Source organism: Mycobacterium hainanense (assembly GCF_041890355.1).
In the GTDB taxonomy this organism is placed as follows: domain Bacteria; phylum Actinomycetota; class Actinomycetes; order Mycobacteriales; family Mycobacteriaceae; genus Mycobacterium; species Mycobacterium hainanense.
Window position 1 is genome coordinate 3,144,193 of the sequence record NZ_CP169059.1, and the last position, 57,671, is coordinate 3,201,863.

At 67.2% G+C, this 57,671-nt stretch carries 48 protein-coding genes and 1 tRNA gene (2 of these 49 only partly in view); 20 read left to right on the forward strand and 29 right to left on the reverse strand.

Annotated elements, in window-relative coordinates:
* Positions 1-14,389: the start of a non-ribosomal peptide synthase/polyketide synthase gene (locus ACEL92_RS14640; RefSeq protein ID WP_374021466.1), read on the reverse strand. Its footprint begins 16,709 nt before the window's first position; the window shows 14,389 of its 31,098 coding nt (coding positions 1-14,389); the start codon lies at positions 14,387-14,389; the stop codon falls past the left edge of the window.
* A gap of 53 nt (positions 14,390-14,442) precedes the next feature.
* Complete coding sequence (locus tag ACEL92_RS14645; protein WP_374021467.1) at positions 14,443-14,664, reverse strand: MbtH family protein; 222 nt, start codon at positions 14,662-14,664, stop codon at positions 14,443-14,445.
* 773 nt (positions 14,665-15,437) lie between these two features.
* Between ACEL92_RS14645 and ACEL92_RS14650 the strand changes: the two genes are divergently transcribed.
* The 4 genes from ACEL92_RS14650 (at position 15,438) to ACEL92_RS14665 (ending at position 19,091) form a co-directional block, all read left to right on the forward strand.
* Entirely contained in the window at positions 15,438-16,226 is a 789-nt protein-coding gene (locus ACEL92_RS14650) for a GAP family protein (RefSeq protein ID WP_374021468.1), read from the forward strand.
* A 117-nt stretch (positions 16,227-16,343) separates the two neighbouring features.
* On the forward strand, positions 16,344-17,900 hold the full coding sequence (locus tag ACEL92_RS14655; RefSeq protein ID WP_374021469.1) for a succinic semialdehyde dehydrogenase: 1,557 nt from the start codon (positions 16,344-16,346) through the stop codon (positions 17,898-17,900).
* A 96-nt stretch (positions 17,901-17,996) separates the two neighbouring features.
* Complete coding sequence (locus ACEL92_RS14660) at positions 17,997-18,575, forward strand: cyclic nucleotide-binding domain-containing protein (protein ID WP_374021470.1); 579 nt, start codon at positions 17,997-17,999, stop codon at positions 18,573-18,575.
* An 81-nt stretch (positions 18,576-18,656) separates the two neighbouring features.
* On the forward strand, positions 18,657-19,091 hold the full coding sequence (locus tag ACEL92_RS14665) for a DUF4383 domain-containing protein (protein WP_374021471.1): 435 nt from the start codon (positions 18,657-18,659) through the stop codon (positions 19,089-19,091).
* Between the two features lie 55 nt (positions 19,092-19,146).
* Here the strand turns inward: ACEL92_RS14665 and ACEL92_RS14670 are convergent, their stop codons facing one another.
* The gene (locus ACEL92_RS14670; protein WP_374021472.1) at positions 19,147-19,446 is read right to left on the reverse strand and encodes a hypothetical protein; all 300 of its coding nucleotides are present in this window, start codon (positions 19,444-19,446) and stop codon (positions 19,147-19,149) included.
* 376 nt (positions 19,447-19,822) lie between these two features.
* Here ACEL92_RS14670 and ACEL92_RS14675 point away from each other — a divergent pair, with 376 nt between their 5' ends.
* Complete coding sequence (locus ACEL92_RS14675; protein ID WP_374021473.1) at positions 19,823-20,503, forward strand: DUF2510 domain-containing protein; 681 nt, start codon at positions 19,823-19,825, stop codon at positions 20,501-20,503.
* Between the two features lie 26 nt (positions 20,504-20,529).
* Complete coding sequence (locus ACEL92_RS14680; protein WP_374021474.1) at positions 20,530-20,688, forward strand: hypothetical protein; 159 nt, start codon at positions 20,530-20,532, stop codon at positions 20,686-20,688.
* 15 nt (positions 20,689-20,703) lie between these two features.
* Here ACEL92_RS14680 and ACEL92_RS14685 read toward each other — a convergent pair whose 3' ends face one another.
* Positions 20,704-21,606, reverse strand: coding sequence for an alpha/beta fold hydrolase (locus ACEL92_RS14685; protein WP_374021475.1), 903 nt, complete (start codon positions 21,604-21,606; stop codon positions 20,704-20,706).
* 258 nt (positions 21,607-21,864) lie between these two features.
* Between ACEL92_RS14685 and ACEL92_RS14690 the strand changes: the two genes are divergently transcribed.
* Entirely contained in the window at positions 21,865-22,287 is a 423-nt protein-coding gene (locus ACEL92_RS14690) for a DUF4189 domain-containing protein (RefSeq protein WP_374021476.1), read from the forward strand.
* Positions 22,288-22,297: 10 nt separating this feature from the next.
* On the opposite strand, the gene ACEL92_RS14695 is transcribed toward ACEL92_RS14690, so the two are convergent.
* Both ACEL92_RS14695 and ACEL92_RS14700 read right to left on the reverse strand, forming a co-directional pair.
* The gene (locus tag ACEL92_RS14695; protein ID WP_374021477.1) at positions 22,298-22,495 is read right to left on the reverse strand and encodes a hypothetical protein; all 198 of its coding nucleotides are present in this window, start codon (positions 22,493-22,495) and stop codon (positions 22,298-22,300) included.
* A gap of 236 nt (positions 22,496-22,731) precedes the next feature.
* Positions 22,732-23,904, reverse strand: coding sequence for an SRPBCC family protein (locus ACEL92_RS14700; RefSeq protein ID WP_374021478.1), 1,173 nt, complete (start codon positions 23,902-23,904; stop codon positions 22,732-22,734).
* Between the two features lie 116 nt (positions 23,905-24,020).
* Here ACEL92_RS14700 and ACEL92_RS14705 point away from each other — a divergent pair, with 116 nt between their 5' ends.
* The 3 genes from ACEL92_RS14705 (at position 24,021) to ACEL92_RS14715 (ending at position 25,794) form a co-directional block, all read left to right on the forward strand.
* Positions 24,021-24,644 (forward strand): TetR/AcrR family transcriptional regulator, encoded by a 624-nt coding sequence (locus ACEL92_RS14705; RefSeq protein ID WP_374021479.1) that lies wholly within the window; start codon positions 24,021-24,023, stop codon positions 24,642-24,644.
* 95 nt (positions 24,645-24,739) lie between these two features.
* Positions 24,740-25,318: a hypothetical protein gene (locus ACEL92_RS14710; protein ID WP_374021480.1), complete on the forward strand. Its 579-nt coding sequence runs from the start codon at positions 24,740-24,742 to the stop codon at positions 25,316-25,318.
* Positions 25,319-25,332: 14 nt separating this feature from the next.
* The gene (locus tag ACEL92_RS14715; RefSeq protein ID WP_374021481.1) at positions 25,333-25,794 is read left to right on the forward strand and encodes a DUF2834 domain-containing protein; all 462 of its coding nucleotides are present in this window, start codon (positions 25,333-25,335) and stop codon (positions 25,792-25,794) included.
* Positions 25,795-26,686: 892 nt separating this feature from the next.
* Here the strand turns inward: ACEL92_RS14715 and ACEL92_RS14720 are convergent.
* Positions 26,687-27,598 carry a LysR family transcriptional regulator gene (locus tag ACEL92_RS14720; protein WP_374021482.1) on the reverse strand — a complete coding sequence of 304 codons (912 nt, stop codon included), beginning with the start codon at positions 27,596-27,598 and terminating at the stop codon, positions 26,687-26,689.
* Positions 27,599-27,672: 74 nt separating this feature from the next.
* Here ACEL92_RS14720 and ACEL92_RS14725 point away from each other — a divergent pair, with 74 nt between their 5' ends.
* From ACEL92_RS14725 to ACEL92_RS14740, 4 genes are all read left to right on the forward strand, one after another.
* Positions 27,673-28,422: an SDR family oxidoreductase gene (locus ACEL92_RS14725; protein WP_374021483.1), complete on the forward strand. Its 750-nt coding sequence runs from the start codon at positions 27,673-27,675 to the stop codon at positions 28,420-28,422.
* Positions 28,423-28,491: 69 nt separating this feature from the next.
* On the forward strand, positions 28,492-29,265 hold the full coding sequence (locus ACEL92_RS14730) for an oxidoreductase (RefSeq protein WP_374021484.1): 774 nt from the start codon (positions 28,492-28,494) through the stop codon (positions 29,263-29,265).
* Between the two features lie 674 nt (positions 29,266-29,939).
* The gene (locus tag ACEL92_RS14735) at positions 29,940-30,371 is read left to right on the forward strand and encodes a cupin domain-containing protein (RefSeq protein WP_374021485.1); all 432 of its coding nucleotides are present in this window, start codon (positions 29,940-29,942) and stop codon (positions 30,369-30,371) included.
* A 16-nt stretch (positions 30,372-30,387) separates the two neighbouring features.
* Complete coding sequence (locus ACEL92_RS14740) at positions 30,388-31,299, forward strand: LysR family transcriptional regulator (protein WP_374021486.1); 912 nt, start codon at positions 30,388-30,390, stop codon at positions 31,297-31,299.
* Between the two features lie 28 nt (positions 31,300-31,327).
* Here the strand turns inward: ACEL92_RS14740 and ACEL92_RS14745 are convergent, their stop codons facing one another.
* Positions 31,328-31,918 carry a PPC domain-containing DNA-binding protein gene (locus ACEL92_RS14745; protein WP_374021487.1) on the reverse strand — a complete coding sequence of 197 codons (591 nt, stop codon included), beginning with the start codon at positions 31,916-31,918 and terminating at the stop codon, positions 31,328-31,330.
* Positions 31,919-32,023: 105 nt separating this feature from the next.
* Complete coding sequence (locus ACEL92_RS14750; RefSeq protein ID WP_374021488.1) at positions 32,024-32,335, reverse strand: putative quinol monooxygenase; 312 nt, start codon at positions 32,333-32,335, stop codon at positions 32,024-32,026.
* Between the two features lie 517 nt (positions 32,336-32,852).
* Here ACEL92_RS14750 and ACEL92_RS14755 point away from each other — a divergent pair.
* Entirely contained in the window at positions 32,853-34,154 is a 1,302-nt protein-coding gene (locus ACEL92_RS14755; protein WP_374026222.1) for a cytochrome P450, read from the forward strand.
* A 57-nt stretch (positions 34,155-34,211) separates the two neighbouring features.
* Here the strand turns inward: ACEL92_RS14755 and ACEL92_RS14760 are convergent, their stop codons facing one another.
* Both ACEL92_RS14760 and ACEL92_RS14765 read right to left on the reverse strand, forming a co-directional pair.
* Positions 34,212-35,102, reverse strand: a complete 891-nt coding sequence (locus tag ACEL92_RS14760; protein WP_374026223.1) for an alpha/beta hydrolase — start codon at positions 35,100-35,102, stop codon at positions 34,212-34,214.
* Entirely contained in the window at positions 35,092-36,021 is a 930-nt protein-coding gene (locus ACEL92_RS14765; protein WP_374026224.1) for an SDR family NAD(P)-dependent oxidoreductase, read from the reverse strand. The genes ACEL92_RS14760 and ACEL92_RS14765 overlap by 11 nt, the downstream gene beginning before the upstream one ends.
* Before the next feature lie 194 nt (positions 36,022-36,215).
* Between ACEL92_RS14765 and ACEL92_RS14770 the strand changes: the two genes are divergently transcribed.
* The gene (locus tag ACEL92_RS14770) at positions 36,216-36,767 is read left to right on the forward strand and encodes a TetR/AcrR family transcriptional regulator (RefSeq protein WP_374021489.1); all 552 of its coding nucleotides are present in this window, start codon (positions 36,216-36,218) and stop codon (positions 36,765-36,767) included.
* 945 nt (positions 36,768-37,712) lie between these two features.
* Complete coding sequence (locus tag ACEL92_RS14775) at positions 37,713-38,009, forward strand: PLDc N-terminal domain-containing protein (protein ID WP_374021490.1); 297 nt, start codon at positions 37,713-37,715, stop codon at positions 38,007-38,009.
* A gap of 220 nt (positions 38,010-38,229) precedes the next feature.
* Here ACEL92_RS14775 and ACEL92_RS14780 read toward each other — a convergent pair.
* The 7 genes from ACEL92_RS14780 to ACEL92_RS14810 all read right to left on the reverse strand — a co-directional run bounded on the left by ACEL92_RS14780 (position 38,230) and on the right by ACEL92_RS14810 (position 43,777).
* Positions 38,230-38,303 (reverse strand) — tRNA-Pro (locus ACEL92_RS14780).
* A gap of 280 nt (positions 38,304-38,583) precedes the next feature.
* The gene (der, locus tag ACEL92_RS14785; protein WP_374021491.1) at positions 38,584-39,984 is read right to left on the reverse strand and encodes a ribosome biogenesis GTPase Der; all 1,401 of its coding nucleotides are present in this window, start codon (positions 39,982-39,984) and stop codon (positions 38,584-38,586) included.
* The gene (gene cmk / locus ACEL92_RS14790) at positions 39,981-40,667 is read right to left on the reverse strand and encodes a (d)CMP kinase (RefSeq protein ID WP_374021492.1); all 687 of its coding nucleotides are present in this window, start codon (positions 40,665-40,667) and stop codon (positions 39,981-39,983) included. The genes der and cmk overlap by 4 nt, the downstream gene beginning before the upstream one ends.
* On the reverse strand, positions 40,664-41,407 hold the full coding sequence (locus tag ACEL92_RS14795; RefSeq protein WP_374021493.1) for a pseudouridine synthase: 744 nt from the start codon (positions 41,405-41,407) through the stop codon (positions 40,664-40,666). The genes cmk and ACEL92_RS14795 overlap by 4 nt, the downstream gene beginning before the upstream one ends.
* Positions 41,407-42,102, reverse strand: coding sequence for an SMC-Scp complex subunit ScpB (scpB, locus tag ACEL92_RS14800; RefSeq protein WP_374021494.1), 696 nt, complete (start codon positions 42,100-42,102; stop codon positions 41,407-41,409). The genes ACEL92_RS14795 and scpB overlap by 1 nt, the downstream gene beginning before the upstream one ends.
* Positions 42,102-42,917 (reverse strand): segregation/condensation protein A, encoded by an 816-nt coding sequence (locus tag ACEL92_RS14805; RefSeq protein ID WP_374021495.1) that lies wholly within the window; start codon positions 42,915-42,917, stop codon positions 42,102-42,104. Before ACEL92_RS14805 ends, scpB begins: the two co-directional genes overlap by 1 nt.
* Complete coding sequence (locus tag ACEL92_RS14810; protein WP_374021496.1) at positions 42,914-43,777, reverse strand: ParA family protein; 864 nt, start codon at positions 43,775-43,777, stop codon at positions 42,914-42,916. The genes ACEL92_RS14805 and ACEL92_RS14810 overlap by 4 nt, the downstream gene beginning before the upstream one ends.
* A 319-nt stretch (positions 43,778-44,096) precedes the next feature.
* Between ACEL92_RS14810 and ACEL92_RS14815 the strand changes: the two genes are divergently transcribed.
* Positions 44,097-44,849: an O-methyltransferase gene (locus tag ACEL92_RS14815; protein ID WP_374026225.1), complete on the forward strand. Its 753-nt coding sequence runs from the start codon at positions 44,097-44,099 to the stop codon at positions 44,847-44,849.
* 13 nt (positions 44,850-44,862) lie between these two features.
* On the opposite strand, the gene xerD is transcribed toward ACEL92_RS14815, so the two are convergent.
* The 6 genes from xerD to ACEL92_RS14845 form a co-directional block, all read right to left on the reverse strand.
* The gene (xerD, locus tag ACEL92_RS14820; RefSeq protein ID WP_374021497.1) at positions 44,863-45,804 is read right to left on the reverse strand and encodes a site-specific tyrosine recombinase XerD; all 942 of its coding nucleotides are present in this window, start codon (positions 45,802-45,804) and stop codon (positions 44,863-44,865) included.
* The gene (locus ACEL92_RS14825; protein WP_374021498.1) at positions 45,801-46,424 is read right to left on the reverse strand and encodes an NUDIX domain-containing protein; all 624 of its coding nucleotides are present in this window, start codon (positions 46,422-46,424) and stop codon (positions 45,801-45,803) included. The genes xerD and ACEL92_RS14825 overlap by 4 nt, the downstream gene beginning before the upstream one ends.
* Positions 46,417-48,168 (reverse strand): CTP synthase, encoded by a 1,752-nt coding sequence (locus ACEL92_RS14830; protein ID WP_374021499.1) that lies wholly within the window; start codon positions 48,166-48,168, stop codon positions 46,417-46,419. Before ACEL92_RS14830 ends, ACEL92_RS14825 begins: the two co-directional genes overlap by 8 nt.
* 122 nt (positions 48,169-48,290) lie before the next feature.
* Positions 48,291-49,235, reverse strand: a complete 945-nt coding sequence (locus tag ACEL92_RS14835) for a copper transporter (RefSeq protein WP_374021500.1) — start codon at positions 49,233-49,235, stop codon at positions 48,291-48,293.
* Between the two features lie 9 nt (positions 49,236-49,244).
* Positions 49,245-50,426: a putative cytokinetic ring protein SteA gene (gene steA / locus ACEL92_RS14840; protein ID WP_374021501.1), complete on the reverse strand. Its 1,182-nt coding sequence runs from the start codon at positions 50,424-50,426 to the stop codon at positions 49,245-49,247.
* A gap of 129 nt (positions 50,427-50,555) precedes the next feature.
* A complete protein-coding gene (locus tag ACEL92_RS14845) occupies positions 50,556-51,065 on the reverse strand; it encodes a MarR family winged helix-turn-helix transcriptional regulator (RefSeq protein WP_374021502.1) in 510 nt (169 codons plus the stop codon).
* A 168-nt stretch (positions 51,066-51,233) separates the two neighbouring features.
* Between ACEL92_RS14845 and ACEL92_RS14850 the strand changes: the two genes are divergently transcribed.
* Complete coding sequence (locus tag ACEL92_RS14850; protein WP_374021503.1) at positions 51,234-51,992, forward strand: SDR family oxidoreductase; 759 nt, start codon at positions 51,234-51,236, stop codon at positions 51,990-51,992.
* Entirely contained in the window at positions 51,989-52,879 is an 891-nt protein-coding gene (locus tag ACEL92_RS14855) for an alpha/beta fold hydrolase (RefSeq protein ID WP_374021504.1), read from the forward strand. Before ACEL92_RS14850 ends, ACEL92_RS14855 begins: the two co-directional genes overlap by 4 nt.
* A 185-nt stretch (positions 52,880-53,064) precedes the next feature.
* Here ACEL92_RS14855 and recN read toward each other — a convergent pair whose 3' ends face one another.
* The 5 genes in view from recN to ACEL92_RS14880 are tightly spaced (at most 23 nt apart) and all read right to left on the reverse strand, a layout consistent with a single transcriptional unit that may run on beyond the window.
* Positions 53,065-54,822 (reverse strand): DNA repair protein RecN, encoded by a 1,758-nt coding sequence (gene recN / locus ACEL92_RS14860; RefSeq protein WP_374021505.1) that lies wholly within the window; start codon positions 54,820-54,822, stop codon positions 53,065-53,067.
* A complete protein-coding gene (locus ACEL92_RS14865) occupies positions 54,823-55,755 on the reverse strand; it encodes an NAD kinase (RefSeq protein WP_374021506.1) in 933 nt (310 codons plus the stop codon).
* Positions 55,752-56,555: a TlyA family RNA methyltransferase gene (locus ACEL92_RS14870; protein ID WP_374021507.1), complete on the reverse strand. Its 804-nt coding sequence runs from the start codon at positions 56,553-56,555 to the stop codon at positions 55,752-55,754. The genes ACEL92_RS14865 and ACEL92_RS14870 overlap by 4 nt, the downstream gene beginning before the upstream one ends.
* Before the next feature lie 8 nt (positions 56,556-56,563).
* Positions 56,564-56,749, reverse strand: coding sequence for a hypothetical protein (locus ACEL92_RS14875; protein ID WP_374021508.1), 186 nt, complete (start codon positions 56,747-56,749; stop codon positions 56,564-56,566).
* A 23-nt stretch (positions 56,750-56,772) separates the two neighbouring features.
* On the reverse strand, positions 56,773-57,671 hold the 3' portion of the coding sequence (locus tag ACEL92_RS14880) for an HAD-IIA family hydrolase (RefSeq protein WP_374021509.1). Its footprint extends 112 nt past the window's final position; the window shows 899 of its 1,011 coding nt (coding positions 113-1,011); the start codon falls outside the window, past its right edge; it ends in the stop codon at positions 56,773-56,775.

Genomic DNA, 57,671 nt, shown 5'->3' on the forward strand with positions numbered 1-57,671 from the left:
GACCGAGATAGCCCACCGACACCCCGGATCCGGCCACGTACAACTCCCCGACCACCCCGACGGGCACCGGCCGCAACCAGGCATCGAGCACGAACAGCGCCGCCCCCGACACCGGCGACCCGATCGGCGGCATCCCCGAACCGGCCCGCAAAGGCGCGCTGATCGCCACACACATCGTGGTCTCGGTCGGCCCATAGGCGTTGACCAACACCCGCCCCGGCGCCCACCGATCCACCACCTCCGGCGGGCAGGCCTCCCCGGCCAACACCACCGCCACATCATCCAAACCGGCCGGATCCAGCATCGCCACCGCCGACGGCGTCTGCGTCAACACACTGACGCCCTCCCCGGCCAGCAGCGCGTGGAAGTCCAGCGGTGAACCCGCCACCGACTCGGGCACCACAACCAGCCGCCCACCACGCAAGAGCGGAGCGAAGATCTCCCACACCGACACGTCGAAGGCCAGCGAGTGCGCGTGCGACCACACCCCGGGCGCCGGCAACCCGGCATCCAGCGACCCGATCAACGCCGTCACGTTACGGTGCGTCACCCCAACACCTTTGGGCACGCCCGTGGTGCCCGAGGTGTAGATCACATACGCCAAACTCTCGGCATCCGGCACCGCTAAGGCGGTGTCAGGCAAGGTGTCGAGACTGCGATCGTCGACGTCGACGACGGGCACACCGTGGCGCCGGAATCGCCCGGCCAGATCGGCGGTGCTGACCGCGACCACCGGAGCGGCGTCGCCGAGCACGAACTCGAGCCGGGCATCCGGGGACGACGGGTCGATCGGCAGGTAGGCCGCCCCGGTCTTGAGCACCGCCAGAATCGCCGCGATTGCCTCGGCCGACCGCGAAAACAGCAGTGCCACAATCTGTCCCGGACCCGCACCGTGGTCCACCAGCAGGCGCGCCAACCGGTTCGACGCCGCATCCAGTTCGCGGTAGGTGATCGACACGCCCCCGCACACCAGGGCCACCGCATCCGGCGCGCCGGCCACCCGCGCGGCGAACGACTCCGGCACCGACACCGGCGCACTCGGCCGAGTCAAAACCGCTTTGTTTCCAAGCTCTTCCAGGCGCGCGCGCTCAGCGGCGTCCAGCACATCCACCGATGACAACGCCTGGCCGGGGTCGGCGGTCATGGCCGCCAGGACCCGCTGCAGCCGCGCGATCAGCGCCTCGATGGTCTCGGCGTCGAAGACGTCGGTGCGGAATTCCACCCGTCCGCCGATGCCGGCGGCCTCTCCCGTCTCACTCCAACGTTCGGCCAGGGAGAACACCAAATCCATGCGGGCGGACTCGGTGTCGACCGGCACGGAGGTGACCTCGAGGTCGCCCAGCGCCAGACCGGCGGCCGGGTCGTCGTGGCCGGCGAAGTTCTGCCACGCCAGCATCACCTGCACCAGCGGGTGGTGGGTCAGGCTGCGGGTCGGGTTGAGCCGCTCGACGAGTAACTCGAACGGGACGTCTTGATGCTCGAAGGCTTCCAGGCTGCGCGCCTGGACCCGTGCCAGTAGTTCGGTGAAGCTGGGGTCGCCGGCCAGGTCGACCCGCAGCACCAACGTGTTGACGAAGAAACCCACCAGCAGGTCGAGGGCGCGGTCGCGGCGCCCGGCGATCGGGAAGCCGATCGGAATGTCTGAGCTGGCACCGATTTTCGACAACAGCACCGCCAGCGCGGCCTGCACCACCATGAACGTGGTCGCGTTGTGCTCACGGGCCACCCGGCGGGCCTGTTGCTGCAGCTCCGCCGGCCAGTCCACGACCACGCTGGCGCCGCGCTGGTCGGCGACGGGCGGGTAGGGCCGGTCGGTGGGCAGCTGCAACCGTTCGGGCATTCCGGCCAGCGCGTCCTGCCAGTAGGACAGCTGGGCCGCGATGGGGCTCTCGCTGTCGTCCAGTTCACCGAATTGCGCCCGCTGCCACAGCGTGTAGTCGACGTATTGCACCGGCAGGTCGGCCCAGCCGGGCGCCCGCCCGGCGCTTCGGCTGGCATAGGCGACACTGAGGTCCGCGGCCAGCGGCGTGAGGGACAGGCCGTCCGCGGCGATGTGGTGCACGACGATCACCAGCAGGTGCTCGCGCTCACCGAGGGCGAAAAGCTTTGCGCGCAGCGGTGTCTCGGTGGCCAGGTCGAAGGTGTAGCACGTCGTCGCCGCGATGGCCTCGTCCACCTTGCCCGCCGCAGACCCGGTGGCGTCGATGACCTCCCAGCCGAAGTCGACCTCCTCGGCCGGGACCACCACCTGCTGGGGCGTTCCGTGGCGCGCGGGGAACAGCGTCCGCAGGCTCTCGTGGCGGCTCACCACATCGGCCAGCGCCGCGCGCAGGGCGTCGGCGTCGAGCCGCCCGCCCAGCCGCAGGGCGGCCGCCATGTTGTAGATGGGCGACGGGCCCTGCAGTTGCTGGATGAACCACAACCGGTTCTGGGCGAACGACAACGGGATCACCGCCGGGCGCTGGCCGGCGACCAGGGGCTGCAGGCGGCCCGCGCCCTCACCGACGCGGGGGGCGAGCTGCGCGACGGTCGGCGCCTCGAACACGGCACGGACTGATAGCTCGGTCTCGAGGGAGCTGTTGATCGCCGCGATCAGGCGCATCGTGGACAGCGAATCGCCGCCGAGATCGAAGAACGAGTCGTCGACCCCGACGCGTTCGACGCCGAGCACCTCGGCGTAGATGCCGGCCAGGATCTCCTCGAGCGCCGTGCTCGGGGCGCGGTAGTTGCTGATGTCCCGGTAGTCCGGGGCGGGCAGGGCGCGGGCGTCGAGCTTGCCGTTGACGGTCATCGGCAGCGCCGGGAGGACGACGACGGCGGCCGGGACCATGTACGCGGGCAGCCGCTCGGCCAGCGCGGCGCGGGCGTTGGCCGCGTCCACCGTCCCGGTGACGTATCCCACCAGGCGCTTGTCCCCGGGGCGGTCCTCGCGGGGGACGACCACGGCTTGCTCGACACCGTCCAAAGCGCCGAGCGCGGACTGGATCTCGCCCAGCTCGATGCGATAGCCGCGGATCTTGACCTGCTCGTCGGCGCGGCCGAGGTAGCGCAGCTGCCCGTCGGGGCCCCAGCACACCAGGTCGCCGGTGCGGTACATGCGGGTTCCCGGCGCGCCGAACGGGCAGGCCATGAAGCGGGACGCCGTCAACCCGGATCGGCGCCAATATCCGACACCGACGCCGTCGCCGGCCAGGTACAGCTCGCCGACCACGCCGGCGGGGACCGGTTGCAGCCATTCGTCCAGCACGAAGAAGGCCGCCCGCGTCACCGGTGAGCCGATCGGGGGGAAGCCCGACCCCGCCGCCAACGGCGCGCTCTTGCAGGCCCACATCGTGGTTTCCGTAGGACCGTAGACGTTGACCATCACCCGTCCGGGCGCCCAGCGATCCACCAGCTCGGGCGGGCAGGGCTCCGCTCCGATCACCAGGGCGGTCGCGTCCAGCCCGTCCGTCGGCAGCATGCCCACGGCCGACGGGGTTTGGGTGAGCACCGTGACGCGCTCGTCGACCAGCAGGGCGTGGAATTCCTCGGGTGAGCGGGCCACCGACTCGGGCACCACCACGAGCCGCCCACCGTGCAGCAGCGCACCCCAGATCTCCCACACTGAGAAGTCGAAGGCGTAGGAGTGGAACTGGGTCCAGACCTGCCCCGGTGACATCTCGATGCCGATCCGCAGCGAGTCGAAGAGCTGGGCGACGTTGTATTGCGTTACCGCAACGCCTTTCGGCACGCCGGTGGTGCCGGAGGTGTAGATGATGTGCGCGAGGTCGTCGGGCGCGGGCGCCGGCGGCGCCGTGCTGGGCTGGGTGTCCAGGGCGGGGTCGCCGACGTCGACGACAGCCAGGTCGAACCCGTTCAGCCGGTCGGCCAGCGAACTGGTGGTGATGGCGGCGACCGGCGCGGCGTCGGTGAGCATGAACTCCATCCGGGCCGCCGGCAGCGCCGGGTCGATGGGCAAATAGGCCGCCCCGGATTTCAGCGTGGCCAGGATCGCCACGATCGCCTCCGCGGAACGCGAAAACAGCAGGGCCACACGCTCACCGGGGCGCGCTCCGTGCCGGATCAGCAGGTGCGCCAACCGATTGGCCGCCTCGTCGAGTTCCCGGTACGTCATGGACCGGCCGTCGCAGACCACGGCCACCGCGTCGGGCGTGCGGGCCGCCTGCGCGGCGAACAATGCCGGAACCGACACCGGCGTCGGCGGCTCGGTCAGCACTCCCCTGTTGCCCCACCTTTCCAGGCGGGCGTGCTCGCCCGGGTCCAGCAGGTCGACCGACGACAGGCGCCGCGCCGGGTCGGCGGTGACCGCCGCCAGCAGGCGGTGCAGCCGCTCGATCAAGGTCACGACGGTGTCCGCGTCGAAGACGTCGGTGCGGTATTCCGCCGTCACGCCGATCCCCGCGTGCTGGCCGGCCTCGGTCCAGCGGTCGGACAGCGAGAACGTCAAATCCATTCGCGCCGTGTGCGTTTCGACCGGCATCGGCGTCGCACGCACGTCGCCGAGGGCCAGCGTGGCGGTGGGGTTGCTGTCGTAGCCCGGGAAATTCTCCCAGCCCAACAGCACCTGGATCAGCGGATGATGGGCCAGGCTGCGGGTGGGATTGAGCCGATCCACCAAGAATTCGAACGGCACGTCCTGGTGCTCGAACGCGGCCAGGCTGCGCCGCCGCACCTGCGCCAGCAGTTCGGCGAAGGTGGGATCACCGGCCAGGTCGACCCGCAACACCAGCGTGTTGACGAAGAAGCCCACCAGCTCGTCGAGCGCGGGGTCGCGGCGCCCGGCGATCGGGAACCCCACCGCCACATCGTCGCTGGCGCTGATCTTCGACAGCAGCGCGGCGAAGGCGGCTTGGATCACCATGAAGCTGGTCGCGTTGTGCTCGCGTGCCACCCGGCGAATCTGTTGCTGGATGTCCGTCGGCCAGTCCAACGCCAACCGGGCGCCGCGGTGGTCGGCGACCGGCGGGTAGGGCCGATCCGTGGGCAGCTGTAGGCGTTCGGGCATCCCGGCCAGCGCCTCTTGCCAGAAGTCCAACTGCGCGGCGATCCGGCTGTGGCTGTCGTCCAGGTCGCCGAATTGGGCACGCTGCCACAGGGTGTAATCGACGTATTGCACCGACAGCGGCGCCCATTCCGGGGCCTGCCCCGCGCACCGGGCCGCGTAGGCGACGCCCAGATCGCGCGCCATCGGGGCGATCGACCAACCGTCGGCGGCGATGTGGTGCACGACGACCACCAGCACGTGGTCGTCGTCGGCGGTGGTGAAAAGCTCGGCGTGTAGCGGGATTTCGGTGGCCAGGTCGAACGCGTAGCCGGCGACGGCGTCCGTCTCCTCGCGTAGCCGGCCCTCCGGCCACCCCCGGGCGTCGACGACGTTCCAGCCCAATTGGGCCTGCTCGACGGGGAGCACCACCTGGTGGGGCGTCCCGTCGTGGACGGCGAACAGTGTCCGCAGGCTTTCGTGGCGGCCGACGACGTCGGTTAGCGCCGCGCCCAGCGCGTCCGCGTCGACGCGCCCGCGCAGCCGCAACGCGACGGCGACGTTGTAGATGGGCGAGGGGCCCTGGAACTGGTCGATGAACCACAACCGGCTCTGCGCGAACGACAGGGGGATCAGCTCGGGCCGCTCGGCGGCCACCAGCGGCTCCAGCCGGGCGGAATCCCCACCGGTCAGGCGCGCCAGCTGGGCGACGGTGGGCGCGTCGAACACGGCGCGCACCCCGAGGTCGGAATTCACGCTGGCGTTGACGGCGGCGATCAGGCGCATCGCCGACAGCGAGTCCCCACCGAGGTCGAAGAAGGAGTCGTCCACCCCCACCCGCTCCAGACCCAAGACTTGGGCGAAAATGCCGACCAGGATTTCCTCGACCGCGTTGGACGGGGGGCGATAACGATCGGCGTCCTGGTAGTCGGGTGCCGGAAGCGCCTTGCGGTCGAGCTTGCCCGAGGAGGTCAGCGGGAACTCCTCGAGCGCCACGATGTGCGACGGCACCATGTAGTCGGGCAGCCACGCGCTGATGCGCTCACGCACGGCGCCGATCTTGGTGTTGGCGTGCGGGTCGTTGGCGTGGCTGGTGCGTTGGCGGACCCTGTCGGGCGGGAGGTAGACGTCGGTCAGCCGACCGTCGGACTCCGTGAAAACCGCACTGAGCGTGCCGAGGTGGGTGCCCCAGGTTACGGCGACGTGATATCCGGCGGCCTCACCGAGGCGATGCAATTCCTCGGCGGCGGCGCCGGTGATCGCGCCGGCTTGGGCCAGCGCGTCGGGGACGGGTACGCCCGCGGCGAGCGCGGATTCGGTACGGACGTCGGCGATCACCCCCGCGTGCGGGATGTCGGTGACGCGGACCTCGGCGGGACGCCGCGACGTCAACTTGTCGCGCAGCCCGTCCAGGCCCGCGCATTCCCCCCAGGCCCAGACGGGTGCGGCGGCCACCGAACGCAGGGGCGCGGGAGCTTTGTGGATGGTGACGTCGTAGCGGTACCGGTTCAGTTCGTTGTCGGCCAGCCCGCGCTTGACTTGGATGTCCAGCCCGCCCGCCGAGTCGTGACTGCCGACCCAGGTGGTGAAAAACTCGGGCGCCAAGAGCAATTCGGTCTCACCGAGCATCGCGTGGCGGACGCGCTGCCGGATTTCGGCGGCATCGGCGGCGCCGGCGTCGGTCCGGGAAAGCGCGATACCGGTCTGGAATGCGCTCTGCAGGGCGTGGTTACGGATGTCACCGATGAACACCGCGCCGCCTGGCGCCAGCAATTCCATCGCGGTGTCGATGACGGCGGCCAGGTATCCCGCGTTGGGGAAATACTGGACGACGGAGTTGAGGATGACGGTGTCGAAGCCCCGCGGCAGTCCGTCCGTGACGTGGGCCGGCTGGGTCAACAGCTGAACCCGGTCGCGCCACGGGAGTTGCAGTTGCTCCAGCGAGCGGGCCAGGTTGTCGATCGCCGCGGCCGAAAAGTCCGTGGCGACATACTGATCGCAGTGCGGTGCGATCTGGGACAACAGCAATCCCGAGCCCGCGCCGATCTCGAGCACTCTGCGCGGCCGCAGCGCCATGATCCGGTCCACCGTCGCGGCACGCCATTCGACCATCTCGTCGAGCGGGATCGGGTCGCCGGTGTAGCTGCTGTTCCAGCCGCGGAAGTCCATGCCGAAACGCGATTCACCGTCGGCGCCGTACAAATCGTCGTAAAGGTGTTGCCACTCTTCGACGTTTTCCGCGTCGTCGTCGGCCGTCGTGGTGTGATCGAGCGTGACGTAGGCGACCAGCTGCGAGCCGGTGGCGCTGTCCTGCACGGTGACGGCGGCCTGGGTCACCTGCGGGCAGGCCAGCAGGGTGTTCTCGATTTCGCCCAATTCGATGCGCTGGCCGCGCAGCTTGATCTGCGTGTCGGCGCGGCCGAGGTAGTCCAGGGTTCCCTCGGGCGTCCAGCGGGCCAGGTCACCGGTGCGGTACATCCGTGACCCGGGTGCGCCAAAGGGATTGGCGACGAACCGTTCCGCGGTCAGCTCCACCCGGCCCACATAGCCGTGCGCCAGGGCGGGTCCGATCAGGTACAGCTCGCCCATCACCCCGACCGGGGCCGGGTTCAGCCAGGCGTCGAGCACAAGGGCGGATGCGCCCGGTATCGGAGTGCCGATGCGAACCGGCTCGCCCGCCGACAGCGGCGCGCTGGAGGTCACCCAGATCGTGCTCTCGGTGGGGCCGTAGACGTTGAACATGCGCCGGCCGGGCGCCCAGGCGGCCACCAATTCCGGCGGACAGGCCTCGCCGCCGACCAGCAGCGTGTCGAACCCGCCCAGCTGGGCCGGGTCCAGGGATGCCAGCACCGTCGGGGTCAGGAACGCCGCGCTGACCCTCTGACTTTCCAGCAGCGCGGTGAGCGGCTCGCCGGCGTAGACCTGCGGCGGCGCCACCACCAGCGCCGCCCCCGATCCCGCGGCCATCACCATTTCGCCGACGGACGCATCGAACGTCGGCGAGGCCACCATCAGCACCCGGGTATCCGCGTCCAGCCCATGCACGTCCCGTTCTGCCGCGGCCCAACCCAGCAGTCCGGCGTGGCTGACCGCCACTCCCTTGGGCGTGCCGGTGGAACCCGACGTGAAGATCACGTACGCGGTGTTGGCCGCCGTCAGCGGCGCGAGTCGCTCGATGTCGGCGATCGCTTCGGCGGATCGCGCGGACAGCTCGAGATCGTCGATCCGGATCACCGGGCGCGCACCCGCGCCGGCCACGTCGTCGGCGCCGCAGGCCAACACACACACCGCCCCCGCCGCATCCAGCACCGTGGCGACCCGCTCGACGGGATGGTCCAGATCCACGGGGGCGTGGACGCCGCCGGCCTTGACCACGGCCCACCACGCGACCACCAACTCGGCACAGCGATCCATCGCCACGCCCACGGCGCGCTCCGGGCCCACGCTCGCCTCAATCAGTTTGCGGGCCAGGCGATTTGACCATTCGTCGAGCTCGCGATAGGACAGCGTCCTGGCACCGTCGACCACCGCGGGCGCGTCGGGGTGGGCGGCCACCGCCGCCGCCAGGAGCTGCGGCGCCACACCGACCGGCGCGGCCACGCCGGCGCCGGACAACCGCGACAGCACCAGGTCGCGCTCGGCGCGATCCAGCAGGTCCACCGACGACAGGCGCCGGGTCGGATCGGAGGTCATCGCGGCCAGCACCCGGCGGAACCGCTCGACGAGCGCCTCGACGCTCGCGGTGTCGAACACGTCCGCGTCGAACTCGACGTGGAGGCCGAGCTCGCGGCCCGGGAGGGCCTCCATGGTCAGCGGGTAGTGGTTGTACTCGCGGTTGGTGAACTCGGCGATGGCCAACCCGTCGGGGCCCAACTGCATGCCGTCGCCGATCGGGTAGTTCTCGTAGACGAACAGGGTGTCGAACAGTCGCTCGTGGCCGGTGGCGCGGTGAATGTCGCTGAGCGCCAGATGTTGATGCTCGAGTGTGTCGTTGTGGTCGTCCTGCAGCTGGCGCAGCAGGTCGGCGGTGGTGGTGGTCGCGGCGATGTTGGCCCGCACCGGCACCGTGTTGATCAGCAGCCCGACCATCGATTCCGCGCCGGCCACCTCGAGCTGGCCCACCCGGGACCGCGGGGTGCCGAAGACGACGTCGTGCTGGCCGGTCAGCGACGTCAGCAGCAGCGCGTAGGCGCCCTGCAGGACGGTGCTGACGGTGGTGTGGCAGGAGCGCGCCAGTTCGGTGAGGGCCCGCGTGGTTTCCTCGGGCACGGTGAACGATTCGGTGCCGCGCCGCCCTTGCCCCAGGCCGTCCTTGGGACCGACGAGCGTCGGCGTCTCGAAGTCGGCGAGCATCTCGGCCCAGGCGTCGCGGGCGGCATCGAGGTCCCGGTCGGCCAGCCAGGTGACGAAGCTGCGATAGGGTGCGGCCGCCGTCAGGGGCTCCCCGTAGTAGCTGGTGAAGATCTCGCGCAGCAGGATCGGCAGCGACCACCCGTCGAGCACGATGTGGTGGTTGGTCAGCACCAGCCGGTGCCGGTTCGCCCCGGTGCGGATCAAGGCCACCCGGAAGGGCGGCTGCTCGGCCAGGTCACCGACGGCGGCGCGTTCGTCGGCGCACAGGCGCTCGATCTGCTCGTCGGCGTCGAGCTCGATAAATCGCCACGCCACAACCGGATTGGCCGGGATGATCTGCACCGGCTCGTCGAAGCGTTCGTAGAACCGGGCGGCCAGGTGCGGATGACGATTGATCACCGTGCGCACCGCGGCGTGCAGGCGGTCGGGGTCCAGAGGGCCGGTGAGCGTGAAATCCAGCTGGACGGCGTACATGTCGTCGCTGCCGTGCGCCGTGCTGGAGTGGAAGAGCAGGCCCCGCTGCAGGGGGGTCAGCGGCAGGATATCGGCGAGGTCGTACCGCCGGTCGAGCTCGTCGATCTGCGGTTGGCTCAGCCGGGCGGGCGCGATGTCCGATGGTGTCAGCCCGCCGCCGCCGGCCCGCACGTGCGCGCAGATGCCGGACAACGCGTCGAACCACAATTGACTCAGCCGGCCGATCTGCCCTTCGTCGAGGGCGGACGGCGCCCAGGCCCAATCGGCGTGCAGCCGCGGCCCGGCGTCGGTGTCGATGGCGCCGGCGTTGAGTTCGACGGTGTGCGCCAACGGCATTGGGATCGCCGCGGCCGCACCGGTCGCCGAAAGGCTCTCGGGGTGCAGCCGCCAGAGGTCATCGGAGAGCTGGGTTCCCGCGACGAGGCGACCGAGGTAATTAAACCCGATCGCCGGGTCGGCGCCGTCCAGCTGGACGTCACTGTTGAGGTAGCGCAGGACGCCGTACGTCAGCGGGTGCGGCACGGCGCGGAGCTGTTCCTTGGCGTCTTTGATCGCGGTTCCCAGCGCCGGGTCGCCGGCGCGCACCTGAGCCCAGGCCAGCCCGCCGACCATCAGCGACACCGGGTATTTGGTGGTGAACCAGCCGACCGTGCGCGAGAGGTCCACGTCGGGGGCGAGCTCCTCGTGGCGGCCGTGGCCTTCGACGTCGATGGCGACCGGCCCGCGGGCGCCGCCGAAGAACTCCGCGCAGGCCAACCCGAAGGCGATCAACAGAATGTCTTGCACGCCAGCGTGAAACGCCGTCGGCGCCTCCCCGAGCAGCGTGCGGGTGTCCTCGACGTTCAGCGACGCCGACAGGCGTCCGGCGGTGGCGTAGGTGTCGACCCCGGGGCGCACCGCGGGCAGGGCGGACGGTGTCGCCGCGATCCGCTTCCAAATGCCGGCCTGTTCGACAACCTCCGGGCGGCGGGCGTGCTCGCGGAGCAGCGCCGCCCAGCGGGCGTATGACGTCCCGCCCGCCGGCAAGGCGGCAGGCTGGCCGCCGCGATGCTGGGCAAAGGCGATGTTCAAGTCCTCCAACAGGATTCGCCACGACACCCCGTCGACGGCCAGGTGGTGAACGACCAACGCCAGCTGGCCCGTGGGGGCGACCCACACCGCGCTCAGCATCGCCCCGGTGGCGGGGTTTAGCCTCGACCGCGCCTCCACCAACACCTGATCGGACAGCGCGTCCACCGACCGCAGGCATGCGGCCGCGTCGACGGACCCCGCGTCGGGCACCCATAGGGACCACCCGTCGGCACCGTCGCCCTCGACGCGCAGCCGCAGCATCGCGTGCCGGTCGAGGACGGCCTGCAGCGCCGCCGCCACGTCGGCCTCGGTCGCCCCGGCGGGTGCCTGCAGCACCATCGTCTGGTTGAACTCACCGATCGGTCCGTCGATCTCGTGCAGCCACCGCATGATCGGGGTGGCCAGCACCGGTCCGAGGCCCTCGTCGGCCGGCGCGGTTTCGCCGGTGGCCGCCCCGGCCACGGTGGCCAGGCGGGCGACGGTCTGCTCGACGAAGACGTCCCGCGGCCGGCACGTCAGGCCCGCGGCCCGCGCTCGCGAGACCACCTGCAGCGCCGAGATGCTGTCGCCGCCGAGTTCGAAGAAGGAGTCGTCGGTGCCGACGCGTTCGAGACCGAGGACCTCGGCGAAGATGGTGGCCAGGATCTCTTCGACGGGATTCTGCGGGGCGCGGTAGCTCCCGGCGCTGTATTCGGGGGCCGGCAGCGCCCGGGTGTCCAGCTTGCCGTTGGCGGTCAGCGGCAGCGCCTCGAGCGCCACGATCGCCGCCGGCACCATGAACCCGGGCAACCGCTCGGAAAGCTGAGCCCGCAACGCGCCCGGATCGGCCGTCCCGGTGACATACCCGACCAGCCGCTTATCGCCCGGGCGGTCCTCCCGAGCGATCACCACCGCCTGCCCGACACCCTCCAAACCGCTTAACGCCGTTTGGATTTCACCCAACTCGATCCGATACCCGCGAATCTTGACCTGCTCATCGGCGCGACCGAAGTATTGCAGTTGCCCGTCGTTGTTCCAACGCACCAAATCGCCGGTGCGATACATCCGGGTTCCGACCCCGCCGAACGGACACGCCACAAACCGAGACCCAGTCAGCCCCGCCCGACCCCAGTACCCGGCAGCCACCCCAGATCCGGCCACGTACAACTCCCCGACCACCCCGACGGGCACCGGCCGCAACCAGGCATCGAGCACGAACAACGCCGCCCCCGACACCGGCGACCCGATCGGCGGTGTCCCCGAACCGGCCCGCAAAGGCGCGCTGATCGCCACACACATCGTGGTCTCGGTCGGCCCATAGGCGTTGACCAACACCCGCCCCGGCGCCCACCGATCCACCACCTCCGGCGGGCAGGCCTCCCCGGCCAACACCACCGCCACATCATCCAAACCGGCCGGATCCAGCATCGCCACCGCCGACGGCGTCTGCGTCAACACACTCACACCCTCGCCGACAACCACCGCGTGTAAATCCTCAGGCGAGCGCGCGGTGTCCTCGCCCACCACGACCACCCGACCCCCGCGCAACAGCGGGCCGAAAATCTCCCACACCGACACGTCAAAAGCCAGCGAATGCGCGTGCGACCACACCCCCGGCACCGGCAACCCGCCATCCAGCGAGCCGATCAACGCCGTCACGCTACGATGCGTCACCCCAACACCTTTGGGCACACCCGTGGTGCCCGACGTGTAGATCACATACGCCAACCCCTCAGCACCAGGATCGGCCAACGCCACACCCGACTGCTCGGCGATGCGCGCATCATCGACATCGACAACCGCCACCCCATACCCGGCCAACCGCCCCGCCAGACCCGCCGTCGTCAGCACCGCCACCGGCGCGGCGTCGGCCAACATGAACCCGATCCGCGAATCCGGGGAAGAAGCATCGATCGGCACATACGCCGCCCCGGTCTTGAGCACCGCCAACATCGCCGCGATCGCCTCGGCCGACCGCGACAAAAACAGCCCGACGGTCCGTCCCGGACCCACACCACGCGACACCAAATAACGCGCCAACCGGTTCGACGCCGCATCCAGCTCGCCATACGTCACCGACAAACCCCGACCCGACACCGCCACCGCTCCCGGCGCACGGGCCACCTGCACAGCAAACAACCCAGGTACCGACACCGACCCCGGCACCGGCCCACTCAAAACCGCCCGATTACCAACCACATCCAACCGAGCCCGCTCAGCAGCATCGAGCACATCCACCGACGACAACAACCGCGCCGGATCCGCCGCCATCGCCGCCAGCAACCGCTGCAGCCGGCCCGCCAGGTCTGAGACGTCAAAGTTCGAGAAGGGCTGTCCGACACCCACCGTGCTCAGGAATTGCTGATCCCCGAACCCGAGGAAGAACAGCCCGAAGTGGCCCACCGGGCCGAAAGTCGTGTATGTCGCGGTCGCCGGGGCCCCGGCGAGGCTGAGGGTCATGCGGGCCGGGACGAAGTTGACGACGACCCGGTTGGACGCCTGCGGAGCGCCTCGGAAGCCGCCGTCTCCGCCAAGCATGTGCACCGGGAAACGCTGATGGCGCAACGCCTCCCGCGAACGCAAGTCGACCTGCTGGAGAAAATCGGCGACGGGGAGGTGGGGCGACGCGTTCAAGACCAGCGGCACGACTCCGGCGAGCATGCCGGGGTGCGTTTTCGACTTCGGATCCAGCCGGCGGCTGACCGGGAAGTCGAGCACCACTTCGTCGGAACCCTCGGCGCGGAACCCACGGACCAGGAGCGCGCAGGCGGCGGTGAGCACCGACGATCGACGGACGCCCAACGACTTGGACAGTCGTTTGATAGCGCCGACCACCGACGAGTCCAACTGGACCGGCGGCGAGGGGGCGTACGGGTCCCGGTCGCTGGCGGCCTGGGTCAAGCGATAGTCGGGCTCACCGGCCGTGGGCAGGTGTTCGGTCCAATACGCTTCGTCGGCAAGGTAATCCGCGGACGCCGCGTACTCCGCCTCGCTGCTGACGAGGTCGTGCACCGAGCCGAAGAAGGCCGGCGAGATGGCCGTGCCGGCGGCGAGCGCCGAGTAGACCGCCGCGATGCGGCGACCGATCAGCGCGATCCCGAGCCCGTCGATGGCGATGTGATGGCAGCAGCTGAACCAGTAATACTCAGCGGGTGCCGTCTGGAACAAGTAAAAGTTGATCATCGGACCGCTGAGCGGCATCGGCGTCCGCTGAATGGCCGACGCCCGCTCGCGGACCTCGCGCTCGGGATCGGGCGCCCCGCTCACGTCGTAGAAGGCCAGCTCGACCTCCGGGTCTTCGGTCACCCGCTGAAAGACCTGTCCGTCCGCCTCGAAGAAGCGGGCTCTGAGGCTCTCGGCCTCGCCCACCACGTGACGCATCGCCTGCTCGAACAGACCGCGGTCGACCGTGCCCTCGATCCGCACGAGCACGCCGAGTTGCCACGCCACGTCGAAGTGACCTGTTTGCTGCGCGAGCCAAATATCCAGCTGCGCACGCGTCAGCGGTAGTACCCGGTCACTGCGTTCCACCAAATCCCCCCCAAAGACCTTCCCGACTCATTCATACCTAGACGGTCTATACATCACAAACTGGGAGCGGACAGCCTCTCGCGCAGCGGTTTAGGGCGAATATCGGGCCAGTGTTGTTCGATGTAGTCCAGGCACGCGGCCCGTTCGGCGTCGCCGTAGGCCACCCGCCAGCCCGCAGGGACATCGGTGAAGACCGGCCATAAGCCGTGCTGGTGCTCGTTATTGACTAACACGAAAAATTTGCCGCTTTCGTCGTCGAACGGGTTGAGCTGCAAGGGACAACCTCCTCGAACCGAGCTGAGATTTGCAGAAGCGCCGGGCGCAACACCGAAAACGATGCTGCGCTTCAGGATTGGCCGTCAGTTTCGACCGATATGGCGACCCGCCCGCCGCCGCCGTGCCAGCGTCAGCGCGCTTCGCGAAGATCCCCGTCGAGATGTGACCGTCATGGCTGCATCTCGGGCCCCAGTCGTTTCCCCTGCCCGAGTCGCGATGCCGTCCGCAACGCCAACGGTAGCCCACGAAACGGAGTTGGCCGTTTCCTGGGCAGTGCCGTTCGCGCACCAGCGAACCAACAACAAGCTGGCACTACGACAATGGATGTCGTATTCCACTGGCGCCGTGTACCCGACGGTATACAGGTCAAACCTGTGAATTTTCTTCTTGCATAAGTGATTCGCGAACCCGGGCTGTTGTACGCGTGTCGCGGGAATCAGCTAACAATCGCGTGCCCGGCGGGGGCTTCGTCCCAAGGCGCGGGGCTCTGCGCAGTCCGCGCAACCGCTGGGCCGTCCCAGGCCGGCTACAACGCGCGATCGCTGCGCGGCGCTGTGATGAACTTCACCGGCGGAGCGCGGCCGCGTTCGCTTCCGGTTGGCCTCGTGTTCACGAATCGTCGCGCCGCAGGCATCGCTTGAACGCGTTGCACCAGGCCAAGATTCGGAACGCGGCCCGAACTTGACCGCGTGAGCGCGCGAGCGCGTGCGGGAGGAGACGATCGGGCTGGTTCGGTGTTTGGCATCGGGCGGCCGCGGGTACGGTTGCGCCAATGTGGGGGTCAGTGCTGGGATTGGGGATTCTGGCGGCTTTGAATCCCGTTCGCCTCGGCCTGGCCCTCTTGATGATCTCCCGACCGCGGCCCGCGCCGAACCTGCTCGCCTACTGGGTCGGCGGCCTCACCGTCTGTGTGCCCGAACTTCTCGCGCCCCTGCTGCTGCTCAATTTCACGTCCGCGTTCGGGTCGTTCGGGCACGGCGGAACCACGAAAACCAGCAGCTCCACACTTCCGCACATCCAGATCGGCCTCGGCGTGCTCGGGCTGTCGATCGCCGCAGTGATGGCCGTGCGGTTCTTGACGCGCCAACGTGCGGGGGCCGGCCTATCGAGCGACGGTCCGTCAGCGCCCACGCCGTCAGCGCCCACGATCGCGGTGCCACGATTCCTGAGCCGCGCGCGGGACGTGGCCGCGCAGGAGCGTTCCGGCACCCGGCGTTTGCTCCACCGCGCACACCGCGCGTGGGAGCAGGGGTCGCTGTGGATCGCGTGGGTGATCGGCCTGGCGTCGGTGCCGGTCGACGGGGTGCTGTTCATTCTGGCGATCATCGTCGCCTCGAGGGCCGCGGTCGCCACGCAGGTCAGCGCCTCGATCGCGTTCGTCCTGCTGATGTATTCCGTCGTCGAGATGATCTTGGTGGGATACGTGGCCGCGCCGGCCAGGACCCAGACCGTGCTGCAGCAGCTGCACGATTGGGTGCGCGCCTATCACCGGCAGATTCTGGTGACCGTCTTCACGGTGGTCGGCGTCTCGCAGCTGGCCCAGGGCCTGCACATCCTCTGAGCTGTCCGCTCCCCTCCCCGGCCGGTCGGCGATGCACCCGATGACGACCGGCCGTGCTCGCGCCCGAGGCCGCTAGGCTGGTGGCCTCGCCGCCGCGCTCATTGGGGAGGTTCCGACATGCCCGCACCGTCAGCCGAGGTTTTCGACCGCCTGCGTCAGCTGGCCGCGATCAAGGATCTCGCCGCGCGCCCGACGAAGACGATCGACGAGGTCTTCACCGGCAAACCCCTGACCACCATCCCGATCGGCACGGCCGAGGACGTCGAAGCGGCGTTCGCGGAAGCGCGCGCGGCCCAGGTCGAGTGGGCGGCCCGTCCCGTCGCCGAGCGCGTCGACGTCATCAGCCGCTATCGCGACCTCGTGGTCGAGAACCGCGCGTTCCTGATGGACCTGTTGCAGGCCGAGGCCGGCAAGGCGCGCTGGGCGGCGCAGGAGGAAATCGTCGACCTGATGGCGAACGCGAACTACTACGTGCGCGTCTCCGCCGACCTGCTGAAGCCCCGTACGGTGCAGTCGCTGCTCCCGGGCGTCGGCAAGACCACGGTCTGTTACCAGCCCAAGGGCGTGGTCGGGGTGATCTCCCCATGGAACTACCCCATGACGCTGACGGCGTCCGATTCGGTGCCCGCCCTGCTGGCGGGTAACGCGGTGGTGCTCAAGCCGGACAGCCAGACGCCGTACTGCGCCCTGGCCTGTGCCGAGCTGCTCTATCAGGCCGGCCTGCCGCGGGCGCTCTACGCGATCGTCCCCGGTCCGGGCTCGGTGGTCGGCACGGCGATCATCGACAACTGCGACTACCTGATGTTCACCGGCTCGACCGCCACGGGCCGGCAGCTCGCCGAGCACGCGGGCCGTCGGTTGATCGGCTTCTCCGCCGAGCTCGGGGGCAAGAACGCGATGATCGTCACGCGCGGGGCCAACCTCGACAAAGCCGCCAAGGCGGCCACCCGCGCCTGCTTCTCCAACGCGGGCCAGCTGTGCATCTCCATCGAGCGGATCTATGTCGAGAAGGACATCGCCGACGAATTCGTCGGCAAGTTCGGTGCCGCGGTGCGGAGCATGAAGCTGGGAACCGCCTATGACTTCTCGGTCGACATGGGGAGCCTGATCTCCGGGGGTCAGCTGGACACCGTGACGGACCACGTGAACGACGCGAAGGCCAAGGGCGCCAAGGTGATTGCCGGCGGAAAAGCTCGGCCCGACATCGGGCCGCTGTTCTATGAGCCGACGGTGCTGACCGACGTCACACCCGAGATGGAGTGCGCGGCCAACGAGACGTTCGGGCCGGTGGTGTCGATCTACCCGGTCGCCGACGTCGACGAGGCGGTCGAGAAGGCCAACGACACCGAGTACGGGCTCAACGCCAGCGTTTTCGCCGGCTCTTCCGCGGAGGGCCAGCAGATTGCCGCCCGGTTGCGCTCGGGGACAGTGAACGTCAACGAGGGTTACGCGTTCGCCTGGGGCAGCCTCAGCGCGCCGATGGGCGGGATGGGTCAGTCCGGGGTGGGCCGCCGGCACGGCCCCGAGGGCCTGCTGAAGTACACCGAATCGCAGACGATCGCGACCGCACGCGTATTCAATCTTGATCCGCCCCTTGGCATTCCGAGCACCCTGTGGCAGAAGTCGTTGGTGCCTGTGGTGCGCGCGGTAATGAGGCTTCCCGGGCGGAACTGACTGCGTAATTTTCCGGCGGGCCTGGATCTAGAGTTGCGCCGCATGTCCGCGTTACGCTCCTCGATGTAGCGTCACATCGCACGTCAGGAGCCCGCTATGAAGGCCGACGAGAAGCAATATCTGGAAGACGCTCGCCGGCTACGCCAGTACGCCACCTTCGAGAAGTTCACGGACGCCGAACTGCGGCGTCTGGCCCGAGTGGCCCACCGCACTTCGACGTCGGCCCCGTTGCCGCTGATCCACGAGCAGACCCCTTCGGACTCCTGCTACATCCTGCTCAGTGGCGAGGTGGGCGTGTACGCCGGCCGGGACCGCATCGCCGTGCTGGGGCCGGGCGAGGTGATCGGCGAATCGGCGCTGCATCGTGGGAGGCTGCGTTCGGCGACGGTCACGACGATGGGACCGGCCGAGGTGCTGCGGATCGAACGCGACGAACTGTCCCGAGCGCTCGACGAGATACCGGCGCTTCGCGAAATCATCGACGCGTCCGTCGCGCGACACGTGCCCGTAGACCTGCCGCCGAAGCCAAAACCGGCGCGCACCAAGTTGGGCGCCTCCGTCCACACCGAGCTGGTCGAGCGGTTCGAGCAGGCCGCCGACGGCGCCGGTGTGGACGTTGCCGACGCGCTCGAAGACGCCATGGCCCAATGGATCGAACGGAGCAGCACCTCCTAGCCTTCGCGGCCGCACCCGTTGTCACGGTCTACTACCGCGCGTAGTATTCGTGTGATCCCACCGTGCACAAGGAGGTGCAATGTGAGGTGGAGTTTCGCCCAGATCGGGCTCCTGATCATCTGCGCGTTCCATGTCATCCAGGCGGTGGTCGGCCTCATCATCAATCCCAGCTTCGCAACGGGCCCCACCGCGCCGACCGTCCAACTGCTCGGCATGGATTACAACGGATGGCACGCCGTCGCCGGTCTCGCGCTGTTCGCCCCGGGCCTGGTGTTCGCGATGCGCAAGTCGTGGGCAGTGCTGTATCTGCTGGTCGCCGCGATAGCCGGTGCGCTGCCGGGCATTTGGGCCTTCTTTTCACACCAGGTCGCCTTCGTTTTCACCTTTCCCAACAATGTCACCGATGCGGTGGTGCACTTGGTGACCGCCGCGGTGATGGTCGCGGTGGCGGCGGTGCAGATCCGGTTGGACGGAGGACTGCGAAACTCTCTCGCCGATCTTCGGAGAACGCGGTAGTCCGACCCGCGCTACGGCGTCGCCCTCGAGTTGCACTGCACCGGGTAGCTGGTCGCTACTCGGTGCCACCGATCGCACCGAGGCGCTCGCTCACCCGGGCCAGCGCCGCGTCGAAGATCTCCACCTTTTCGCCGCGCTTCTCGTTGGCCGGCTGGGCGGCGCCGCGGGCGCCTTCGGTGTCCACCCGAGCCGCGCCACGCCGCCGCAACAAGCTGAAGTTTTTCTCCCGCGCTTGCCTGAGCCGGCTCTGCAAGTCCTTCAGCGACTTCTCGTCCATGCGCGTCAGGGCCTCGGGATGACTCTCGCCGATCAACGAGCTTTCCTGCTGGGTCAGGTTCACGTGGTGGGTGCTCACTCATAGATTCTTAGCCCGATCCGGGCACACCGACGCGTCGAACGTCGGATGTCACGCCGAACCGTCACGCCGGCGCCATTTCGAGTTCACGTCGCGTCGACGTTGCGCGGCGCGGGTAGTCCTTCGGTCGACGAAGGGAGTTGGGATGGGCAGGCATTCGAAGAAGGACGACGAACAACCCGAGGTCGACCCCCAGATCCGGCGGACCATGGCCGCGAGGGCGGGATGGCGACCCGTGAGAATGCACCGGAACTGACCGAGCCCGACCGGGAGGACTGAACGCGTGCGAGCTATGACCGCTTAGGAAACGGGCCCGTTTCCAAAGGTCAGGGCTGAGGGGTAGCCGAGATGCCTTCGTCACGGCGAAAATGGGTTGATGCCATCTGAACAGGCACCGCCGCCGCCTAAATCGGCGCCGGGCTGGTACCCCGATCCCGCGGGAGTAGGCCACGGGCTGCAGCGGTACTTCGACGGCACAAACTGGACCACCGAGTGGGCGTTCTCCACCGAACCGCCGAAGAAGGACCGACCCGGAAAGGCGGCGCTGGCCCTGGCGGCGCTGGGAGCCCTGGTTCTGCTCGTCATCGTCGGCAAGAGCTGGGTATTCGACTCGAAGAAGGACGGCCAATCGCCCCCTCCGAGCAGCTCGGCCGCGGCCGCACCGCCGGAGTCGACCGCGGCCGCGCCGTCGACACCGGCCGGTCCGAAGAAGCCTGACGGGGTCACCTTCACCACCAGCCCGGGCCCGGACGGCGACGTGGTCGACGCGCGATTCGCCATCCGCGACAACTACACCGAGCAGATGATCAAGGACGGCGCCCGGACGGACACCATCGACATCCTCAGGTACGCGAGAGCGACCTATCCCGACGCGTCGGCGGTGAACGTGCAGGGCACCTTCCCGATGACCGACCCGTACGGCAATACCGCGACGCACGTCGCCATCGACCTCACGTATTCGCGCGCGACGCTGAACAAGATCAACTTCGACGGCATCACCAAAGCCAGCATCTGGGAGATTCGCGACTCCGGCACAATCCTTCCCGCTTTTCAGTAGTGGGCCGGGGCACGGATAATCGCCTGGTGCCCACCGAACCCCCAAGCCGACCACCGGCCGCGCCGAAACCCCCGCGGGCGCGCATCACGCCCGAGGATGCGGAGAGGTTCGGTGACGAGGAGCAGATGCGCGAGGCGTCGGACGAGGGCCGGCTCCGCGACGAGCGACCGCCACATCACGGCTAGCCCCCGGCTTCGGGCTCAGTGGGTGGCGACGCGGTCGATGTATTCGAGGAAATGCGTCAACACCGCATCGGGCGCCTCGATCTGTGGCCAGTGTCCGATGTCGTCGGCGAGCATCACCACATCGGGTTCCGGAATGACCTCGGCGTAGCGACGCGCCATGTGGGCCCCGGAGTTGGGGTCGATCGGCCCGTCGATCAGCCGCATCGGAACCACGGTCTGCCGCATGGCACGCACCCAGCGGTTTCGGTGCGTGTAGCGATCGTTGATGAACCGGCCGACCTTGTGCAGCACGCGGCGGCCATCGTTGTAGTCCAGGATCTGGTTGAACACCTCCATCATGTGGCGGGTCGGCTTGGTGTTCGGGCCGAACATCTCGCGCAGGGTCGGTTCCAGCAGCCGGCGAGACACCGGACTGTTTTGGACGTGACTAAAGACGTCGCCCAACGGGGTGCCGGACATCAGCTTCTGCGCCGTTCTGGGCTTATAGGCCTCGATGAACATCCCGCCGTTGAGCCAGGTGATCGAGTCGATGCCCAGCGGGCCGCAGCTTTGCTGACCGAATTCGTGCCGGGCCAACATCTCCTGGCCCACCGAATCACCGATGTCGTGAGCCAGGATGTGAGCGTCGCGCACGTTGAGGTGGGCCAGCAAAGCCTCGTGCATGTCGGCGTGGTCCGTCACCGCGTACTGGTAGGCCACCGGTTTGTCCGAGAACCCCATGCCGATCATGTCCGGAGCGATGACGGTGAATCGTTGGGTGAGTGTGGACCAGATCGCTGCCCAGTCAAAGGAATTGAAGGGGTAGCCGTGGATGAGTAGCAGCGGAGGTCCGCTGCCCTCCACGCGGTAGAAGATGTCGAAGCCGAGGTAGTCGAAGTGCTCGCCGCTGGCCAGCCAGCGTCCTAGTTCAGCGTCCATGAGGGTCATCATCCTTGGCGATGGGGGCGTTCGCCCGCCGTTCTCTTCGTGCACGGCCGGGAAGGCCCCATAGCAAAGCATCAGCGGAACCATCGGCGATCGGCGCCGCTCCGCACCGCGCAGGCCGCCGACCGGAACTATGAAGATTTGCTACGCGCGTGTCAAGGCCTTGTTAATCGCAGCGCACATGCGCCGTCGAACCAGCACTCTTAGGAGTACGGCGCACCTTCTGCCGGAACACGTTGTGAAAGGAAGCATGTGTTCAAGCCTCTTGCGTCCGCGGTGATCCTTGCTGTTTGTGCTGTCGGACTGGCGGCACCGGCTCAAGCCCAGGGCGGCTTCATCGTGATCGTGGGTTCGGACTCCACCCACGCCGTCGACGTCACCGTCGGCGGCAACCATGCCAGTCTGGCCGACGTCGAGGCCTACGCGATCAGTCATTGCGCCGAGAAGCACGGCGCAACCGACTGCCACGTTCTTGCCGAGGGTCGGGGCGGCTGTGTAGCCCTCTCGGACAACGGTCACGGCCTGGTTGGGGGCTGGGGTCCCACCCGCAGCGCCGCCGGTGCCGCGGCGGCGGCCAAGGTGGTGTCGGGGCAGGCAAACGTCGACGGCACCCGCTGCGTCGTCGACCCGGACCTGATTTCCACCGGGAATTTCTCGTTCGTGGCCACGCAGTAGCCACCGCGTCCTACCAACCCCAGTCGTCGTCGTCGAGAACGTCCACGGTGACCGAGTTGTCGGCCGGCCTCTTCGTCCCGTAGAGGAAGGTGAGCAGGGTCTGGTCGTCGTCGAGGGGTTCGGTGGCGACGACGGTGGCGTGCCCGATCTTCATCCGAATCCGGTCTCCGGGCTTCAGTTCGTCGACGCGCTTAAGCGGCACACTCACCCATCAATGCCGCCAGGTTTCGTGCGTACGGTTTCGTCCCACAAATGCCATCATCCACGCGGCATGCGAATTTTCCTCATCGCCTGAGGCGCGCGTGTTCGATTGCGCGGATGCCGGCACCCAATTACTTGTGAGCCTGCGGCCTTGAAGATCGGCAGTGTCCCGATAGGTGCGGGGCGTTGTACGGACGGTTCATACCAGTCGGTCAGGGGTACTGTCGTGACTTCCGGACGCGACTACTGCAGCGCCACGCCAAGTTCTTCGGCGAACACCCTGATCATGTGTTGCACGCCAATCTCGTTGCGGCCGATCAGCATATGGTCGTGCTGGCCGTGCCGCACGCCCTCACCACACTGCGGCAGCATGGCGAAGTCCTCGTCGACAACGGCGGCATGCACGCCGTCGTACACCTGGTCGTAGACGGCACGCATCTCGTCATTGGTCGCCGGCACCCGCCCCATCCAGCTGTGCCGGACCGAGCAGCGGGTCGGCTCGCCCGCGGGCAGGATGTCGATGATCTCCACGCCGATCGGGCTGTTGGCCAGGATCAGGTTGGGATATATCCAGTAGATGACGCCCATGTTCTGGTGCGGGTCCCATGAGCCCGAGGGATCGTCGGCGAGGTTGGTGACCCAGTTGAACGGAAAGCCGATGCGGTGGTGCTTGCCGAATTCGTCGTAGACGCCGGTGTCGGGCAGCGTGTTCTGCCCAATTACGCTCTCGCCGTGGACGAATGGGAAGTGGTAACCCTCGGCGAAGGCTTCTAGCGCGCCCTTCCACGAAACCCGCGACTCGAATTCCTTTTGGGTGTGGTAGCCATAGTTGGCGTAATTCATCAACTCCAGCTCTGGGCCGATCGGGCCGAGGTGAGCGTCGACGTCGATGGTGGCATCGGCGGTCAGCACCGCCCAGATGAACCCGTGCCTTTCCTGATTCGGCAGCTCGACCAACCCGTAGTCAGCTTTGTCCATCGAATCGAAGCCCGCCTTGCCGGGCACGACGAACAGTTCGCCCGTGTTGCGGTAGCTCCATGCGTGATACGGGCAGACAAATCTGGAGGCGTTACCTGACCCACAGGCCGGCATGGCGCCGCGGTGGCGGCAGTAGTTGAGGAAGACGTGGCTGATGCCGTCGCGGTCGCGGGTCACCAACAGCGAGTCGCCCAGCACCGATCGCACCACGTAGTCGTTGGTGTTGGGTAGCTGGGCGGACGGGACTATGGCCAGCGGGACGCGGCGCAGGATCTGCGATTCCTCAATCTCGGTGATCTTCGGATCTCGGTAGTAGTGCAGCGGAACTCTGAGCTCCCGCGCCGCCATGTCGGTGGTCTTGTCGATCGCGTGCCGCAGCGCCCGCCTGGTCAGTTCCGCGTCTTGGTTGTTGACCGGACCTTCAACGACAACCGTCATGGTGGACCTTTTCTCGGAGTGGACAACCGCACACTGACCATACAATGAGTCCACATTGTTTGGTCAAGACCGCGCTGTTCCGGACATGCCGGGCCGTGGGATGACACGATGCGGCTATGCGCAGGCACGGCTGGGCGGGCAACATGCCCGTCGACGACGACGAGGCAGTACGCCGCATCGTCGGGGTTGCCCGCGCATCGATCGACGCGACAGGCGCGGTCAGCGTGTCCGAGGTGGCCACCAAGCTGGGCATTACGCGGCAGACGGTCTACCGCTACTTCCCGACTCTCGATGCCCTGCTGGCAGGCGCCGCCATGTCGGCTGTCGGCGAGTTCCTCGACCGGCTGGCCAGGGATCTGCAATCGATCACCGATCCCACCATCGCAGTCGTCGAAGGCATCGCCTACACGTTGGAGCAGCTGCCCCAGGACCGTTATCTCGGTCTGGTCATGGAGCCCGGGCGAGCCAGCGCCTTCGCCGCGGGGATCACGTCGGAGACGGCCATCGCCTTCGGCCGCTCAATCTTGGAGCGGTTCAACGTCAATTGGGACGCGGCCGGCTTCAGCGGGCAGCGACTCGACGAGCTCGTCGAATTTATGCTTCGGACGTTGCAGTCGTTCATTCTCGATCCGGGCGGGTCGGGACGGCACGGGGAAGAGTTGCGGGCTTATCTGCATCGCTGGGTCGCACCGGCCGTCGAACAGCGCAGTGCCAAAAGGTCAGGAACGCAACGCCCCTGACTCGGGAGCCGATCCGGCTAGCTGGCATGCCTCGCCGTTGCGATCTCACCCGACACCCTCTATTCAGCCAGTCGGCGGTAGTGACCTTCTGCGACATGGATGACCGCAAGGCCGCGTGGCCACGGGCCGAGCGATGCAGCTCGGTTACTCCGTCGACAAATCCGTTCGATGATTCCGCGCACCCGCTCACCGACGACCAGACCATGGCCCAGGTCAGCGAACCAGCCAAGCAAATTGTGGCCGTCGCGAACTTACAAAGCGTGGACGGCGGATTCTCCTTCGCCTCGTGCAACGATCAAGGCGATCCCCCCTATCAGGGCAGGGTCACCATCGGGTTTTTGTTGCAAGGCGACCCGGACGCCTATTTCCAGCACATCCGTGACTCAATGCGTGCCAACGGCTGGAGTGACGGTGCTCCGCCGGGACAGCACCTCCACGGCACGACCCTCAACAAGAGCGGTGTCACCGCCAACCTGGGCTACATACCGTCCGACCACAGTCGAGGACAAATTCTCCTGTATGGAGAATGTCGCGACCCCAATGACCACCACCACGACCCGGGCGCGGGCGTTGACATCACGAACCAACCGAATGCGCGGGGAAGGGTAGGGCTCGTGCAAGACAGTGGTCGAGGCAGATGCCCGCCTCCCCCTTGCCGACCGGCAGCGGCTTGACATAGAAGGAATTCATGACGGCAGCAAACCGAACCGGCCAACCAACATCCATTCCCACATCCCGCAAAGTCGTCTGCTTCATTTACGGCGTCATCGCGGTCGCCGCGCTTATTGCCACATGGAGCAACGGTGGCCCGTACGTCCACAGTGCCACCGACTTCCTGGTCACTTTCTGGCGCGATGCGAAGGTCACGTCGGCCTCGCGTTTCCTCGCAGCCGACGCCCTGATGTTGGCGATAAGCGTCGTCATCCTGATGGTGATCGAAGCCAGGAAGCACCGCGTGCGATTTGTCTGGCTTTACGTTGCGGGATCGTTTTTCATTGCCATAAGCGTAATGTTTCCGCTTTTTCTCATTGCCCGTGAATTAGGCATGAGCGCATCCGACGCGCCGCGCCTCCGCATACCAGACACGATTGTGCTCGCGGTACTCGCTGTGTTGACCGTGGCCCTGACTGTCTGGATAGACATGAAGTAAAGTGTCACAGCCATTCTCATATCTAGAGAATCGATCTTGTCTTAAACCGGGTGTGGTGCACGGCTTTTGCGCCTTACTCGGGGCTGCGTCCTGATTCGTGTCGGTCGACGACGAAGAGCAGCAGTTGGCCTCTGGTCACGATCCGCGCCGATGATGCGCACTAATTTGAGCCAAGTCGGGACGTGGCCCGACCGTCAATCTTGCACGCTACGAAGCGATGTGAGCCATGCGGTAAGTGGCTGTTAAAGCCTCGACTGCCGATCCGGCCGGGCGTACGCTTTTCACCTATGACCAGGAGCAAGAAGGTCTTGGTGGCGGTGGTGCTCGCGTTCACCGTCTCGACAACGTCGGTGAGCTGCATACCTCCGTACTGCCCCCTCACCGGAGGCCCCGCCGTCATCTGCTGACCCACCAGCGCTGATCGGGCCGTGACGCGAGGGTTACGGGCCAATAGGAGCCGCCACTAGTGGCCGGCGGCCTTGCCGAGAAGCGCGGTTTCGGCCACGGCGTTGCGTAGCACGGCTGGCGGAATGGACGTGAAATCGCAACCACCGGCATCAAACTCACAGAGCCGCTTGTTGGCTCGATCCACGACTCCGGCTGACCTGTTCAGCGTCTGCCTGGATCGGCGGATCCTTCGCCAATCCTGCTATGCGCGGTAAACGCTCATGCGACAGCCCGCTCACCGTCCCAATGGGTCCGAGGGCACCCAGTTCTCCTGGGGGTCGTGCGACCACACGATGACCCTGTTCACCAAACAACTCATGCCATACCTGTTCGAACACGTGGTCAAGACGATGGTGCACACGCGTCATAATGCCCGCCGCGCCGACGACGAAACCAGCGAAACCCAACGCCTAAGCTCGTCTCATATCCAGAAATCTGCGATCAGTCATTTCTTGTCTCGAATGAGTGGTGTCCCCACTGTGGTGTACGTGCTTGCCGATGTGAGAAGTGTGTCGCGCACGGCTGACATGGTGTGTTTTTGCCATAGGGCTTGTACGGGCACCATCAGCGCTGGCTCGAAGTCGATGATGTGGACGCGACCCCCCATGGCGGTGCCAGGGTCGGCGGTGACCAAGGCGATGGCGCCGGTGGTTAGCGGTGCAGCCACCATCGCGGCACCCTGGACTCTGCTGACGACATAGTCGGGTTCAAACCCTGCGCGGCGGCAGGCGCTCATGAGGAAGTCGCTGAAGTAGGAGGAGCCCGGTGGTGCCCATAGGGCCAGCTGTTCGCCGGCCAGGTCGGTGATGTCGATGCTGTCAGCGCTGGCCAGGTGGTGGGTGCGGGGAACGGCGGCGCGCACGCGGTGGTAGCCAATGACCGCGCCGGATAGTTCGCCGGCTGGTGCGATCCCTCGCCGCAGGCCGAGGTGGACCGAACCGTCGAGCACACCGGCCAGCAGTGCTTCCGGGTAGAGCTGGCGAAACGTGAAAGACAGGTCAGGGTGGGCGTTAATGGCCGGTTCGATCAGCTGGTAGACCTCAGCTCCACTCAGTGCGGGACTGTGGCCGACCACCCAGGGATGTTGGTGAGCAGCGGCACCGCGCACATGCGCCTCGACAGTTCGAGCGGCTGCCAGTAGCGGGCGCGACTCAACGAGCAGGGCCTGACCTGGAGCCGTGAGACTGATGCGGCGTCCAGCTCGGACGAACAGCGCCACGCCCAAATCCTTTTCGAGTTGGCTGATCGCACTACTCAGGGCTTGTTGGCTCAGGTGCAGCTGCGCTGCGGCATTGGTGAAGCTGCCGGCCTCGGCGACGCCAACGAACTGCTCGACACGGCGGAGATCACGGAGCATCCACAAATCCTACTTGTGGCATAACCGGTATTTGCTGTTTCTCATTTGTGCGTACCGCTTCTACGGTCGGTTGCATGACGACACTCAAAAGTAAGTCAGCAGTAGTCGCCGCCGGTGCTAAGAACCTCGGTGGCCTCATCAGCAGGACACTGGCGCACAACGGCGTCAACGTTGCGGTGCATTACAACAGCGCGGCCACCGAAGCCGATGCAGACCGTACGGTTGCGGAAGTGGTCGCCGCCGGCGCGCAGGCCATCAAAGTGCAAGGCGACCTCACCGTTCCTGCAAACATCAAGGCTCTGTTCGACGCTGCCGTCGACGCGTTCGGCGGGGTGGACATTGCGATCAATACCGTCGGCAAGGTACTGCGCAAACCGATCCTGGACACCACCGAGGCCGAATACGACTCGATGTTCGACATCAACGCGAAGGCCGCGTACTTCTTCATCCAAGAGGCCGGCCGACGTCTCAACGAGGGGGGCAGCTTGACCACCATCGTGACCTCGCTGCTGGCCGCCTACACCGACGGCTACTCGACCTACGCCGGCGCGAAGTCGCCGGTCGAACATTTCGTGCGGGCCGCTTCCAAGGAGTTCGCGCCGCGTCTGATCAATGTCAACAACATTGCACCCGGACCGATGGATACGCCGTTCTTCTACCCGGAAGAGACCCCCGAGCGGGCTGAGTTCCACGCCAGCCAGGCCATGGGCAACCGGCTGACCAAGATCGAAGATATCGCCCCGCTGGCGGTGTTCCTCGCTAGTGACGGACACTGGATCACCGGGCAAACCATCTTCGCCAACGGCGGATACACCACACGTTAAGTCCCTGCCGACGATAGGGCCGATGTCCGGTGGCACTGGCGAAACAGATGTCGGACTACGGTCGAACGGGTGATTTCGATTCAGTCGTTGGACCTTTCGCGGCGTCGAGTGCTCATCACAGGTGGGACGCAGGGCATCGGAGCTGCTGTGGCACGTCGCCTCGACGCCGTGGGAGCCCGAGTCGTCGTGGCAGCTCGCACGGAACCGTCGGTCATCCCGGCCGGTGAGTTCGTACCGGCCGACATATCCACCGCTGACGGGGTGCGCAGTCTCGCCAAACGCACGCTCGAACTGCTGGGCGGGGTTGACGTGATCGTCTCGAATGCGGGGAGCCAAACGCAGGCGCCGGCAGGTACGGCCGCCTTGTCGGACGCGGACTGGAAGCGCGACCTCGACACCAACTTGATGTCTTCCGTCCGACTGGACAGAGCGCTGCTGCCCCAGATGCAATCAGGCGGTGCGATAGTGCACGTCACTTCCGGTGCAGCACGAATGCCTCGGCCTGCGTCATTGGCCTACTCTTCGGCGAAAGCCGCGCTGACGGCCTATAGCAAGGGTTTAGCCAACGAGGTGGGTCCTCGCGGCATCCGGGTGAACACCGTGGTGCCGGGTCTCATTCGTACCGCCGCCCTCGACCGCCGCCTCGTCGGTGTCGCCGAACAAAGGGACACCGATGTCGACACAGTGCTGGACGAGATGGTCGATGGCCTTGCAATCCCCTTGGGTCGCGCCGGGACCGCCGAAGAGGCGGCCGAGCTGATCGCCTTCCTGGTCTCGCCGGCGGCCAGTTACTTGACGGGGGGCCAGTTCGTCGTGGACGGCGGAGCCCTTCCGACTATTTGACATTTTCTGCCGACCTCCGCCTTCGCCACGGGTGTCGTCTGTTCTCAGTGTCTCGTTTCTAGACATGGCCGCCGGCCACGCTCCCCCGCCACCGCCCAGTTTCAACGCCGGCATCGGTGAGCACGGTTACCTAACCACCAGTGTTTCTGATCTCCGACCGTTCGAACTTCAGATTGTGTGCGGGCGTACCTTTCTCGCCGCAACGTTTCGCTTCTTGGATCGGTAGTGGAGACGGCACCGTTGCGCAACGAGGCATCACGGGTCTACGAAATCCACTGGCCGACTGTGCATTTGGCTCATCATCGGTTACCGCTACTTATCGTCGGGGTTGAGAGCGCGGACGAGACCTCGGAAGGGGCTTGCCGCCAACGCGCGGCTGGTGCATCCGCGTGCCGATCACTGAGGTTCATCGACTTGGACGTCAGTTGGCCGGCTGCTGATGAGCCCGCGCCGCAAACGGACAATCACCGCGAGTGGAATTTCGCCCACGCCCCGGGGATCCGCCCGGTACCTTCGCCGAGCGGCTCCTGCGGCCACTCACGATGCCCACCGACGCGATCTAGCGATAAACCCTGCGCCCCAGATCATCTCGCGTCTCGCGACGCTTGCCGTTCGACTAGCTCCATCGAAAACGGCTGAGCGGCAGCTTTGGCCTCCTTGGTAGCCTCCCGACTATGAGTGCTGAGTATGTTCCGCAGACAGACAACAAGCGACAAATTTTCGACGTTTTCCACGAGCTCCGCCAACTTCCTGAGACATCAGACTCAATGTTGACCGACGTCTACTTCAGCGACTTTCCCGAAGCCAGTAGCCGGATCTTCAGGATCTATCGCACCCTGCCGCTGCACTACCACAACGACTGCGACGAGTTCTTATATGTCATAAGCGGAGAGGGCGTCTTCCACCTTGCCGGCGAGGAAAGCAACGCGGGACCTGGCACGTTCTTGCGATTCGCACGTCGCCAGGTCCACGGCTTTCCGAGGATCACCAACCATCTCTTCGTAGTGCTATCGGTTGACGTCCCCCGGCGCCATCCTGCTGACATCGTGTTCGTCGATCCCGCGGACGGCGACGCGAAGGCATTCATGGCCCGCAACAACCAGTAAGCTCGGGCTCACTCGCATGACTTCATCTGCCGACGACGTCCTGTTCTTCGACGTACTGGCGAAATCGGCGAGCTTAACTCAGGCCGCCCGAGAGTTGGGTTTGTCCGTTTCGTCGGTCAGCAAGCGGCTGGCGGGTATCGAGCGTCGCCTCAACGTGCGCCTGATCGAACGGACCACGCGCCGTCTGACGCTCACCCCAGAGGGGGAACGCTATGCCGCCGGTGCGGCAACGATCACCAACGGGCTCATCGAGTTGGAGGACTCCATCGCCCAACGCGGCGAGCTTGCTGGTCGGATTCGCGTGCACGCCAGTCTGGGCCTGGGCCGCCACCACATCGGACCGCTGGTCGCCGAGTTCCTCGAACAGCATCCGCGCGTCCAGCTCGAGCTTGAACTTTCTCCGCTGCCCCTTAATATCCCCGAGACGACCTTCGATCTTGGTGTTCACGTGGGAAGGGTGCACGACTCGCTCTTGGCCATCAGACGACTGGGTTTGAATCGCCGCGTGGTCTGCGCGAGCCCCAATTACCTTGCCCGACACGGAACTCCGCACCACTTGAAAGACCTCCAGCAGCACAACTGCATCGTGCTGCGTCAGGACGAAGGCGACTTCGCGTTGTGGCGTTTCGGAACCGACAATGACCAGACCGCGGTCAAGGTGAGCGGAAACCTCGCCTGCAATGACGGCGAGGTGACGACGCAGTGGTGCATCGAAGGCCGCGGCCTGATCATGCGCTCAAGCTGGCACGTCGGTCCGCTGCTGCAGGAGGGCGTATTGGTTCAGGTGCTGCCGCACATCCCGACACCAAGCGCCGACGTCTACGCCGTGTACTCCGCCGACGCCCGTTTGCCGCGCCGTGTACGCGAACTCATCGCCCACTTGGCCGGCGGGCTGGGACCTCGGATCGGGTCGGTGCCTGATAGCTAATGCGCCGACGGCATGCTCGAGGGGAAGGTCAGTCGAACAGAGTGAGCCCGGTAGCGTCGTCAGTTTTCTTGCCCAGCGTCTCTGGATAAGTATGGATGAACACTTCGATGGTGGGCGAAGTTACGGCATGCAGCAGGTGTCCGGCTGACGTGCTCGCATCCTGCCTGGCCACCACCAGGTGGGTGTGCACCACGGACTTGCCGCCGAAGGTGCCGATATCGCCGATGATGGACGCCGCCTCCACCTGACCGTCGACGGTGATCACTTTGTACTTCTTCCGGTGTAGGTCATACCAACCGACTCGGACATCTCGAAGCGCCCCGATGGCGCTGAAGTTAGCCGCGGTGATGTGATAGGCGTTAGCGAAATCGTTGAGCGCGGTGAACAGTTCGTCTCCGTCACGGAGCACCAGCATGTAGGCGCCCCCCGACAGACGGTGAGTCCGGGCATATGGCGCCGTTCCTTGCGGCCCAGCCTCCGCGGCGCTGAGATATTGCGCGTTGGCGTCGGCACGACTGTCGCCGTAGCCGCCGGCGCAACTGGAAATGAGTGCTGATCCCCCGGCGATGGCTCCCGAAGCGATGAGAAACGACCGGCGCGACGCGATTTCGGTTGACATGCGAATGTGGTTTCCTTTGGGGTGTAGAGCCGCCGCGCTGCGGCGGCGACTCAGAGGGTGAACGACGTTACGGCGCCTGACTTTTCGGCCCACCGTCGACACCACTCATCTGGTTATCGTGCTGGGCGCCAGGGAAAAACCTTGCACCAGGAAAGTAGGGCCGTCAGCGTAGGACCGCACCGCCTCGATGAAGTTATTAAACGCCGCCTGTTTGGTGTGGTATTCGAATGCCGCTTTGTCCTCATACACCTCATCGAGGAAAAAGCGCTCCGGGTCGTGCTCGTCGCGGAGAACCGAGAACGCAAGCGTGTCCGGTTCATTCCGGAGTGACTGTTCGGCATCACGTTGAGCCTGCTCGATGAAGTGGTCATGCCTGTCTGCGGGCACGACGAACTGAACAATCACGTGGTATGTCATCTGAAGTCTTTCCTCCGCGGGCCGAAGGTTTGCGTGGGACGGTGGCCAACCCAATACCCAAGCCCTCGCGAAATTTCGCGCCGGGGCGGGGCCGTTGTCGCTTTCACGCTAACCGATAACGCAGGGCAGAAAGTCGCGCGAAAGGCAAAGCAGTCTTGCTTGAGAAGCAACAATCGGGTGCGGTCGCCGCCCGCGACCCCATCACCTGTCCCGCTACTCGCGATGACTGCCACGGGTATGCGGCCGAAAGCGCTCGCACGGCATTGTCGCGATGAGAAAAGGTGCACTGTCAATCGCATCGATAAGCACTGGTCAGCGGGCCTCACTGCGAAAATCGTGGCCGCTCGGCGCAAGGCTACGTTCGCATCTTTTCCGCCGCGTATTGATTTCGCCGCGACACCCCGAGAACCTGAGACGGTGGAGACCCGTTCTCGGCTTGGTGGCCGATGACTCGACAACGAGCGGCGCACCGTCAGTCGCCCTACGGTGCAAGCACATTGGTTGCTTGTCAGTGAGTATCGCTGCTAGGGCGCGAAATGTGGCGGCGCTGCTCGATCCGCTGGCCGGCGCCGTGCGGCTGAATGTCGCCGGGGCCGTTCGCACCCGCAGGCGGGGCGTTCGAGGTTGGACCGGCGCCGTCAATACCGATTACGACCCGCTCGACCCGGCTACTGCCGCGCAGCCTCATGATGCCTATCGCGCGCTGCACAACGGTGGACGGGTGCATTACAACCCCCGCCGCGCTACCTGGATCCTGCATCGTCTCGAGGACGTGCGGGCCGCACTGCGCGACACCGACCAGGTCACCAGCAGCCAGGGTGTGACCCGAATCCGGATAGCCGCTGATCTGGTCGTCGTCACCGACGGTGAGCAGCACAGCAGGTTACGCAAACAGGTCCAGCCGGCGTTCACCAAGCGCGCCCTGGACAGCTGGCACGGCATCGTCGACAAGCTTGCCGTCGAACTCGTCGACACGATGATCGCCAATCCCGGCGGCGACGCGGTGCAGCTGCTGACGATTCCCATGCCGCTGCGGGTCATCGCCGCCATACTCGGCGTCCCCGACGGGGACGTCGCTGATTTTCGTCGTTGGTCGGAACGCAGTGTTCAGATGATCGACTTCACTCCCACACCGAAGGGAGTGCTGAAGGCTGCGAAATCATTGAGCGGCGCTGTCGCGCTGCGGCGCTATTTCTTGCAGCAGCTCGCCGCGGGACACCTCAAGGACTCCGACACCGTGCTGGGCCGCTTGATCGACCACAGCACCGAGGGGTCGTTGACCGACGATCAGTTGTTTCTCATCGCGATCCTGTTGCTCATTGCCGGAAACGAGACCACCACAAATCTTCTCGGCGGCATGCTCGATACCTTGGCCAACGATCCGGCGCTGTTCGACAGACTCCGGGCCGAACCCGAGTTGATTCCGATGGCCATCGAAGAACAGCTTCGCTACACCACCCCCATCCAAAACCTCTACCGCTACACCCGGGCGGACTACCGGGTCGGGTCGGTGACGATTCCGGAGGGTTCACGCGTCCTGTTGTCCTTTGGCGCCGCCAATCGCGATCCCCTCGTTTTCGACGACCCGGACACCTACCGAGTCGACCGCAATCCGCGAATGCACGTCGCGTTCGGCTACGGCGCCCACATGTGTCTCGGCGCGCCGTTGGCCCGGCTCGAGGCACACGCCGTGCTGCGGGAACTCATCGACCGGGTCGCGCAGATCACTCCGACCGCTCCCCCGACGTGGTCGACCAACAGCTCACTACGCGGACCCACAGTCTTGCCGTTAACGTTAAAAGCGGCAACTAGCAAGTGAATCGGGGCGACAGCTGTCCCGCGGCGCAACGATGTGCTCGCCGGGTCTGTCGAATAGTCAAGCAGCAAACGCCTTTTCGAGTGCGGCGCATTGCCGATCGAAGAAGCTCTGCGCCACTGCGGTTTTGGAAGCGATGATGTCGAATCCGTGGAAAGCTCCTTCGACGACGTCGAGTTCACAACTCACACCGGCGTCGCACAGCCTCTGCGCGTACTCCACGTCCTGGCCGTAGAGCGGATCGACCGTTCCCACGCCCATCCACGCAGGAGCAAGGTTGGACAGATCGTCGCGCCGCGACGGCACAGCAGACTGGCGATCGGCACCCTTGAGGTACGCCTGCCACCCCAGCCGATCGCTCTTTTCGCTCCACATCCGGTAGTGCGGACTCTCGAGGCCCGGGCGACTCGACGGGCGATCGTCGACCATGGGATAGACCAGGAGCTGGAACAGCGGTGTCACTTCGCCGCGATCGCGCGCCAGCAGTGCCAGCGCAGCTGCCAGACCGCCACCCGCACTGGCGCCGCCGATCGCGACCCGGTCCGGATCCACGCCGGGCAGCCGCGTCAACCACGTCAGCGTGGAGTAGCAGTCTTCCAGCGCGGCTGGGTAAGGATCTTTTGGAGCAAGCCGGTAGTCGACTGACGCGACCGGAACGCCCAGACGGCCAACGAATCGTCGGCACAGCTTGTCGTCCTGCGCGGCCGTTCCGATGACGTATCCGCCGCCGTGGATCCACAGCAGTGCGTTCCCGTGCGGGCACTCACCCTCGGGCCGGTAGAGCCTGACCCCTGCGCTTGGTGTGATGGCGAGGACCTCGACACCCTCGCGCGCGGACGGGGCGAATCGGGTCAGGCTGCGCATCACCGGCAGCGTCACTTTGTTGAACGGAGACCGGGGAAGCACCCGCGCGATACTCCTCAAGTCGGAGTGGTAGCGGTCAGACCGGATACGTGACACCAGTCAACTCCTCGGAGACAGTCCACAAACGTTCCTGCACCCGTTGGTCGTAGGACTTCTTGCTGGAACGGACGAGCGTCGGGTAGCCCGCCATCTCCAGGAATCCGTCCGGTCCCCAGTACTGGCCACCCTGCACATCGGGCATCGTCGCGGCGTACAGCTGTGGCAGTGCGCCCTTCGCCGGATCTTGCCCTATGAAACGGTCCGAGAACTTCATCATCGCCTGGACCGGTTTTCCCATGTTGCGGAAGAGGTCGGACTTCGTATAGCCGGGGTGGGCAGTCACCGTCATCAGCGGCGCGCCCGACTTGAGCAGCCGACGATGAAATGCGTAGCAGAACATCAGGTTCGCCAGCTTCGACTGAGCGTAGGCCAGCGCACTGCTGTACCGGCGCTCCCACTGGAGATCGTCGAAATGGATGGCACCGCCGAGCTTGTGGTCCAAACTCGCGACGACCACCACTCGAGCGCCGTCGACGCCGAGCATATTCTCGAGCAGCAGTCCCGTGAGCGCAAAGTGGCCGAGGTGGTTTGTGGCGAACTGCAATTCGAACCCGTCAGGTGTCGTCGTCTTGGGCGGAAACGCCACCGCGGCATTGTTGATGAGCAGGTCAATGCGGGGGTGCTCGTTCTTTAGGGCCTGGGCAGCGGAGCGCACCGACTGCAACGAGCTCAGATCTAGCGCTTGGACGCTCACGTCGGCATCCGGCGCCGCTTCGAGAATGCGCTTGCGGGCGACCTCTCCCTTGTCGACATCGCGTACTGCGAGAACTACCGAGGCGCCATGTTCGGCGAGCGCGCGTGCCGTGTCGTAGCCGAGCCCGGTATTCGCGCCGGTGACAATGGCCAGTCGCCCAGTCTGGTCGGGTATGTCCGACTCGGTCCACTTCCGTTTCTGCGCGGCAACCATGCGATCAGGCTGATGAAGATCGCCAGTGAGGTCAATGACGTGCGGCGAAGTTGATAATCGAGTCGCGAGCCGGAGCGAGCCGCTCTCCTCAGCATCGATCTTCGAACAGGCACTTTCGGTGATAATTGCCTCCGGCGCCATCTCACTGTGAGAGAAGCGTTCCATCTGGTCGCATTTGCAGGCAGCATTGACCCATGCCGAAGATTGACTGGCTGGTCGGGGCAGACAGGAATAGCGCCGCCGCGGATAAGATCTACGCCGCTGCCGCCGACCTCATCGCCGAGGTCGGTTATGACGCTTTCAGTATCGAAGCGCTGGCCGCGAGGATCCATTGCTCGCCCGCGACTATTTATCGGCGCGCTGGCGGCAAGGCAGCCATTCGCGATGCCGTCGTAAAGATTCAGGCCACCCGGATCCTGCATTCTGTACGTGATGCCATCGACGGACTTAGGGGTTCGGATCGCGTTGTCAAAGCAACGCTTTCGGCGCTACAACGCATCCAGTCAGATCCCGTGGTCGAGTCGATGTCATCCTTCCAGATAGCGCCTGACATTGATTGGGTGACCACCTCGCCCGTGACCGCCGGCTTTGCCGCCGAGATGCTCGGAGAGGACAACCAAGACCCTCTCGCGGCGCAATGGCTCATCCGGGTCTTCCTAGCTCTATTGTGCTGGCCCGTCAAAGACAGCGCTGCCCAGCACGCACTGGTAGAGCGCTTTCTCGGCGCATCCTTCAATGGCGATTGAAGATGGCGAGCTTCACCTCACCTCCCAAGCGACACAGAGGTTCCGTGGGCGGCGAAGTCGACTGTCAATCGCGAGGTAGCTCTGTCTCGGATCTAGACATCCGCGAGCGGTCAGATCCTGTGACGCACGAGACATAGTAAGCTCGTTTAACCATTCTGCCTCCAGTGGTAGACGAGCTGGTATGAACGCGAATCTTTCGAAGCTCACACCAGTTCTGTTCGCCGGTGTCGCTGCCGCAGGAATCGCAGTTGCACCCTCCGTTTTCGCCGATCCGGCACCACCGCCGCCAGCTCCGCCGGCTCCTGGTTGCTACAACCCCGACGGCACACCCTGTACGCCGTCGGCCGGCCCGCAGGGAGCCGGCGCCGAGATTCCCGGCGGCCCGGGGGCCCAGGCGGGCTCCAATGGCCAGGTTGCGGCCGGTATCCCCGGTGGCCCGTGGGCTAAAGCGGGCCCGGGCGGAGGAATTGCGTGCGTGCCTGGCGGGCCGTGCCGAACCATCAGCCTGCCCGGATAACGCTGCGTCCCTTTAGATTCGGGGCGAGGGACGACTTCGAGTCACTCTTGCGCCGAACTCGTCTGACGGTGCGCTCGGATCGCTGACGCTGAAACTGTGCAATACCCGCACTGCGCTCGACGGTCTCGCTGCTGAGAATTGAGGCAACATTTCTTGTCTCGATGGAATCAGTGTGGAGTTGCTCGCTTATCTGGTGGGATCGGGGATGGCCGGCCAGTGCAGGCCCAATGTCGTTGCGGCGCGTGGGGTCCGGCGCGGCGGGTGGTATCAGCGGTCCGGCGCAGAAGTCGTCGTGGCCGGCGCCGCCGTCGATGACCCTGACGATGGCTTTGTCAGTGCAAAGATTCCGACGATGAGTGCGGCGACCGCGGGGGTCGTGATTGGCTTCTCTGCCCGCGGTGTCGGCGTCGAGTGCGACGATGGTGTGCATGGTCGTGTCAGCGCCGTTTCCCCTGGAGTCTGGGCTCAGCGAGTGCGCTCGATACTCCTCGGCACTGGGGTGTGACGGCCTCGACTCGGGGTTGGCGGTGTTCGTGCTCGGCATTCCGGGCGTGATGGTGTGGCTGCTCCTGGCCGGATCCGCCACCGCGACGATCGCCAAACGGCATCCGATGCGGTCAGCGGTGTGGTTGGCGGTCGTATGGTGCCTACCGGTCCTTGGTGCATTGTGCTGGTTTGCCTACCTGCTGGGAATCCGTGCCTCCCGGCGCACCACTGTGGGCTAACCCGCCCTCACCGCTTAGTTGTGACTTTTCACAAAACGGTTGGGCCGTCTCGCTTGTAGAGAATGAAGACAGCTCAGATCCCGTTTCATGCGAGCTCGCTGCCTGTAGCTTCGCTGCTCGGTCGTTGACCGCCGAGGCCTGATTTCGTCGCACACGCGTGCGGTCCGTGTGTTCGATGGGGCCAAGAAAGAAAAGACCAGCTCAAGACTGGTTTTTCTTGTCGGGCTGACAGGATTTGAACCTGCGACCACTTGACCCCCAGTCAAGTGCGCTACCAAACTGCGCCACAGCCCGGTGCCGCCGAGATCACCGGCAGCAGGTCGAAAGCCTACCGTAGCCCACCCGCCATGATCCTAATCGACCTTCCCAAACGCCGCGTCCGCCCTCTTGACCCAGGCCAACAGGGCCGCGGCCAGTGTGCCCACGCCGGCGCGACCGCCTCCCCCAGCCAATACCAGCCGCGACCCCCGCGCGAGCCAACGCAGCGCGCTGAGGATCCGGCTGAAGAGTGATATCGCGGGCGCTATCAATTTCGAGAATCGCCGAATGATTCCGGAGAGGACCCCGAAGGCACTCAGCGCCGCTTGGTTCCCCGCTTCTCGCGCACCCGCACGTTGATCCGGATCGGCGAACCCTCGAACCCGAACGTCTCGCGCAGCCGCCGCTCCAGGAAGCGCCGGTACCCGGCCTCCAGGAAACCGGTGGTGAACAACACGAACGTCGGTGGACGGGCGGTGGCCTGGGTGGCGAACAGGATGCGCGGCTGCTTGCCCCCGCGCACCGGCGGCGGCGTCGCCGCCACCACCTCCTTGAGCCACGCATTCAGCGGACCCGTCGGGATGCGCGCGTCCCACGACGCCAAGGCCGTCTCCATCGCCGGCACCAGCTTCTGCACCGCGCGGCCCGTCCTGGCGGAGATGTTGACCCGCTGCGCCCACCGCAACTGCACCAGCTCGCGGTCGATCTCACGCTCCAGCAGCTCGCGCCGGTCCTCGTCCACCAGGTCCCACTTGTTGAAGGCCAGCACCAACGCCCGACCGGCCTCGATCACCATGGACAGCACCCGCTGATCCTGTTCGGTCAGCGGCTCCGAGGCGTCGATGAGCACGACCACCACCTCGGCCGAGTCGATGGCCGAGTGGGTGCGCACCGAGGCATAGAACTCGTGCCCGCTGGCCTGGCCGACCTTGCGCCGCAGCCCCGCGGTATCGACGAATCGCCAGACCTTGCCGCCCAATTCGATCAGCGAGTCCACCGGGTCGACCGTGGTCCCGGCGACGTCGTGCACCACCGAGCGCTGATCGCCGGCCAGCTTGTTCAGCAGCGAGCTCTTGCCCACATTCGGCTTCCCGACCAGCGCCACCCGGCGCGGGCCGCCCGCCCGCGGCGCCGCCTCGGACACCTCCGGCAGCGCGGCCAGCACGTCGTCGAGCAGGTCGGCGACGCCGCGGCCGTGCATCGCGCTGATCGGGTGCGGCTCGCCGAGGCCCAGCGACCACAGCGCCGCCGCGTCCGCTTCACCCTTTTCGCTGTCAACCTTGTTGGCCGCCAGGAAGACTGGCTTGCCGGAGCGCAATAGGATCCGGGCGGCCGCCTCGTCGGCCGCGGTGGCGCCGACGGTGGCGTCGACCACCAGGATCACCGCGTCCGCCGTGCGCATCGCCACCGACGCCTGTTCGGCCACCAACTGCTGCAGGCCCTTGGCGTCGGGCTCCCAACCCCCGGTGTCCTGCACGACGAACCGGCGGCCGATCCACAGCGCGTCGTAGGAAACCCGGTCGCGCGTGACCCCCGGGACATCCTGCACCACCGCCTCGCGCCGGCCCAGGATCCGGTTCACCAGGGTCGACTTGCCGACGTTGGGCCGTCCGACCACCGCCACGACGGGTGCGGGACCGGCTTCGGCCTGCTCCTCGAGCTCGGATTCGACCGACTCCCAATCGCTTTCGTCGGTCCAGGTGCCGTCCTGCGTCATCGCACCGCCCCGCTCCCTTGGTTGACCAGCTCCAGCAGGTGGTCGATCACCTGCGCCTCGGTCATCTCGCTGGTGTCGACGACCACGGCGTCCGGGGCGGCCCGCAACGGCGACACCGCGCGGGTGGAATCCAGATGGTCGCGGCGGCGCACGTCGGCGAGCACCGCGTCATAGTCGTCGGCCAATCCGGCCGCGACGTTCTGGTCGTTGCGCCGCCGCGCGCGGGTTTCGGCCGATGCGGTCAGGAAAATCTTCACCGGCGCGTCGGGCAGGACGACGGTCCCGATGTCGCGGCCTTCGACCACGACGCTGCCCGGGCCGTCGGCCATTTCCCGCTGCAGGGCCACCAGCCGCGTCCGAACGGCGGGAACCGACGACACCGCCGACACCGCACCGGTGACCCGGTCACCGCGGATCTCGGCCGAAACGTCCTCTCCCGCAAGGAAAAACCGATCGCCGTCGGGCTGGTAATCCACCGACATCTGCACGGTCTCCGCGATGCGCCCGACCGCCTCGGCGTCGGCGGGATCGATATCGGCGCGCAGCACCGCGAGGGTCACCATCCGGTACATCCCACCGGTGTCCAGGTAACGCGCCCGCATGGCCTGCGCCAATTGCTTTGACACCGAGGACTTTCCGGTGCCGGCGGGCCCGTCGATGGCCACCACCACATCTGAGCTCACAGCCCGACCGCCCGGTAGAGCTGCCCGATCTCCCCATGACTCAAGGCCCGGATGCTGCCGGGCCGTTGCTTGCCCAACGACAACGGACCGATGTCGGTGCGCACCAGCGCCTCCACCGGGAAGCCGGCGGCACCCAGCAGCCGGCGCACGATGCGATTGCGCCCCTCGTGCAGCACCACCCGCACCAGCGTCTTGCCCGGAATGGCGTCCACCACCGCGAAATCGTCGACGCGCGCGGGGCCGTCCTCCAGTTCGATTCCCGCCTTGAGCCTCTTGCCCAGCCCGCGCGGCACGGTCCCCGTCACGGTCGCCAGGTATGTCTTGGGCACCTCGTGCGAGGGATGCATCAACCGGTGGGCCAGCTCGCCGTCGTTGGTCAGCAGGATCAAACCCTCGGTGTCGGCGTCCAGCCGGCCGACGTGAAAGAGGTTCTTGTTGCCGCGCACCCGGCGTTCCACCAGGTCGCCGATGCACGGCCGGCCGCGGTCGTCGGACATGGTGGAGTGCATGCCGCGCGGCTTGTTCAGCGCCAGATAGACCAGCGACTCGTCAAGGACCACCCGGGCGCCGTCGACCTTGATCACCGAGGCGTCGGGGTCGACCCGGGTGCCAAGCTCGGTGACCACCTGCCCGTCGACCTCGACACGGCCGTCGATGATCATCTTCTCGGCGGCCCGCCGCGACGCAATTCCGGCCTGGGACAACACCTTCTGCAGGCGGATCCCTTCGGTCTCGACCATCAATCCTGGTCCACGTCGAACGTCAGCGCCTGGTCGGGCGCCTGACCGCCGGCGAGTTTGATGAAACGCGGCTCGCTGTCCAGGGATTCGCTCAGGTCCTCGATCGTGTCGACGTCGGGCAGCAGCGGTGCGATGTCGGGCAGGTCGGCGAGCGACGTCAGGCCCAACCGCTCCAGGAACAGGTCGGTGGTGGCGAACGTGACCGCGCCGGTGTCGTCGTCGACCCCGGCCTCGGTGATCAGGCCGCGCGCCAGCAGCGTCCGCATGACCGCGTCCACGTTGACACCGCGGACCGCGCTGACCCGCGCCCGGGTCACCGGCTGGCGGTAGGCCACCACCGCCAGGGTCTCCAGCGCGGCCCGGGTCAGCTTGGAGCGGGCGCCGTCCAGCAGCAGCTTCTCCACGTACGGCGCGTACCGGGCGCGGGTGTACATCCGCCAGCCCTCGCTGGTCTGGCGCAGGTCGATGCCGCTGTCGCGTTCGGTGAGCTCGTCGGCCATCTGCTGCAGCCGGGCGGCGACCCGGTAGACGGGTTGCTGGGTGGCCGCGCCGAGCGCCTCGGCGGTGACCGGGGTGTCGACCACAAGCAGTAGCGCCTCCAGCACCGACCCGAGCTCCTCGGGCTCCATCGGCGCGGCCTCGGCGATGTCCGGGATGCCGACGTCCAAGTCGACGTCGGGCTCAGATTCGCTCATCATTCGTCCCGCACTTCTACCAAGGCTTCGCTGGCCGGACGTTCCCCGGTCCATGAAATCTGGAGCACGCCCAGCGGCTCCGACTGGTCGAATGCTACCGCCCGGCTCCGGTACAACTCGAGCAGCGCCAGGAAGCGCCCGACGACCTCGATCGGCGCCTCGCAGTCGGCGACCAGCTCGGAGAACGTCGCCCACTGGCCGGTGCCGCGCGCCTGCAGGAAAGCCAGCAGCCTCTTGGCCTGCTCGGGCACCGACACCTGGACCTCGTGCAGGTGCCCGATCGACACCGTCGGCACGGGCCGCGGGCTGAACGCGATCGCGGCGATCTGGGCGAAGCGTTCGGCGTCGACGCCGAGCATCACCTCGGGCAGCAGTTCGGTGAACCGGTCCTCCAGCGACACGGCGCGCGGGTAGCTGCGCAGCGCGGTGGCCTCCAGCTCGGCGAACATCTCGGCGACGTGCTTGAACGCGCGGTACTGCAGCAGCCGGGCGAACAGCAGGTCGCGCACCTCCAGCAGCGCCAGATCCTCCTCGTCGTCGACCTGCCCGGCCGGCAGCAGGCGGGCGGCCTTGAGGTCGAGCAGGGTCGCGGCGACCACCAGGAACGCCGTGGTCTCCTCGAGGTCCAGCTGGGAGCCGATCTCGCGGGTGTAGGCGATGAAGTCGTCGGTCACCTGGTGCAGCGCCACCTCGGTGACGTCGAGGCGGTGGGCGAAGATGAGCTGCAGCAGCAGATCGAACGGCCCCTCGAAATTGGTCAGGCGTACTTGAAAGCCGTTCTTGGGTGGCGCCTCACCGTTCGCGCTGGCCGTCACGCGCCGAATCGGTCAATGAACTCGCGGGCCAGGGCGCGGTAGGCGACGGCGCCCGTGGACCGCGGCGCCCACGTAGTGATCGGCTCACCGGCCACGCTGGTCTCCGGGAATCGGACGGTGCGGGTGATGACCGTGTCGAAGACCAGGTCGCCGAAGCGCTCCACTACCCGCGCCATGACCTCGCGCGAGTTGACGGTGCGCGGATCGTACCGGGTGAGCAGGATCCCGCTGATCTCCAGCTTCGGGTTCAGCCGGTCGCGCACCTTGTCGACGGTGTCGGTCAGCAGCGCCAGCCCGCGCAGCGAGAAGAACTCGCATTCGGTGGGAATGACCACGCCGTCCGCGCACGCCAACCCGTTGACGGTGAGCAAGCCCAGCGAGGGCTGGCAGTCGATCAGCACGTAGTCGTAGCGGTCCAGCACCGGGTGCAGCGCCCGCCCCAGGGTCTGCTCCCGGCCGACCTCGTTGACCAGCTGGATCTCGGCCGCCGACAGGTCGATATTGCTCGGCACCAGGTCCATGTGCCTGACCCGGGTCTGCAGCAGCACGTCGTCGATCGACACCCGCGGCTCGACGAGCACATTGTGAATCGTCTTCTCCAGCTCGTAGTGCGGGACGCCCAGACCCGCGGACAGCGCGCCCTGGGGGTCCATGTCCACCAGCAGCACGCGCCGCCCGTATTCGGCGAGCGCGGCGCCGAGGTTGATGGTCGAGGTGGTCTTCCCGACGCCGCCCTTCTGGTTGCACATCGCGACGACCTTCGCCGGGCCGTGCGAGGTGCGCGGCTGCGGTTCCGGGATCGCCCGCGGCGGCCGCCCGGTCAGACCGAGCTCGACGCCGCTGTCCGGCTGCTCAGTCATGGCGGGGGTGTTCGGGAGGTGAACATCGACCGAAAGTCTAACGGGTTCACGCGCCGAAGCCGGGCGACCCGCAGGCAATTTAGCAGCCAATTTCGTGGGATTTGCGCTGGTAGCGCGCCTAATGGCGCTCATCGTTAACAGCAGTCACACCAGCATCAGCGGGGAGGTGGGGGGCGGGTTTCAAATTTGATATCGCGGGCGATATCGCGTCCCGGGCCGCGTCCAGATTGCCGTGCGGGTTGCGATCCCGGTGCGCGACGACCCCGGTCGCAATCTCGGCACCCGGCTGCCGGTCGGCCGGCCGGATTACTGTGGCGCCATGGACCTCAAGCGACGGATTCCCCTACTGCGATGGTCGGTCTGGCGGATGGCGACCGGGGCGCGCAACATCACCACGACGGGTCAGATCGGCGACGGCCGCGAGGCCGCCGCGGTGGACTACGTCCTGCGCAACGCCAAGGCCGGCGACATCGACGACGTGCTGGCCGCCATCGATAAGTTCGCCTACGAGAAGTCGATGCTGATCAACGTCGGCGACGAGAAGGGCCGGCTCCTCGACGCGGCCGTCCGCCGCGCCGACCCGGCGGTGGCGCTGGAGTTGGGCACCTACGTCGGATACGGCGCGTTGCGCATCGCGCGGGCCGCCCCGAACGCGCGCGTGTACTCCGTCGAACTCGCCGAGGCCAACGCGGCCAACGCCCGGCGCATCTGGGCGCACGCCGGCGTCGCCGGCCGGGTGACGTGTGTCGTCGGCACCATCGGCGACGGCGGCCGCACCCTCGACACGCTCGCCAATGAGCACGGCTTCGCCCCCCGCGGTCTGGACTTCGCGTTCCTGGACCACGACAAGGATGCCTACCTCGACGACCTGCGCAGCATCATGGCGCGCGGTTGGCTGCGTCCGGGCGCGATCGTGGTCGCCGACAACGTCCGAGTGCCGGGCGCGCCGAAGTACCGCGAGTACATGCGCCAGCAGCAGGGCAAGCAGTGGAACACCGTCGAACACAAGGCGCACCTGGAGTACCAGTCGCTGGTGTCAGATCTGGTCCTGGAATCCGAGTTTTTGGGCTGACGTTGGGCGCAGATCACTGCGCGCGCGGGTGCGCGCCAGCCCACACCTCGCGCAGCGCGTGCACGGTGACCATCGTGTAGATCTGCGTCGTCGTGACCGAGGCATGCCCCAGCAGTTCCTGGACCACCCGCACGTCGGCGCCGCCTTCGAGCAGGTGCGTCGCGAACGAATGGCGCAGCATGTGCGGCGAGACGCCCGATGTGATGCCGGCGCGCTCGGCGGCGTCCTGCAGCACCTGCCAGGCGCTCTGCCGCGACAGCCGCCCGCCGCGCACGTTGAGGAAGATGGCCGGTGTCCCCCGGCCGCGGCGGGCCAGGTCGGGGCGGCCGCGCACCAGATAGGCGTCCAGGGCCTGCACCGCGGGCCGCCCGATCGGCACCAGCCGCTGCTTGCCGCCCTTGCCACGCAGCAGCACGGACCGGGCCCGGGTGTCGATGTCGTCGACGTCGAGGCCGACGGCCTCGGAGATCCGCGCCCCGGTGGAGTACAGAAGTTCCAGCAGCGCCCGGTTGCGCAGCGTGAGCGGGCCGTCGGACGCGCTGTCGCCGCCGGCGGCCTCCAGCAGCGCCAGCACCTGGTCGATGGTCAGGCTCTTGGGAAGCCGACGGCCCGGGGTCGGCGGGCGGACCGCGCGCGCCACGTCGAGCTCGGCGAGCCCCTCGGCAGCGGCGAACCGGTGCAGGCCCCGCACCGCGATCAGGGCCCGCGCCGCCGACACAGCGGACAGCGCCGCGGTCCCCGCGTCGGGGTCGCCGCGGCGCAACGCCACCAGGAACTCGCTCACGTCGTCCTCGCCCACCTTGGCCAGGTCGTGAATCCCGCGGTCCGACAAATGTTTCGTGTAGCGGCGCAGATCGCGGCGATAGGAACTGAGGGTGTTGGCCGCCACGCCCCGCTCGATCGTGAGGTGGTCGAGGTAGCCCTGCAGCTGGGTGTCCAGGGCCGCGGTCGTCATCGCGCGGCCTTTCGCGCGGCGAACGCCGTCGGCTTGTCGGGCCAGGGGCTTGAAACCGCACGCGTCGGCATGGACTCCGTCTTGACGACCTGGGCGGCCAGGATGCCCGCCACCGCAATGGCATTGACGATTTCGCCGCGAAGCACCATATCGGTGGCCTCCTCGATCGGATACCACTGCAGCGTCATGTCGGCTTCTTCGTCGTGCGCCTCGGGCCGCTCCAACTCGGTGAGCCCGGTGGCCAGATAGACGCGCACGGATTCGTCGCTGAAGCCGGGAGTGGAATTGAGGTCGACGAGCACCCGCCAGGTGTCAGCCTTGAGCCCCGCTTCTTCGTGAAGTTCCCGGGCCGCAGTCAGGTGCGGCGGCTCGCCGCCCACGTCGAGCAGCCCGGCCGGAAGTTCCCACAGCCGTCGGCCGAACGCGTGGCGGTACTGATAGACCATCGGGATGTTGTCGTCGTCGTCCAAGGCAACCACGGCCACCGCGCCGAAGTGCTCGACGATCTCCCGGGTGACGACCTGGTCGCCCGGCATCCGGACCTGGTCCCGGCGCAGCGCGAAAATCTTGCCCGTGTACAGCGTTTCGGATGACGCCGTCTCGAATTCGTGCTCAGCCACGGGTGGCGGGTTCAGGTAGCGACTGGCCGACGCTGTCCCGCTGCTGGTTGCCGTTGGAGGCATGCTCGGGGATCTCCACCGGCAGCAGCTCACCCGACTGGTAGTCCAGCGCCGCCCCGACGAACGCGACGAACAACGGGTGCGGCCGGGTGGGCCGGCTCTTGAGCTCCGGGTGGGCCTGGGTACCGACGACGAACGGGTGCACCTCGCGCGGATATTCGACGAACTCCACCAGATGCCCGTCGGGCGAGGTCCCGGAGAACCGCAGACCGCTCTCGGCAATCTTGTCCCGGTAGGCGTTGTTGACCTCGTAGCGGTGCCGGTGCCGCTCCGACACCTGCGTGGTGCCGTAGGCCTCGGCCACGATCGAATCCGGTTGCAGCACAGCGGGATACGCGCCCAGCCGCATCGTTCCACCAAGATCGGCCTGACCGGTCACCGCGTCGACCTGGTCGGCCATCGTCGAGATGACGGGATCCGGTGTGTCGGGGTCGAATTCGGCCGAGTTGGCCCCGGCCAGCCCCGCGGAACGCGCGGCCTCGATCACGATGCACTGCAGCCCGAGGCACAGGCCCAGCACGGGCAGCCCGCGCGAGCGGGCGTACCGGATGGCGCCGATCTTGCCCTCGATCCCCCGGATGCCGAAGCCGCCCGGGATCAGGATGCCGTGCACGTCACCCAGCGCCGCCGCGGCGCCCGCCGCGGTCTCGCACCCGTCCGAGGCCACCCATCGCATCTCCACCTTGGCGTGGTGCTTGAAACCGCCGGCGCGCAGCGCCTCGGTGACCGACAGGTAGGCGTCGGAGAGCTCGACATACTTGCCCACCAACGCGATTCGCACGGTCTCGTGCGGCTCGTGCACGCGGCGCAACAGGTCGTCCCACTCGGTCCAGTCGACGTCGCGGAACGGCAGGTTGAGCCGGCGCACCACGAACGCGTCGAGCTCCTCGCGGTGCAGCCGCTTGGGGATGTCATAGATCGACGGCGCGTCGGGCGTGGAGATGACGCCGTCGATGTCGACGTCACACATCAACGCGATCTTGTTCTTCAGCGCTTCGGGGACGTCTCGGTCGCAGCGCAGGATCAGCGCATCCGGGGTGATACCGATGCTGCGCAGCGCCGCCACCGAGTGCTGGGTGGGCTTGGTCTTGAGTTCGCCCGACGGCGCCAGGTAGGGCACCAGCGACACGTGCAGGAAGAAGACGTTCTCCCGGCCCAGGTCGTGACGGACCTGGCGCGCCGCCTCCAGGAACGGCTGCGACTCGATATCGCCGACGGTGCCGCCGATTTCGGTGATCACGACGTCCGGGCGGTTGCCCTCGGCGTCCGGCTGGGCCATCGCAAGAATGCGGCCCTTGATCTCGTCGGTGATGTGCGGAATCACCTGGACGGTGTCGCCCAGGTACTCGCCGCGCCGTTCCTTGGCGATGACGGTCGAATACACTTGCCCCGTCGTGACATTCGCCGAGCCGGACAGGTCGCGATCCAGGAACCGCTCGTAGTGGCCGACGTCGAGATCGGTCTCGGCTCCGTCCTCGGTGACGAACACCTCGCCGTGCTGGAACGGGTTCATCGTGCCGGGGTCCACGTTGAGATACGGGTCGAGCTTTTGCATCGTCACGTACAACCCGCGGGCGGTCAGTAACTGACCGAGGCTGCTGGCGGTAAGACCCTTACCCAACGAGGAGGCCACGCCCCCGCTGACGAAGAGGTGCTTGGTGGCGGATTGCGGATGCTTTCGCACAGGCGACCTCCGTGAAGACGGGCAGGGCGTCGAATTTTGCTAGCGAATAACTAGTAGGGCCTGCCGACCCACGGAAACCCACCCTAACATCCGCGACCGATGTGTCGCGGCGAACACGCCCGCTACTGGGGCACGGTGATCGATGTCGCGCCGTGACCGGTGCCGTACTGGCCCGGGTGACCGCCGCCAAGCAGGTCGTGCAGGCCCAGCACGGCGGTGATCCGGCCGGGCGCGGTGTCGACGTCGTCAACGGTGCTGACCGCCGAGTTCATCGCGGCGTCGGCCCGCGTCACGGCGACCGCGGCGCCCCCGGTCGCCGAGCCGTCCCGGCCGGCCAGCAGGATCCCCGAGCCGTGCGGCGCCACCGCGGCGGCGAACCGGGCGACGCTGACACCCCGGTTGCCGGCATCCTGCGGCAGCGCGCCGCCGGTGACGATCAGCGCGGCGTTCGCCGCGCCCAGGTGATCGGCGGGCTGATAGGTGATGAAACCCGTTTCGCGCAGGGCCGCCAGCACGGTGTCCCGCTGGCCCTCGTCGACGGGCGGGACCGCGGGGTTGGGGTTGGTCAGCAACGCGATGCCCATCAGGTCACCGGCCTGCGAGCCCTGGTCGACGAGCTTGGTGCTCAACTGCTGACCGGCCGGCAAGATCGACGAGTTCACCACGGTCTGCAGTTTCTCCGCGGAATTGGCCTCGACGAACTCACTTGTCAACGACACGGTTCCGGTCACCGCGCCGCCGGCCTGCCCGATGATCTTCGACACCGAGGCGACGTCGTCGTCTTTGGCGTCCGGGGTGCGGAACACCACGACCGACTTGCCGGCGAGCGCGTCGTGCACCATCCGCCCGCCCAGCTGGATATCGAAGTTGTTTGCCGCGCTGAGCTTTTCGTTCAGTACGTTCTTCTGGTCGTTGAGCCCGTCGATCTGGGTGTGTAGATCCCGCTTCTCGTCACGCAGGCTGGACAGCAGGGTGTCGGACAGGAAGCCGGAACCGAGCACGACTCCCACGGCCAGCGCCAGGAAGACGGCAGCCAGCGATAACGCGTGTTGGCGGAGCGAGATCATTGCCTCCCCCTAGCTCACCAGATGGGCAACCCAGAGGGAGAAGTGGTTCCAGTAGTCGGTCACCCAGTGCAACACCACGCCGTCGGTGCGGGACACCCACAGGGCGACGATGACGGCGATCAGCATCGTCAGCGCCAGCAGCGCGATGGCGCCCGCCGAGATGTGATTGCGGTACAGGGTGGCCACGGCCTTGGCGTCCACCACCTTCTCCCCCACCCGAAGCCGGGTCAGGAACGTCGAGGGGTTGCTGTGCGCGCGGGTGCGGTCGAAGAACGTCTCGATGTTGGCCGTGTGGCCGGCGGTCACCAGCAGCGCTGCGCCGTGGTGGTCGGCCAGCAGCAGGGCCAGGTCGATCGCCGAACCCGCCGCCGGAAAGGTCATCGCCCCCACGCCGAGATCCTGGATGCGCTCCAGGCCGGGCGCGTGGCCGTCGGCGTCGGCGGGCAGCACCACCTGCGCGCCGCACTTGAGGGCGTCGGCGCTGATCTGGTCGGGGTCGCCGACGATCACCTGGGGCCGATAACCGGCCTTGCGCAACACATCCGCGCCACTACCCACGCCGAAGAGCACCGGCTGATACTCCTTGATGAACGGCTTGAGGGACTTCAGGTCTTCCTCGGCGCTGGGCTCGTCGGCGACGATCACCACGTGCCGGCGGCGCAGGTCGACGTCGATGTCGGGAATACCGATGCCGTCGATCAGCAGCGGGCTCTCGCTCTTGATGAACTCGATCGTGTTGCCGGCAAACGCCTCCAGATGCGCGGACAGCCCGCTCTTCGCCTCCCGCATCAGGTCGGCGATGTCGTGGTCGGTGCGCTCGGTGCCGCGGACCAGCCGCCGGTCGCCCGAGTACACGCCGCCCTCGTGCAGGCGGATCTTGGCGCCGTCCTTGACCTTCTTGAAGATGTCGGGCCCGGTCTCGTCGATCAGCGTGACCCCGTTGTTGACCAGCACCTCGGGCCCCATGTTCGGATAGCGGCCCGACACCGAGGGCGAGGCATTGACGACCGCGGCGATATCGGCCTCCACCAAGGCGTCCGCCGTGATGCGGTCCAGATCCAGGACATCGAGCACCACGATGTCGCCGGGGCACACCCTGCGCAGCAATCGGTCGATGTTCCGGTCCACCCGGGCGGTGCCGACGAGGCCGGGTCGGGCGGTGTTACGGGTAAGCAGGCCTGACATCTTCATGGGGGCGATTCTGTCGGTGATGCGCGGAGGAGGCGTGGAGGCGCGCCGTAACATCAGCCTCAGAAGTTGACTAGAGTCCCATTAGTCACAAGCCGCTAACGGCTCGGTCGCGGGCCGGGTGCCAAGACCTCACAAGATGCGTTGCAGGAGGGCGAGAAGCTGCCGTTGCTCGTCGCGGGTCAGCCGTGCAAGCAGGGAATCCGTCGTGTGGTCGGTAGCGATCTTGATCTCTTCGACCGCCCGTCTTCCGCGAGCGGTGAGTTCCAGTTCATTGTGCCGACGATCCGCGGGCGACCTCCTGCGTCGGACCAGCCGGTTGCGCTCCAATTCGTCGGCGGCCAACGACATCGTGCTGCGTTCCAGTCGCATCTGTTGCCCGATCATGAGCTGACTCGTCGGACCTTGCGCGTCCAGCAGCAACAACATCCCCGCCGCACGAACCGATAGCTTCGCTCCCGCCAACTCCTGACCGAACAGCTCGATCGCCCGCGCGCTGACCGTCCCCAGGAGAAAACACACGTGTTCGGCGAGGACTTCGGGAATGGGCACCGCAGCGATGTGTTCGGCCGACGCCGGCGCCGCACCGGACTGATCGACGTCGCTGGCCATGCGTGCTCCCGTCCGATCGATGAGCCTCAACGCGCCATCCTAACGCGTCGAGCAGCGGCCCATCTCATCCTGAGATCGTTCGACAACCCGCATGTCAGGAGATCACAGTTGCAAAATCGTCCGCGTATGCAATACTCCAATTATCGGAGCATTTATTAATCGGATCATTTTGCAGTCGCACCGGGGAAGGGAAGCACAGTGGAGCTACAAGGCAAGTTCGCCGTCGTCACCGGCGGAGGATCGGGCATCGGGCTGGCCATCAGCAGAGCATTGCGCGCCGCCGGCGCCGACGCCTTGATCGTGGGGCGCGACCAGGAGCGGCTGGCCACAGCGCGGGGAGGCGACGCGGGCATCACGACGTTCGTGGCCGACCTCACCGACGACGGGGATCGGGACCGCCTCGTCGAGCACCTCGCCGAGGGTCGCCCCCCAGACGTCTTGGTGAACAACGCCGGCACCATGACCGACATCGATCTCCACGATCGATGTGCTGCGCGCACGATGGAAAACGAAATGGCGCTGGATCTCTCGGCGCCGATGTATCTGACCATGTCGTTGCTGCCCGCTCTCCTGGGACGACCGGAAGCAGCCGTTGTCAATGTCACCACCGGTCTGGTCTACGCACCCTTCGGCCGCATGCCGGCCTATGCGGCCGCCAAAGCCGGTGTGCACGCCTTCAGCCAAGCGTTGCGGCACCAGACCCGGCGCGACGGCCTGCACGTGCTGGAGGTGCTGCCCCCAACCGTGGACACCGAACTCACCAGCAGCTACGGCGGATCCAAGATTCAGCCTGAGACCGTCGGCTCCGCCGTCGTCAAAGCGCTGATCAACGGAACGACGGAACTGCGAATCGGACAGGCGAAGTTCCTCTACGCCATGTCGCGGATAGCGCCGAACGCCATCTTCACTCTGATGAACAAAACCGCTGACAACCTCGCCACGAAGGCGCACTCATGAACCCCGCACTGCCGGCCTGGCTCGACACCAGGATCTACCCGTTCGAGAACCACTACGTGCACATCGACGGCCACACCGTGCACTATGTCGACGAAGGCTCCGGGCCGGTCTTGCTCCTTCTGCACGGCAACCCCACCTGGTCGTTCCTGTACCGCAACATCATCGGCCAATTGTCGAACCAATTCCGTTGCATCGCATTGGACTATCCCGGATTCGGGCTGAGCACCGCCGGCCCCGGATACGCGTTCAAACCCGAGCAGCACTCGCACGTCGTGGAGCACTTCATCACCGAACTCGGACTGACCGACATCCGAATGATGGTGCACGATTGGGGCGGACCGATCGGCCTCGGCGTCGCGGGACGCCGCCCCGACCTCTTCCATTCGCTGATCATCGGCAACACCTGGGCGTGGCCGGCGCAAGGAATCCCGCACGTCGCCATGTTCTCCCGGGTCGCCGGTAACCCATTGAGCCGCTTGTTGATCCGACGGTTCAATGCGTTCGTCGACTGGCTGATGCCCGCAGGAATCAATCGGACCCTGACGGCGGCGGAAAAAGCCGCTTACCGCGGACCCTTCCCCACGCCGAAGTCACGCCAACCCATCGCGATCCTCCCCCACGAGATCCTCGCCAGCCGCAACTACCTCGCGGAAGTCGAAGCAGGACTGGCGAAGCTGACCGACAAGCCGGTGCTGCTGCTGTGGGGCAACGACGATATTGGCTTCCGAGACAGCGAACGCACACGATTTGAAGCGACCTTCCCACGCCATCGCACCCGAATTCTGTTCGGCGCCAAGCATCTAATTCAGGAATGCGATCCGCGAGCAATCAGCGACGAAATTCGCGCGTTCGAAGATTTCCCAATCTCGACCGAGGAACAGCGATGACCACACTAAAGGAAGCTGTCGCACTCGCTGAGGCCGACGGGCATCATCAGTCATCCTGAATCCGGGGAAACCGTCCTGGCGTTCGTCTCCGTAGGCAAGGTGAGGCATGCGAACCTGCGAGCCCGACCCCAGATCACGGCACGCCAGAGGTGTTGAGTGATGGGACGGCCGCGGCCATACCGACGTCAGATCTCGTCCTTTTGCGCCGCGTCGAGCAGTTCCCGGGCGTGCGCCCGGCCGCTGTCCGACTCGCCCAGCCCGGCCAGCATCCGCGCCAGTTCGGCGACCCGCTCGTCGCCGGTGACCCGCCGCACCACGCTGGTCCCCTTCGGGCCGGCGCTGTGCACCACCAGGTGCACGTCGGCGTACGCCGCGACCTGCGGCAGGTGGGTGACCACGATGACCTGATGGGTGCGCGCCAGCCGCGCCAACCGCCGCCCGATCTGCACCGCGGCCCGCCCGCCGACACCGGCGTCGACCTCGTCGAACACCATGGTGGTGCCCGCGGCCGAGGCGGCCAGCACCACCTCCAGCGCCAGCATCACCCGGGACAGCTCGCCGCCGGACGCGCTCTTGGCCAGGGGAAGCTGGTCCATCCCGCGGTGTGCGGCGAAGCCGAACTCGACCTGATCGACGCCGTCGACGCCGGCGCGGGCCAGCTCGCCCGACGGCAGCACCAGCGCGGCGGGGTCGTCCTTGTCGGCGGCGACGTCGTTGCTCACGTCGATGTTGAACTGGGCGTCGGCCATCGCCAGCCCGGACAGCTCGGCGGTGACCTCCTTGGCGAGCCGCTTGGCGGCCTTGCGCCGGATGCCGCTGAGATCGGTTGCGGCTTCGGCCAATTCACGGGCAAGCTGGTCGACCCGGGCCGCCAGCGCCTGCAGGCCCTCCTCGGAGACGTCGAGCTGGGCCAGGCGCTGTCGTGATTCCCGGGCCCACTGCAGCACGCCGTCGACGTCCGGGGCGTACTTGCGGGTCAGCGTGCGCAGCTCCGCCTGCCGGGCCAGCTTCGCCTCCAGAGCGCTGGCGTCGACGGGCAGCTCGTCCAGGTAGGCGCTGAGTTCGCCCGCCGCGTCGGCTACGACGGTCAGCGCCTCACCGACTTGCCCGGCCAGCGACCGCAGCTTCGCGTCGTCGGTCGACTCCAGGGCGGCCCGGGCCCGGCCCAGGCCGTCGGCGGCGCTGTGCCCGTCGGCGTCGGCGTCGTCGGGGGCGCCGGTGAGCGCCGTGTGCGCGGTGACCGCGGCCTCGCGCAGGGTGTCCAGCTCGGAGAGCCGCACGATGTCGGCGACCAGGGCGTCGTCCTCGCCCGGCTGCGGGTCGACGGTGTCAATCTCGTTGAGCGCGAACGTCAGTCGGTCGGACTCCAGCGCGAGCTCGCGCATGCGGTTGCGGCGGTCGATGAGGTCGTGCCGCGCGGTCAGCCAGGCGTCGCGCAGCTTGCGGTAGCGCTCGAGCGCGGGGGCCGCCTTGGCGTAGCGGTCCAGCGCGCCGCGTTGCTCCTCGGGCCGCATCAGCCGCAGCTGGTCGTTCTGCCCGTGCAGCGTGAGCAGCTCCGCGGTGAAGTCGCCCAGCGACTTGGCGGGCACGCTGCGACCGCCCAGATAGGCCCGCGACGGCCCGTCGCGGCTGACCGAGCGCAGCGCGATCACGCTGCCGTCCTCGTCGCGTTCGGCGCCCGAGGCGTCCAGCATCTCGTCCAGCAGCGCCACCGCGGCATCCTCGAGATCCGTTGTGGTGAACCGGCCTTCGACGACCGCACGGTCGGCGCCGGACCGAACCCGGGTGGCGTCGGCGCGTGCCCCGCCCAACAGGTGCAGCCCGGTCACCACCATGGTCTTGCCCGCGCCGGTCTCGCCGGTCAATACGGTCAGGCCGCGATCGAACTCCCCGACCGCTGCGCTGATGGCGCCCAGCGACTCGATGCGGATTTCGGTCAGCATCTACTTCCCACGCCACCCGGTGACCGGCAACCGGAATTTGCGCACCAACCGATCGGTGAACGGCGCGCTGTCCAGCCGCGCCCATTTCACCGGTGTGTCGCAACGTCTTACCTCGATCCGGCTGCCGGCCGGGATCAGCATCTCGCGGCGTCCGTCGCAGAACACCAGGGCGTCGTGACCGTCCGCCTCGATCTCGATGGCGACGGTGGCGTCGGGGCTGGTGACCATCGGCCGGCCGAACAGCGCGTGAGCGTTGTTGGGCACCACCAGGATTGCCTCGAGGTCGGGCCACAACACCGGGCCGCCGGCCGAGAACGCATAGGCGGTGGACCCGGTGGGCGTCGACACCAGCACCCCGTCGCACCCGAACGCCGAGACCGGCCGCCCGTCGATCTCGACCACCACCCCCAGCACGCCCAGCCGCGGGCCCTTTTCCAGGCTGACCTCGTTGAGCGCCCAGCCGTGCGCGATTTCGCGCCCGGGCGCGCGCACGAGCACGTCCAGCGTCAGGCGGTCCTCGACGCGGTAGTCCTTGGCGACCACGTGGTCCAGCACCCGGTCGATGGCCTCGGCCTCCGCCTCGGCCAAAAAGCCGATGCGGCCCAGGTTGACGCCCAGGACCGGGATCCCGGCGTTGCGGGCCAGTTCGGCCGCGCGCAGGAACGTGCCGTCCCCGCCGAGCACCAGCACCAGTTCGCAGCCGTCGGCGGCGTGCGGGTCCGCGTCGACGACCTCGATCTCGACGCCCATCGCCCGGATGTCGTCGGGGGCGACGTGCAGCGAACCGCGGTCGACCGCCTCGGCGGACAGGACGCGCAGGGCGATGTCGTTGGCGCCCAACACTTTCTGCACGCGGGCCGCCGTCTCGGTGGCTTCCTCGCGGCCGGTGTGCACCACCATCAGCACGGTGCGCTGCTCGGTCCCCGACGTCACTGCGGGCCCTCATTCACCGCGTGCCGCACCGCCGCCACCAACTCGTCGTCCGCGAATCCCGACTGAGCGCGCAGCCACAGAAAATACTCGACATTGCCCGACGGGCCGGGCAGCGGGCTGGCGGTGACGCCGACGGTGTGCCAGCCCAGCTCGCCGGCGCGCCGCGCCACGCCCAGCACGGCATCGGCGCGCAGGCCCGGGTCGTGCACCACGCCGCCGGCGCCGACCTGGCCCCGTCCCACCTCAAACTGCGGCTTCACCATGGGAACGATATCCGCAGTGGGCGAAGCACATCCAGCCAGCGCGGGCAACACGGTGGCCAGCGAAATAAAGGACAGGTCGGCGACGATCAGGTCGACCGGGCCCCCGATGGCCTCGGGCGAGAGGTCGCGGGCGTTGGTCCGCTCGACCACCACGACCCGCGGGTCGCAGCGCAGCGACCATGCCAGCTGGCCGTAGCCCACATCCACGGCGACCACCTCGGCGGCCCCGCGGTCCAGCAGGACTTCGGTGAACCCGCCCGTGGACGCGCCGGCATCCAGGCAGCGCCGGCCGGCCACCGGAACCTCGAAGGTGTCCAGGGCGCCGATCAGTTTGTGCGCGCCGCGGGACACCCAGCCCCGTTCCCCGTCGTCGGCCACGGTCAGGGCCGCGGTGACCGCGACGGCGGTGCCCGGCTTGCGCGCCGGCAGCCCGTCGATGCTGACCCGCCCGGCGCCGATCAACTCCGCGGCCTGCTGACGCGATCGCGCCAGGCCGCGCCGAACCAGCTCGGCGTCGACGCGGGCGCGGCGAGACATGCGCGCACTCAGCCCTTCTCCGCCGACTCCAGCGCGGCCAGCAGCACGTCGTGGGCCTCGGAGAGGCGGCGGGCGATGTCTTCGAGTTCCGTCAGCGACGGCTGGTCGTCGGGATTCTCGGGCGCCCCGGGCTCGGGCAGCCGGGCGAGCAGGGCGTCGATTTCGGCACGGATTTCTTCAGGATCGATAGTCATTGCGCTCTTACGCTAGTCATCCGTCAGTCGCCGCGCACCAAAGACCAGCGCCGCAACGCGGCCCGGGCGTCGTCGTCGGCGGCCCGGATGTCGACTGGGCGCCCGACCGAGGCCGCATCCCACACCGCGCTGGCGACTGCCCGCACGATCGAGAGCCCGTCGCCGTCGTCGGGCCCGGCGCCGCTGACGGTCACCGCCCCCTCGTCGACGTCGACGCGCCACCCTGGCTGTGGCCCCACGGCGAGCCGCTTGCCGTCGGAGTGCAGCGCGCGCAGGTCGTGGCCGATGTAGGTGGGCCGACGCGCCGGTTCGGCGTACACCGCATCCCGCGCGGAGCTGACCCCGGTGAGCACCATCAGGCTCGGCAGCTCGGCCGCGTTGGCGCCCTCGATGTCGGTGTCCAGCCGGTCGCCCACCACCAGGGGCGCGCGGAAATCTCCGCGGGCCGCCGCGTCGGTCAGCAGACCGGGCGCCGGTTTGCCCGCGACCTGGGGCTCGGCGCCGGTGGCCGCGCGCAGCGCGGCGACCAAGGAGCCGTTCCCGGGCAACAGGCCGCGCTCGGTGGGCAGGGTCGGATCGATGTTGGCCGCCACCCACAGCGCGCCGGCCCGGATGGCCAGCGCGGCCTCGGCGAGATCCGGCCAGCCGACGGTCATCGACAGGCCCTGGACGACGGCGACCGGGTCGTCGTCGTACCGCCGCACCGGGCGCAGGCCGACGGCGGCGACCTCGTCGGCCAGAGCGTCGGTGCCCACGATCAGCACCGGTGACCCGGCCGGCAGCCGGCCGGCCAGCAGGCGGGCGGCGCTCTGGGCGCTGGTGGCGACGTCGTCAGCGGTGGCGGTGAAGCCGAGCTCGGTCAGGTGCGCCGCGACCTCGGCGGCGCTGCGGGAGGCGTTGTTGGTGACGAAGAATGCGCGGC

Bases quoted from the DNA above. Each gene is read 5' to 3' on its own strand.
- ACEL92_RS14650 (WP_374021468.1), top strand. From the start codon at position 15,438: ATGTGGGGGTCAGTGCTGGGATTGGGGATTCTGGCGGCTTTGAATCCC.
- ACEL92_RS14655 (WP_374021469.1), top strand. From the start codon at position 16,344: ATGCCCGCACCGTCAGCCGAGGTTTTCGACCGCCTGCGTCAGCTGGCC.
- ACEL92_RS14660 (WP_374021470.1), top strand. From the start codon at position 17,997: ATGAAGGCCGACGAGAAGCAATATCTGGAAGACGCTCGCCGGCTACGC.
- ACEL92_RS14675 (WP_374021473.1), top strand. From the start codon at position 19,823: ATGCCATCTGAACAGGCACCGCCGCCGCCTAAATCGGCGCCGGGCTGG.
- ACEL92_RS14685 (WP_374021475.1), bottom strand. From the start codon at position 21,606: ATGGACGCTGAACTAGGACGCTGGCTGGCCAGCGGCGAGCACTTCGAC.
- ACEL92_RS14700 (WP_374021478.1), bottom strand. From the start codon at position 23,904: ATGACGGTTGTCGTTGAAGGTCCGGTCAACAACCAAGACGCGGAACTG.
- ACEL92_RS14705 (WP_374021479.1), top strand. From the start codon at position 24,021: ATGCGCAGGCACGGCTGGGCGGGCAACATGCCCGTCGACGACGACGAG.
- ACEL92_RS14710 (WP_374021480.1), top strand. From the start codon at position 24,740: ATGGATGACCGCAAGGCCGCGTGGCCACGGGCCGAGCGATGCAGCTCG.
- ACEL92_RS14715 (WP_374021481.1), top strand. From the start codon at position 25,333: ATGACGGCAGCAAACCGAACCGGCCAACCAACATCCATTCCCACATCC.
- ACEL92_RS14720 (WP_374021482.1), bottom strand. From the start codon at position 27,598: ATGCTCCGTGATCTCCGCCGTGTCGAGCAGTTCGTTGGCGTCGCCGAG.
- ACEL92_RS14725 (WP_374021483.1), top strand. From the start codon at position 27,673: ATGACGACACTCAAAAGTAAGTCAGCAGTAGTCGCCGCCGGTGCTAAG.
- ACEL92_RS14735 (WP_374021485.1), top strand. From the start codon at position 29,940: ATGAGTGCTGAGTATGTTCCGCAGACAGACAACAAGCGACAAATTTTC.
- ACEL92_RS14740 (WP_374021486.1), top strand. From the start codon at position 30,388: ATGACTTCATCTGCCGACGACGTCCTGTTCTTCGACGTACTGGCGAAA.
- ACEL92_RS14745 (WP_374021487.1), bottom strand. From the start codon at position 31,918: ATGTCAACCGAAATCGCGTCGCGCCGGTCGTTTCTCATCGCTTCGGGA.
- ACEL92_RS14750 (WP_374021488.1), bottom strand. From the start codon at position 32,335: ATGACATACCACGTGATTGTTCAGTTCGTCGTGCCCGCAGACAGGCAT.
- ACEL92_RS14765 (WP_374026224.1), bottom strand. From the start codon at position 36,021: ATGGTTGCCGCGCAGAAACGGAAGTGGACCGAGTCGGACATACCCGAC.
- ACEL92_RS14770 (WP_374021489.1), top strand. From the start codon at position 36,216: ATGCCGAAGATTGACTGGCTGGTCGGGGCAGACAGGAATAGCGCCGCC.
- ACEL92_RS14775 (WP_374021490.1), top strand. From the start codon at position 37,713: ATGGTCGTGTCAGCGCCGTTTCCCCTGGAGTCTGGGCTCAGCGAGTGC.
- der (WP_374021491.1), bottom strand. From the start codon at position 39,984: ATGACGCAGGACGGCACCTGGACCGACGAAAGCGATTGGGAGTCGGTC.
- ACEL92_RS14795 (WP_374021493.1), bottom strand. From the start codon at position 41,407: ATGGTCGAGACCGAAGGGATCCGCCTGCAGAAGGTGTTGTCCCAGGCC.
- scpB (WP_374021494.1), bottom strand. From the start codon at position 42,102: ATGAGCGAATCTGAGCCCGACGTCGACTTGGACGTCGGCATCCCGGAC.
- ACEL92_RS14810 (WP_374021496.1), bottom strand. From the start codon at position 43,777: ATGACTGAGCAGCCGGACAGCGGCGTCGAGCTCGGTCTGACCGGGCGG.
- ACEL92_RS14815 (WP_374026225.1), top strand. From the start codon at position 44,097: ATGGACCTCAAGCGACGGATTCCCCTACTGCGATGGTCGGTCTGGCGG.
- xerD (WP_374021497.1), bottom strand. From the start codon at position 45,804: ATGACGACCGCGGCCCTGGACACCCAGCTGCAGGGCTACCTCGACCAC.
- ACEL92_RS14835 (WP_374021500.1), bottom strand. From the start codon at position 49,235: ATGATCTCGCTCCGCCAACACGCGTTATCGCTGGCTGCCGTCTTCCTG.
- steA (WP_374021501.1), bottom strand. From the start codon at position 50,426: ATGAAGATGTCAGGCCTGCTTACCCGTAACACCGCCCGACCCGGCCTC.
- ACEL92_RS14855 (WP_374021504.1), top strand. From the start codon at position 51,989: ATGAACCCCGCACTGCCGGCCTGGCTCGACACCAGGATCTACCCGTTC.
- recN (WP_374021505.1), bottom strand. From the start codon at position 54,822: ATGCTGACCGAAATCCGCATCGAGTCGCTGGGCGCCATCAGCGCAGCG.
- ACEL92_RS14870 (WP_374021507.1), bottom strand. From the start codon at position 56,555: ATGTCTCGCCGCGCCCGCGTCGACGCCGAGCTGGTTCGGCGCGGCCTG.
- ACEL92_RS14875 (WP_374021508.1), bottom strand. From the start codon at position 56,749: ATGACTATCGATCCTGAAGAAATCCGTGCCGAAATCGACGCCCTGCTC.